This window comes from Vibrio sp. 10N.261.55.F4 (assembly GCF_041470465.1).
Classification (GTDB): Bacteria; Pseudomonadota; Gammaproteobacteria; order Enterobacterales; family Vibrionaceae; genus Vibrio; species Vibrio crassostreae_C.
This window is the reverse complement of sequence record NZ_JBFRMM010000034.1, coordinates 1-57,671: the sequence shown is the minus strand read 5'-3', so window position 1 is coordinate 57,671 and position 57,671 is coordinate 1. Positions and strand designations below refer to the sequence as shown.

The 57,671-nt window shown below is 44.3% G+C and carries 27 protein-coding genes; 13 read left to right on the top strand and 14 right to left on the bottom strand.

The genetic code is table 11. The features are described from left to right. Nucleotides 1-93: 93 nt before the first annotated feature. The 6 genes from AB4249_RS16490 to AB4249_RS16465 form a co-directional block, all read right to left on the bottom strand. Nucleotides 94-1,662 (bottom strand): polysaccharide lyase family 7 protein, encoded by a 1,569-nt coding sequence (locus tag AB4249_RS16490; RefSeq protein ID WP_372104014.1) that lies wholly within the window; start codon nt 1,660-1,662, stop codon nt 94-96. Nucleotides 1,663-2,083: 421 nt separating this feature from the next. Then, nucleotides 2,084-3,832 carry a polysaccharide lyase family 7 protein gene (locus AB4249_RS16485; protein WP_372104011.1) on the bottom strand — a complete coding sequence of 583 codons (1,749 nt, stop codon included), beginning with the start codon at nt 3,830-3,832 and terminating at the stop codon, nt 2,084-2,086. A gap of 237 nt (nt 3,833-4,069) precedes the next feature. After that, nucleotides 4,070-5,941: a methyl-accepting chemotaxis protein gene (locus AB4249_RS16480; protein ID WP_102332118.1), complete on the bottom strand. Its 1,872-nt coding sequence runs from the start codon at nt 5,939-5,941 to the stop codon at nt 4,070-4,072. 1,074 nt (nt 5,942-7,015) lie between these two features. Beyond that, entirely contained in the window at nt 7,016-7,897 is an 882-nt protein-coding gene (locus tag AB4249_RS16475) for an NAD(P)-dependent oxidoreductase (RefSeq protein WP_004733521.1), read from the bottom strand. Between the two features lie 653 nt (nt 7,898-8,550). Beyond that, on the bottom strand, nt 8,551-10,629 hold the full coding sequence (locus AB4249_RS16470; RefSeq protein ID WP_017061476.1) for a DUF4962 domain-containing protein: 2,079 nt from the start codon (nt 10,627-10,629) through the stop codon (nt 8,551-8,553). A 220-nt stretch (nt 10,630-10,849) separates the two neighbouring features. Then, nucleotides 10,850-12,628, bottom strand: a complete 1,779-nt coding sequence (locus AB4249_RS16465; RefSeq protein WP_102332117.1) for a sodium:solute symporter family transporter — start codon at nt 12,626-12,628, stop codon at nt 10,850-10,852. A gap of 1,140 nt (nt 12,629-13,768) precedes the next feature. On the opposite strand from AB4249_RS16465, the gene AB4249_RS16460 reads away from it, so the two are divergent. The 4 genes from AB4249_RS16460 to AB4249_RS16445 all read left to right on the top strand — a co-directional run bounded on the left by AB4249_RS16460 (nt 13,769) and on the right by AB4249_RS16445 (nt 17,252). Continuing rightward, nucleotides 13,769-14,239, top strand: a complete 471-nt coding sequence (locus AB4249_RS16460; protein ID WP_016785024.1) for a hypothetical protein — start codon at nt 13,769-13,771, stop codon at nt 14,237-14,239. 25 nt (nt 14,240-14,264) lie between these two features. Then, nucleotides 14,265-15,191, top strand: coding sequence for a tripartite tricarboxylate transporter substrate binding protein (locus AB4249_RS16455; protein WP_010438355.1), 927 nt, complete (start codon nt 14,265-14,267; stop codon nt 15,189-15,191). A gap of 88 nt (nt 15,192-15,279) precedes the next feature. After that, nucleotides 15,280-15,741 (top strand): tripartite tricarboxylate transporter TctB family protein, encoded by a 462-nt coding sequence (locus AB4249_RS16450; protein WP_010438352.1) that lies wholly within the window; start codon nt 15,280-15,282, stop codon nt 15,739-15,741. Between the two features lie 8 nt (nt 15,742-15,749). Beyond that, nucleotides 15,750-17,252, top strand: coding sequence for a tripartite tricarboxylate transporter permease (locus AB4249_RS16445; RefSeq protein WP_010438351.1), 1,503 nt, complete (start codon nt 15,750-15,752; stop codon nt 17,250-17,252). Between the two features lie 210 nt (nt 17,253-17,462). Here AB4249_RS16445 and AB4249_RS16440 read toward each other — a convergent pair whose 3' ends face one another. From AB4249_RS16440 to AB4249_RS16430, 3 genes are all read right to left on the bottom strand, one after another. After that, nucleotides 17,463-18,179 (bottom strand): FadR/GntR family transcriptional regulator, encoded by a 717-nt coding sequence (locus AB4249_RS16440; protein WP_010438348.1) that lies wholly within the window; start codon nt 18,177-18,179, stop codon nt 17,463-17,465. Between the two features lie 525 nt (nt 18,180-18,704). Continuing rightward, nucleotides 18,705-20,858 (bottom strand): heparinase II/III family protein, encoded by a 2,154-nt coding sequence (locus tag AB4249_RS16435; RefSeq protein ID WP_372104009.1) that lies wholly within the window; start codon nt 20,856-20,858, stop codon nt 18,705-18,707. 2 nt (nt 20,859-20,860) lie between these two features. Further along, nucleotides 20,861-23,059, bottom strand: a complete 2,199-nt coding sequence (locus AB4249_RS16430) for a heparinase II/III family protein (RefSeq protein ID WP_372104006.1) — start codon at nt 23,057-23,059, stop codon at nt 20,861-20,863. Between the two features lie 333 nt (nt 23,060-23,392). On the opposite strand from AB4249_RS16430, the gene AB4249_RS16425 reads away from it, so the two are divergent. From AB4249_RS16425 to AB4249_RS16405, 5 genes are all read left to right on the top strand, one after another. After that, entirely contained in the window at nt 23,393-23,728 is a 336-nt protein-coding gene (locus AB4249_RS16425; protein ID WP_009846518.1) for a cupin domain-containing protein, read from the top strand. 34 nt (nt 23,729-23,762) lie between these two features. Continuing rightward, on the top strand, nt 23,763-24,695 hold the full coding sequence (locus AB4249_RS16420; protein WP_017061485.1) for a sugar kinase: 933 nt from the start codon (nt 23,763-23,765) through the stop codon (nt 24,693-24,695). A 73-nt stretch (nt 24,696-24,768) separates the two neighbouring features. Continuing rightward, nucleotides 24,769-25,395 carry a bifunctional 4-hydroxy-2-oxoglutarate aldolase/2-dehydro-3-deoxy-phosphogluconate aldolase gene (locus tag AB4249_RS16415; protein WP_017069898.1) on the top strand — a complete coding sequence of 209 codons (627 nt, stop codon included), beginning with the start codon at nt 24,769-24,771 and terminating at the stop codon, nt 25,393-25,395. A gap of 861 nt (nt 25,396-26,256) precedes the next feature. Then, nucleotides 26,257-28,023 carry a sodium:solute symporter family transporter gene (locus AB4249_RS16410; protein WP_102332113.1) on the top strand — a complete coding sequence of 589 codons (1,767 nt, stop codon included), beginning with the start codon at nt 26,257-26,259 and terminating at the stop codon, nt 28,021-28,023. Nucleotides 28,024-28,270: 247 nt separating this feature from the next. Then, complete coding sequence (locus tag AB4249_RS16405) at nt 28,271-29,035, top strand: transporter substrate-binding domain-containing protein (RefSeq protein WP_017067326.1); 765 nt, start codon at nt 28,271-28,273, stop codon at nt 29,033-29,035. A gap of 120 nt (nt 29,036-29,155) precedes the next feature. Here AB4249_RS16405 and AB4249_RS16400 read toward each other — a convergent pair whose 3' ends face one another. The 3 genes from AB4249_RS16400 to speA form a co-directional block, all read right to left on the bottom strand. After that, nucleotides 29,156-47,080 carry a retention module-containing protein gene (locus AB4249_RS16400; RefSeq protein WP_372104002.1) on the bottom strand — a complete coding sequence of 5,975 codons (17,925 nt, stop codon included), beginning with the start codon at nt 47,078-47,080 and terminating at the stop codon, nt 29,156-29,158. A gap of 661 nt (nt 47,081-47,741) precedes the next feature. Beyond that, complete coding sequence (gene speB, locus AB4249_RS16395; protein ID WP_136973983.1) at nt 47,742-48,668, bottom strand: agmatinase; 927 nt, start codon at nt 48,666-48,668, stop codon at nt 47,742-47,744. Further along, nucleotides 48,668-50,575: an arginine decarboxylase gene (speA, locus tag AB4249_RS16390; RefSeq protein WP_372097727.1), complete on the bottom strand. Its 1,908-nt coding sequence runs from the start codon at nt 50,573-50,575 to the stop codon at nt 48,668-48,670. Before speA ends, speB begins: the two co-directional genes overlap by 1 nt. A 560-nt stretch (nt 50,576-51,135) precedes the next feature. Between speA and AB4249_RS16385 the strand changes: the two genes are divergently transcribed. The 4 genes from AB4249_RS16385 to AB4249_RS16370 all read left to right on the top strand — a co-directional run bounded on the left by AB4249_RS16385 (nt 51,136) and on the right by AB4249_RS16370 (nt 56,584). Beyond that, nucleotides 51,136-52,572: a coniferyl aldehyde dehydrogenase gene (locus AB4249_RS16385; RefSeq protein ID WP_372103999.1), complete on the top strand. Its 1,437-nt coding sequence runs from the start codon at nt 51,136-51,138 to the stop codon at nt 52,570-52,572. After that, a complete protein-coding gene (locus AB4249_RS16380) occupies nt 52,569-53,147 on the top strand; it encodes a TetR/AcrR family transcriptional regulator (protein ID WP_372103996.1) in 579 nt (192 codons plus the stop codon). The genes AB4249_RS16385 and AB4249_RS16380 overlap by 4 nt, the downstream gene beginning before the upstream one ends. Before the next feature lie 509 nt (nt 53,148-53,656). Continuing rightward, a complete protein-coding gene (locus AB4249_RS16375; protein WP_372103994.1) occupies nt 53,657-55,231 on the top strand; it encodes an ABC-F family ATP-binding cassette domain-containing protein in 1,575 nt (524 codons plus the stop codon). Nucleotides 55,232-55,345: 114 nt separating this feature from the next. Continuing rightward, the gene (locus tag AB4249_RS16370; RefSeq protein WP_372103991.1) at nt 55,346-56,584 is read left to right on the top strand and encodes a leucine-rich repeat-containing protein kinase family protein; all 1,239 of its coding nucleotides are present in this window, start codon (nt 55,346-55,348) and stop codon (nt 56,582-56,584) included. Nucleotides 56,585-56,733: 149 nt separating this feature from the next. Here AB4249_RS16370 and AB4249_RS16365 read toward each other — a convergent pair whose 3' ends face one another. Beyond that, entirely contained in the window at nt 56,734-57,183 is a 450-nt protein-coding gene (locus tag AB4249_RS16365; protein ID WP_017082748.1) for a hypothetical protein, read from the bottom strand. 69 nt (nt 57,184-57,252) lie between these two features. After that, complete coding sequence (gene yqfB, locus AB4249_RS16360) at nt 57,253-57,567, bottom strand: N(4)-acetylcytidine aminohydrolase (protein WP_372103988.1); 315 nt, start codon at nt 57,565-57,567, stop codon at nt 57,253-57,255. Nucleotides 57,568-57,671 lie beyond the last annotated feature (104 nt).

The following is a 57,671-nucleotide window of genomic DNA, read 5'->3' as shown; positions in this document are numbered from 1 at the left end:
TAAGCCCAACCAACAGCAGGCACAAAAAAGCCTCCAAACCCTAAGGCTGGAGGCTATTGCGATAGCTTTAATATTAAGTGTTATTCGGTTAGATTACTTTTTGTATTGATCGTGCGATACGTCTAGTTGGTAGAAAGTCGCTTGTGAATAATCGTCTAGGTCGCCGCTGATGTTTTGGTTGTAAACACCGGCTTTGAAGTACATGTACTTGCCGCCTACGTCGTAGCCGCTGTTGCTCATATCAACCACTTGTACAACGTCGTCTTTGCCTTCACGCATTAACGTTACAGTCATCGTGTTGCCTTTAACGTCAATACGGTAGCTGAACACTTCGCCAAGTGCGATACCATCGTCACCCACTTCAGCCGTCATGTCGCCCACTAGAGGGTAGAAGTCCTCTTTAGTTGCGTCTTGGCTTTCGTGTGCGAAGTAAACCGCACCCGTTGCTTGGTTTGGCAGTTTACGGTAGTACAAACGAATTGGTTCATCGTTTTGATCGTGAATCTGACCAATGATAAAGCGGCCTACTTCGTTCGCATTACCTGTTGTTGTTGCGTGATCGATTTTCAACGTTGCTTCTAAAACGCCATCAATACCAGCAGCAGCTTCTAAGTCAGACTCAGGTGCGCTTGAGAATACCCAGTTGTTCTTGTTAACACCTTTAGTGCTAATAGACTGGTCACCACGGCGCATCATTTCGCGAAGCTCTGTACGCGCATACTTAGTATTTTTAGAGGTACGAACACCTTTCACGTAAGACTTGAAGACTAGACCACCATCGTCAGCTGTGTAGAAGATCTCTGGGTGTTGGTAACCGTTTGCAAGGTTCCACTCAGAAACATCATCAGGCTTACCGTTTTTGTCATGGTCGAATGGTTGAGATAGGTACCAATGCGTCATGTCAAAGTTTTCGCTTGGCGCGTTACCTGCAACTGGTGTCGCTGGCAGGCCTGTCGGAACTGGCAGTGCACTGCGTGTGTCACATTCAACTGAGGTCTCACAAGGGTAAACCGCTGCTACACCAAAGTTACCTGAACGAAGATCTTTGCGCGCATCTTTACGTGCTTTTTCCACTGCTTTCATTTCAGCGATAATAACTGCTTCTGCTGCTACCACGTCTGGAGTGATGATATGGCTAGCAGGACATGCGTTAATGTTACAGTTAACCGCAGCTAACCCTGTCACACTGTTCCAACCATTTTTGGTGTTACCGTGACCAACGTATCTTACGTAGCGCGCTTGCACTGCTGGCTCGAATTGGAAACGCTCTAGGCCGATCGCTTTACCTGAGCTCAGTTGGTTTTCAAGTACGGTTGTCCAGGTTTCACCATCGACACTTACTTGAATATCAAATTTAGACTGGCGCTCGTTACCTTTGCTGAAAGATGCTTGAACCGCATCAAATTCTTGAACTGAACCATAATCTAGCATTGCCCACTCACCGTCACCCGCTGAAGACCAACGTGTAGTTAGGTCTTGGTCAATGAGACGATCAGGTCCGTTACCATCATGGCTACTAGCGGCAACAGCAACTGGCGTCAGAAGCGCTTCACCAGTTTCTTTGTTATTTGGGAAATCAACAGTCGGTGTGCTCGTGCTCGCACAACCAACTGCAAGTAAAATAGAAGAAGCGAGTAAGGTTTTTAGAGTAATTTGTTTCATATCTAATCCATTATTATAATACAAAGACAGCGTTCGTAAGTGAAAGATAAATTGGCAAACACGAGCTATAAGGCGTTTTCTCTCTCAGTATTTGCGATAACACAAAAATATTACGTAATCTTATAATACAAATAAAACACTTCGTTGAATAAATGAGACTGGGAACACTTTTCGCTTTTTCCATACTTTAACTGGATCACACTTCCTATTGATAAAAGACAACATATGAAAATTTAGAATGCGAAATGGGCTATCAAGGGCGAAAAATCCGAGCGGTAATGGTGAGAATGTGCATCACTCGAGCAGAGCATTTATCGTTCAGAACATCTCATTTAACAGTGTCGCAGCAGTTAAAAAAAGACCACATTGTTAGGAATCAATATGGTCTTTAAAGCAGTCATTGTTGTTACTCAAACGTTAGCTAATTCAAATAGTGTTCAGCTCTAAGAGAACTAAAGCTCACATCAAATATCTCACCGGCGTACTCGCTGTCTGGCTTAAATTGTGGGTAGATACCCGCTTTGAAGTAGAAAGCGATGTCGTTAGAGGCCCAATCTTGAGTTAAAGAAACGGTTTTGCCATCTTTATCTTGGTAATCCTCTCCCCAACCGATTGAGTGCGAAACCGTGTTGGTGCCATCTAAATCGTGGGTCGCCAAGTAGATACCGTCTTGATTGGCACGAATCGTATAGCGCCACTCTTCACTGGCGGTGTAAGTTCCAAGCTCAACGCTGAATGGCTCACAGTGGCCGCAACTTTGATTGTTGCGTTCAAAATCGTCATTCAGTATCACTCGTACCGGCTTACCCTCACCTTCCCAAAGCAATTTGACCAATGCTTGATTGATCTTCCAGCCATGGATCTGACCGAGCACTACTTTTGGGTCTTGGCCGTTGATGTTCGGGTAATCTTCAATTCGCAAGCTTGCCGTTAACTCGTGACTGGTTGTGTTGGTTCTGGTGTCGTCCAAATACCAACTGGTATCTTCATCACTGGTGCTGCAATCTGGCTGAACACTGCTTTGATACAACTCCCTGAGCTCAGAGCGAATATAGCTAGAGTTTTGGGTAGAGGTGCCGTATCCCATATCCGCTCTAAAGTGCATTCTTCCTTCATCAGTATTGAAGTAAGAAAGATCAATATCACTGTCGTACACATCGCTGTCATTTGAAAGAAGATCTTTACTCGACTCACAACGTTCTGGTTCTAACTCAGCAGCACTGTCACCACCGCTTCCATACCAATCATTCTTACTCGGTGGAATAGTCAGCTTCCAATCATTAATGTCCCAATCGTTTGATCCATCGATTTGAGTCGTGGTGTATCTCAACGCCTGATAGTAAGCAATCGCTTCACCATTCTCAAATTGGTTATAGATACCCGCTTTGAAGTAGCTCAATAAATGCTGCCAGTAAGCGATGTCTTGATTCACTTTTACTTCATCATTCACTTTGAGCGACAGTGTGTTCTCATAAACAGAAAGATCAAATTTGGTAAAACTGTCCAATTCCGCCTCACCTAAATCGTAGCGATTGTATGACGTGGCATAACAATCCGAAGAGTCAGCAGCGCTGCTACAATCAATGGCATTGTTTTTCATGACTGCCCAGTAGTGACCTGTGAGGCCATCTCGTTCTTGCTCCCAAACCACACGCAATAGCGGATGAGGGATATAACCCGTACCACTCTCATCAGTCCCCTTATTGTGTATCTGCAGCAACGTCACTTCATCATGATCAGCGGGAGAACTCGCCATGGCATGCTCAATATCAGGTAAGCTTATTTCCGCATACAAGCTTCGTCTTACACCCGTTTCATTGATATCGAAGTTTTCTCCCTCACGAACCTCAGAACGCATCTTGTAGTTCGTCATTTTGAAGATAAGATTTTCCGTCTCTTCATCAGCATAAAAATAATCACTGACATAACCATCGAAGTTACCATCTTTGACTTCAGAGGTTTTATTGCCCTCCTCTCCATTAGGATCAGAGACCTGAAGATCTGAGCTGGAAAGGATGTTTTGATACTTGGTAATATCATAGGGAGCAACAACACCAGCGGGCATTCCTGGGTTATTGGTATCGGAAGGATCACTGCTGTCACTGGAGCTGCTTCCACCGCAGCCATACGTAAGCGAAGCGAGTACTACGACGAAGATTGGCTTATTCACATTTATCTCACTTATCCATAAGAATAGAGTGACAATGTATATTTGTACTATTTTATGTCAATTATATATTTATCAGAATGTGAGATGCGGCAAATGAAGTGGGATGAATGAGTATTGCGTAGAGTTAGACTCAAGAAAAACGCAGAAAGGCCACTCTAAACTCGCAAGCTATTGAGTGGCTCTCAGATCAACAACTAAACTTAGTATGTTGATTTTTAAATATAAATATTAGAAAAGTTAAACCTTAAAGCTGCTCATCAAGTCACTAACGCTGCCGTTAAGTGTTTTGATTTCTGCTGATTCAATCAACTGATCTTGGCTTAGCTTATTAAGCTCCTCAACAAAGCTTTCAATCTTATGCATGTTCTTAGCAATGCTCTGAATAAGGGCGTTCTGCTCAACAGACGAACCCGAAATATCGTTATTAAAACGACTTACCGTTTCCATCTGTTCCGTTAGCTTGGCCAACATATTTACCGCTTGAACCACTTGGGCACGCGTCATTTCACAGTTACTTTTGGTCAACTCAATCGATTTAACCAAACCATCTGATTTAGACTGCAAGCCAGACAGCGCTTCATCAATTTCAGAAGTACTGATTTGAGTTCGGTTGGCTAACGCACGGACTTCATCAGCAACCACCGCGAAACCTCGGCCATGCTCACCCGCTCTCGCCGCTTCAATTGACGCATTCAATGCCAGCAAATTAGTTTGTTCCGCAATTCCTCCAATCACAGACACGATAGACTGGATGCTCTGCGTTTCATTCGCCATTGAGCGAATATCATCAGAGGTGGTGCAGACTTGCTTCTCAAGATCACTGATATAGGTTTCCGTCACGGTGTTAATTTGTTTCGTCTCATCACTGAACACAGCGGCCTCTCTTGCTGCTTCTGCCGCCGACTGAGAACTCTTCTCGACTTCGTTTGATGCTTCAGATAAGCCGTTAATTGCAGAGACCACTTGAACCGTTTCATCAGTGTGAACTTTCAGTACATCGCTGGTTTCTTTACAACCTTCACGAATACTCAGTACCTTAGTATCGAGATCCGAGTTCTTAAATTTGACGTCCTTAACCATCTCTTGCAGACCAATGATGAACAAGTTGATGTCTTTGGCGATATGCCCTAAGTCATCATTCCCCTTCTCAACAAGCCTTTGAGTCAGGTCTCCGTTACCTTGAGATAGATCGTGGACGATTTTTCTCAGTGACACGATTGGGCGGTAGAAGCGATTCAGCAGTAAAATCATCAATATCACCGAGCCAAGCACACATGCCACGATAAGGATACGCGCACTCGACATCACGCCATTCAACTGATTGAGCGCGAGTTCAGGATCGATACTAGATATCATGTACCATTCTTTCTGGCTGCCAATATCCACTTTCTTGGCCATCAAAATTCTCTGGTTGCCATCAATCACACCCTCAATGAATTGGTCAGGTAGTTCAATAGCTTCATTGAGTTTCATTAAGGCGTCAGCAGAAGATATATTGCTCTGTGGAAGCACGTTTTCTATTGTGGATGCAATTACCATCCCTCTCTCATCCACGATGATACCTTTGGCTTCGTAGATGCTATCTAGCTGTTTGAGCTGAGTTTCCAAATCATCAAATCGAATGTCTGCCATGATGACGCGATCTTGATAGGTGTAAGTCACACCAATCATAGGTACTTGAGTACTCTTGGTGAAAAACAGATCACTAAAAGATAAACCTGATTTCAATTTCGCTTGTTGATACCAAGGACGAGTCGTTGGGTTGTATTTCTCTTTGATTCCAACACCGTTTGGGAAAGACTCTGAAGGACGAGAAGTGTAAGAACGACCATCATCAAAACCCACTACAATCTTGTCAATACCACCGAGCTTAGCGGCAAAATGCATCAGCGCTTCGTTTGGTACTTGGTATGGGGATTTCATGAACTCTTGTGCAACGGAATTGACCGTATCGATGGTGCGCTGGACGGTGCTTTCAATCTGATTAATTTCTATCGTTAACGAGTGATCAATCTCGTTATAAATCGTTTGGTTTACTTGATCAGTCGCCAAGTTAAGCGTGAACCAGTTCGTAAATGCCAAGGCACTGGAACTGACGATCGCCACCATTAAAATCAATTTTCCTTTAAACCCTAGAGACAATTTTGAATTCATAAAACTCATAATCCATATCAACCTATGTCTATTATTTTTATCCGAATGAAATGGTCATTTTTTAGATATTCGAAGATACGGGAAGCAAAACTTGTTCATGCCGTTCCATCGTCACAACCATCAATTTAATTAATATTGTATGTTTAATTTACTGCACTTTCTGTGAGCAATCTTGACATATCAAAACTGGTTAAAATCACCCTGTGACATAGGTATCATTTATGAGTTTGAACTTTTAACATGATTAGAAAGGAATAATTAACCAATTAAAAATGATCAACTTTCAGATGATTACCTCACAACTTCGCCGATAATGCCTCCACTCAAATTATTCATATCACTTTCGGTCACCTGACTAGGAAAGTGAGCCTTAGGTCACATTTTCACTAACCAACCATTCACTCAAGGCATTCAATCTTAAAATTTATTTGTAATACAATAAGCCTTAAGTTATGGTGTATTTGAATCATAACTTAAGTTCTTTCTGGATGCTTTTGTTCAGTTCAAAGTGATAATTGAAGCAGCCGCTTTAAGGTCATTGAACTCGTTTAACGTAGAAACTGTCGGGGGATCTCGTTATTCGTTTTTTCACTTTCTATTGATCATTTGTTTTTCCAGACGGCTCGTCCGAACATGCCCATACAGTCACCAGCTGTGTGGGTTTTTTTTACTTTCTTTTCAGACCCGATATACGAGCGGTGTTAAGCCATCGCCAACAATCAGTTAAGTGCACTGGTTTAAGCTTGCGAGGAAAAGTGAGTGAGTTGGTGCTAGAAGGCTTTGAATTTACAAATAGATATAGATATAGATATAGAAACAAAAATAGGAATTGAGGCAGTAACAAAGTTGAACAGAGTTTTGAGTAGGTGTAGCTGAGGAAGTAGAAGTAGAAGTAGAAGTAGAAGTAGAAGTAGAAGTAGAAGAGTTTAACGAGGGAACAAAGGGTTGGGTATGGCAGATAAAAACGAACCTCGCTGAGGTATCGCCGCCTAAAAAGACAGGCAATACCCTAGCGAGGTCGTACGTCGATTACTTCTCTAGTTTAGCGAAGTAGTCGAAGATTACTGGTACGTCGTTGTTACCCATTCCTGCGTCAACAGCAGCTTGTAGGCTAGTTGCAGTACCTTGAGCAATTAGAGACTCAGTACCTAGCTCTTCACAAAGCGCAAGGAAGTAACCAAGATCTTTGTTAGCGTTAGCAACAGAGAAACCTAGCTTCTCTTCGCCGTCTACTGCGTAGAACTTACAGAATTGCATGAATGGTGAGTTAGATGGACCTGCAGACATGATGTCAAACAGTTGTTGGCCATCAACACCAGCGCGTTGAGCAACAGCGAAAGCTTGAGACATAGTCGCAACAGTCGTCATACCCATGAAGTTGTTTACAAGCTTAGTAACGTGACCAGAACCTAGAGCACCTAGGTGGAATACGTTTTCGCCTTGCTCTTCAAGAACAGGTTTAACTTTGTTGAAAGTTTCCATGTCGCCAGCAGCCATGATGTTCAGAAGACCATCTTTAGCGTGTGCAGGAGTACGGCCTAGAGGTGCGTCGATCATGCCCGCGCCTTTTTCAGCTAGAGCTGCGCCGATTTTCTTAGTAGAAGCAGGGATAGAAGTACCGAAGTCTACTAATACTGCGCCTTCTTTGATGCCAGCTAGAACGCCGTCTTCGCCGTAAACGATTTTTTCAACAACAGCTGAAGTTGTAAGACAAAACTGAACGATGTCACTTGCAGCAGCTAGTTCTTTAGCAGAAGTGAATGCAGTCGCATTGCCGCGATCTGTAACGCGAGCAACAGCTTCAGCGCTTAGATCCATTACGTTTACGTGGTAGCCGCGCTTTTGCAGGTTTTCAACCATGTTGCCGCCCATAAGACCTAGGCCAATGAAACCGATTACAGGTTTAGTCATGTTCAAACTCCAAATATAGTATTGTATGATTATATGCTCATTATAATAACTACGTCTTTCTCGTTACGCAATAGTTTTAGGGTAATCCTTCAATGCTTAGACGCAAGTTGTGACGGGGGTTCACTTTACGAGAAAATATGGGGCACGCTTTGTACTTACAGGAACTATTTGCCAGTTTAAAAACCGTCTATTGATGAAATAACATACGTTAAATGTCATACGATTAGTAAGCACAAGCTACGCCTTTACCTATGTATAGTTCACGACTCCCCTACTCAGCCAGTGATTAGACTGTTCACGCAGAAGTAAGTCATATCAGTTTTTACGAAAAAGGGGTTGGCGCCCTATTCTTTTAACAGAACGATAAATATAGGTCTCGTATACTACTCCTGCACCTTTCATTAAGCATAGTGGCTAAGTACATACACAGTCTTTGTGTATATCAACTTCCAGGTTTAGCCCTCGATCTACTGACTTGGCATCGAGAAGCGATTGATTTCTCAGCCAATTAGTTTCGTTTCAACCTGATGGGGTTCCCAACTTTGCCAACTAATACAATTTAACTGAGTATCCAACTTGCTAGCTAACAAAACAAAAAAACTCCGAGCTTTCACTCGGAGTTTTTAATATCTAGCTTCTGTTGCTTCAGCGAATTACAGTTCGATTGAAACCGTTTCACCGTCAACATTTAGCATTAGCGTGTTACCTTCAAGCTTGTGAGACACTTCAACTTGCTCGCCTTCGTTCTTATTAGGAACAAGAAGGGTCAGGATGTTGTGCTCTTTCGATGGCTTGAATTCCACTTCAACGTGACGGTGGATTTCAAGATCTTTGAACTCGTATGGGTCAACTTCGCCAAAACCTTCAACATTCTTAACTGACGTGATGTTATCAGCAGACTCGTTGATGAAGTTTACGTCTAGGTGCGCAACTTCGCCACGGATAGTGAAAGACTTGTCTGCCACGTCGTTTGCGAAAGTTGTATGCATTAGCCAAGTCATGTCTTTCTCTTCAGAAAGCGTTGCCTTGTCTTGCATTACGAATACTTTACCTTGAACAAACCAGACCTTACGCTTGTAAGATTCAATTTCAGGAACGAAGTACTTGTAAGACGCTGTCGCATCACCTTCAACCATCTTCACATCAGATTCCGTGTCGAAATCAGAGATGTTGCCGCCCGCTTCGATACAGAAGCGATCTTGATGGTTTTCGTAGCCTGTATTCTTGTTCTCGCCATACTGACCTTTACCGCCAAATAGTGGAAGGTTCTTAGAGAACGTTTGACGACGCCATTTCGTGTGCATATCAACACCGAAACCACCGTAGTAGCCAGTGATTGACGCTAGCGTTTCACCGAATGCATGCAACGTGAATGCGTTTTGGTCACCGTGAGAGTGGCTGATTGAGCCAAACGGAGAACATTTGAATACCATGTGAATATGGTTATCACGCTCAGTCATCTTGTTGTGGAATGCAGCCCAACCCGTGATTGGGAATACTTTCAACAGTGGGTCATTCGATGGTGCTTTCTCTTCAGGTGCATCCCAAAGGAAGTTAAAGCGAAGATCATCGTAACCGAAGTCCCACCAACCGAAGTTGTAGAATTTGGTGTGTGCTTCAGTATCACGGCCTTTCAGTTGGTTGTAGTACCAAACATACTCAGGCTTCTGGTTAACACCTGCGTAATGCTTGATGTTGTAAGCCAGTTTTAGACCTGGGAAATCACCGATTGAAGACTGGTCACAGAAGCTCGCGCGCTTAGAGTGAACAGGCATGCAGTAAAGCGGGAAATCACCTGTGTTTTCGTAGAATGTTTTGTTGAACATGTCTACGCCACAGTATGCTTTCAATAGGTCGAATGCTTCGCCTAGGAATGCAGTTTGCGTGTTCCAGTAGTCAGGACCTTCAGCCCAACCGCCGTCTACACCGCCCCATGGTGGGTAGTGTACTGCGTAGTATTCTAGTGCGTATGCAATGTACTCGCCTGCTTTCGGGTGATCGTGGTAAAGCGCGATACACGTTGGGATGATAGCAGAAGAGATAGAACGAACACCGTGGCTGTTCAGTGGGTTGTTCAATAGATCAACCGTCACTTTCAGGTGGTGCATGATTTCGTCTAGACGCTCAATCAAAGCATCTTGAACTTGCTGACGTTCTTCATCTGTGAAGTAGCCGTGTAGCCAGTCGTAACCCCAAGCCATAGCCGCGATAACACGGAAAGCCGCTTCATCGTTATAGCCACGAGAAGTCACGCCTTCTGGATCGTACGTAGACAGTTTTAGAGTCCAAGCTTTTGCTTTAGCAATTAGCGCTTCGTCTTCTTTCACAACACCAGCAATTGCTAGGTTACGTGTCGCGTTTAGTGCCATTTGGCAATCAACGTACATTTGACGCCAGTAAGGACGCCATAGAGAAGCTTTGCCTACCGTGTCAGCTGGGTACGCTTGAGGCTCTTCGAAAGGAGCAGTCTCAAGGAACTTAACTGTCGAGTTATTGTAGAAATCATCAAACATGCAGTGAGCTTCATCAGCTTTCACTTTCGCTTTGAATTCTTCTAACTGATCTGCTTGAACAAGAAGACGTGGACGTGCTTCGCTCAAGTTGTCTAGGAATGATAGGTCGAAGTCACGTTTCTGTACTTCGATAGGGAGTAGGTCTACAAGATTACCTGCTGAAGTATCATTCTCCAGCTTCATCTTCCTGATTGCATCAAGAGATTTTTGGTCGCTCATTCTAACTCACTTATTTTTCAAGTTGATTGAAAGGAATTAGCAATAATATACGTCTTATTGTAGGACAATTAAATCTATTTCGGTTCGATTGAACCATTTTGTACAGTTTTCGTGATTTAGGTCAGATATCTTCCACCTGACCGTTTTTCCGTTTCGCAGAGCAAAAAAAATGCGACGCCCTTTCGAGTCGTCGCATTCTATTATAATCGTTTTCTATGTATTAGCTTTCAGTTACTGCTTTCGCTTGCTTGCCGCCGTCATCGACCGCTTTAACCAATAGCACACCAACACCACCAACAATCACACCACAAAGTATGAAGACTAGACGTCCCCACATTGGGTTAGTGAGTAGAGCCATTAGCATGATACCGACACCCGCTACCGCAATCAGTTTACCAAGCATTTCACGCTGTTTGTTATCCAGTACTTTCTGTTCTGCTGACTCCGCAACTAATGGAGTAGACAGGTTACCGAAGAACTTATCAACGTCTGCTTGACGCTTCTCAGTTAATGGCTTGTAGAACAGAGTTGATAGGATGAAGAAACCACCTGTCAGAGTAATGTGAGCAATCAGACCGATAGCAACCTTAACATCAGACCATTCACGGCTTGTTAGCTCTTCTAGACCGAAGATTGAAGACACCATTTCAGCGTTAACAACGAAACCCACGTAGTAAGAAACAAAACCACCAACCACTAGCGTACCCCAACCAGCCCAGTCCGGAGTCTTCTTAATAAAGAAGCCAAGGAATGCAGGAATTGTCATTGGGAAGCCGATCAGTGCGCCTACATACATCATGGTATCGAACAGGCTCAAACCTTTAAGCGAGTTGATGAACTGTGCAATAAGGATGATAGCAATACCAAACACGGCAGAAGTAATCTTAGAAACCGTTACTAGTTCTTTTTCGCTAGCCGTACCTTTACGAACGATTGGTTCATAGAAGTTCTTAACAAAGATACCCGAGTTACGGTTTAGACCAGAATCCATTGAAGACATTGTCGCTGCAAACATCGCCGCAACTAGAAGGCCAACCATACCTGCTGGCATGTACTCTTGTACGAAGTATAGGTAGGCAAAGTCACCCGCTTTCTTACCTGCATCTGGGTAAGCTGCTGCTAGGTCGACACCTTGACCTGCAATGTACCAAGAAGGCATGAACCAGATAAATACACCACAAAGCATTAGCACACACGCTAGTAGCGCCGCTTTCTTCGCGTTCTTTGAGTCTTTAGCCGCTAGGTAACGGTAAGAGTTAAGCATATTGTTAGTAATAGAGAACTGCTTCACGAAGATGAAGAATGCCCAAATGCTGAAGATGCTTAAGTAGTTAATGTTGTTACCAGAAAGGAAAGAACCGCCTTCCGCTACAGGGAAGTTATTCACGATTTCACCAACACCGCCACCTTGAACAACAGCAACAACAGCACATGTCACGGTTACTGCCATGATGATAACCATCTGCATAAAGTCAGATGCAATTACCGCCCATGAACCACCCGTTACAGACATTGCCAATACAACCAAACCGGTAATCCAGATAGTTGCTGTCATGTCGAAACCGAAGATACCAGAAGCGATGATTGCTAGTGCGTTTAACCATACACCGGCAGAAACAACACTGTTTGGCATTGAAGACCAAGTGAACACTTGTTCGTTAGTCGCACCGAAACGCATACGAATTGCTTCGATTACCGTTACTACACGTAGTTGACGGAACTTTGGAGCAAAATATGCGAAGTTCATGAAGTAACCAAATGCGTTGGCTACGAAGATGACCGCTACTGCAAAACCATCGTTATACGCTTTACCTGCCGCACCGGTGAATGTCCATGCACTAAACTGGGTCATAAAGGCGGTTGCACCAACCATCCACCACAACATGTTACCGCCCCCGCGGAAGTAGTCACTGGTGGTACTTGTAAATGTTCTAAACATCCAACCTATCGCAATCAAGAATAGGAAATAAATGCCGACAATAATCGTGTTGAGTTCCATCGTGTATCCTTTGTCCGTTGTATTTTGTTACGAGGACTATAGGAAATCTCAAACTTTATTTGTAGTACAATAATCCAAATAAGTGATGGCGATCTTATTTTGATTGATTAAGTTAATTATATATATGACATAGGATGGAATATGGCCAATCCATTAAGGAAATTACTGGGGTTTGAGGTGAAAACATGAAAAACCACCCACCAACAACACCCACCCTATAAAAATCAATGACTTACAAAAAATTGAGACTTTGCACACTTATTAACAAATACAACCAAACACATATAAATATAAAATTCTAAAAAATAATAAAAGCCAAATCAGAGCTGAATCACCCTCATTTATCACACAATAAACCAGTGTTTTATATCAATTGAGAGTAGCTAATTCTATTAGAATTCTACGTAAGTTACTCAATATAGAAGCCACATATCTTGTTGAGATGATGATGGATTCAAAAGATAAAAAATGAAAAATCATGGATGGTGCATAATTATTTGAGGAGAGATCGAGTGTCTAAAACACAAATCTCGCCGCAATATTCTCTTAATTACGATGGTAAAAAGAACTACCGCTAAACGTATACAAGAAAAATTGCCTTAAGAAAGAGTTAATCGGGAGTGAACCAAAACCGTGCTACACATGGTGCAACACACTTCTTAAAAACAAAAAAAGCATTCACTTGGTATACCTTTTTGACTGGTTTTGATGAACCTATAAATGGTTCATCGGGACGTTTAAGTGGTTCACATAATAGTTGAAACACGCGTTTAGCTTAACGGTGGTTAGCGTCTTGCAGGTGAGCCGCTGACATGTTCGCATATAACTCGTTGTGTTATAGGACGCTCGATTATCAAGCCAAAATTTTCTCCCATATGAATTAACAGAACGGCGAGCATATGGTGGTGAGTTTATATCTAGGAAATCAGCCAAAATAAAACTGGATCTGTGTCCATTTACACCAAGCTCAAAAAAAGACCAGAATCACACTATTTCCGCCAGAATATGGTCAAAACAAGATCGAAGTCTTGTTAGAAGACTTTCACTTGTGATCGCTCCCCGCTTCCAAGTCATCGTTAATTGAAGAATTATTGTCATACAATATTCTATATTCATTTACCAAACGTAAGGACATATGGAATGCGATCAATGAAAGATATCACTCAAGACGCTATCGATATCGTTAAACCCTCTATCGACAAGCTGTTTGAAAGAACGAATAGAAAAGAACTGCATATTGTCGTTATGAATCCACACCTCAAGCCTTGGGAAGCCTCTTTTGAAGACGCCATTCTATATGAAGAGTCGTTAGGAGCTCCTGACAACTGGACAATCAAGTTTGATCACCTTGCCCGTAAGAAAGCACAACAAGCGTGGCGAGAATCGACAAGCAATCTAACACTGCACTCCCAACACCCATCTTCACTACGTGACGAAGACTTACTGTTTTATGGTTCGTTTGTTTACGGAAACGTGGTTGTTGCCTGCAGTGGTGTACAACAATGGTATGACATGCTGATCAGTGGCTGGATAGCGGTAGCTATTGAACAGTTAGCAATGCACGAATACCAAACAGAAAAAGCAGAAAACCCTACAAAAACATATCGCTAATAATTAGAAACAGAAGGTACTTATTATGAGTAAACTATTAAAATCCATTATGCTAGCAGCCGGTATACTTGTTTCTGCAACGTCAATTGCAGCTGACTATCCAAGCAAAAACATTCGCTTAGTTGTGCCATTTGGCGCGGGCGGCGGCACCGATGCCGTTGGTCGTACTCTTGCAAATAGCGCGAAAGACATTCTTGGGCAAAATATTTCAATCATGAACCGTACTGGTGGCGCAGGCGCAGTTGGGATGAGCTTTGGTGCTCAGCAGCGTGCGGATGGTTACACATTAACAGTAGTAACACGTGAAATCGCTTCACTTCCTCAAATGGGTTTGATGCGTCATACCGCTGACGACTTTAAACTCATTCGTTTAGTTAACTTAGATCCTGCGGTCGTATTGGTTGCAGCAGATAGCCCATACAACACGATTAACGACCTGATTAAGGAAGCCAAAGAAAAACCAGGCAGCGTAAAATTCGCTTCAACCGCTGCGCCAAACTTCTACCTAATGTCTCTTGAAAAAGATCAAGGCATTAAATTAAACGCTATCCCTTACAACGGTGCATCAGAAGCAATTCCTGCTGTACTAGGCCATCACACAGACGTCACTATGGTTACTCCTGGTGAAGCTATCGCTCAACTTCGTTCAGGCCAACTAAAAGCATTAGGTGTCATGTCTGAAGAACGTATTCAGTACATTCCAGATGTTCCTACTTTGAAAGAGCAAGGCATTGATGTAGTAACAGGTACATGGCGCGGTATTGGTGCTCCAAAAGATACACCTGATGCAGTAATCGAGAAGTTGGGGGCTGCATTTGATGAAGCAATGGCAAGTGAAGAGTTCAAAACTTTCATGGCGAAAGGTGCAATGACGATTCACAATCTTGATGACAAAGCCTTCACTGAGTTTGTTGCAGAAGATACAAAATCATTGACTCAATTAATTCAATAACCTTTGTTCAGAGGCACAGCTTTTATCAGTTGTGCCTCTGTTACTAGTTTATACCTTTCCCTTGCTTTACTTTTTAGGGGTAAACTCCATGTCTAACTCTCACTCTTACTTAAACCGAAACGTCGTTTTCCCTTCTATCATCATTATCCTTAGCGCAATCGCGTTCGCGCTGATCACTCAATTTGATCGTCCGATGTACCAAGATGCAAGTGTCGATGCAAAATTCTTCCCGATGATGATTGTGATTGCCCAAATTGCTATCTGTATTGTTCTCATCGTTCAACACAAATTAAAAGGTGCCTCTGAACAACAAGAAGCGATGATAAGCAAGATGTCGATTTTCGGCGTTGCTTTTCTTATTGGCTACGCATTACTCATCAGTGTAGTTGGCTACCTTTATGCTAGTTTGATTGCATTTATGTTCTACCTCGTTTACTTCAAAGTGAAGAAGCCAATCTATTACGTTGTCGCCGTTGTCTTTGTGTTCGCGGTTTACTATCTATTTGGCGAGGTGTTCTACATCGCGCTTCCTGAAGCAACGTGGTCTTAGGAGGTCATATGTTTGAATATCTAATCGATGGTCTCGCAACCGCAGTTAGCTTTGCAGTGCTTCCTGTCCTTGTTTTTGGCGTACTGGGCGGCGTTATTTTAGGCGCACTACCCGGACTTACAGCGACAATGGGCGTGGCAATTCTCCTTCCATTTACCTTTGGTATGGAACCGACTTCAGCCCTTGTGATGTTAATTGGTGTATACATTGGTGGGATTTACGGTGGCTCAATTGCCGCAATTTTACTTAAAACCCCAGGAACACCGGCTTCTGCAGCAAGTGTACTCGACGGTCACACTATGGCTGTTAGAGGACAAGCAGCAAGAGCATTAAGTATTTCTGCTGTTGCATCATTTATTGGCGGGCTGTTAAGTACTATCGTCCTCATCGCGATTGCGCCTAAATTAGCGACCTTTGCACTGCGTTTTAATGCGCCAGAATATTTTGCACTCGCTCTGTTTGGTTTAACGATTATTGCGAGTGTTTCTTCGAACAACATTTTTAAAGGGTTACTTGCGGGAACCATTGGATTATTGGTTTCAACTGTTGGACTCGACCCAATCAGCAGTGTGCCAAGATTTACTTTTGACATCATGGATCTTTACAGCGGAATCAATGTCATCCCTGTCTTAATTGGTTTATTCGCTCTATCTGAGGCATTAAACCAACTAGAGAAGCTGTTCTCTGAAAAGAAAGTCGTTGCACCGAAATTTGACCACAAACTATTAAGTAAAAGTGATCTCAAAGAAATGCTACCAACGGCCATAAAAAGTGGTTTGATGGGAACAACTATCGGCTCGGTACCGGGTGCTGGTGCTGATATATCTGCATTTGTTTGTTACAACGAAGCAAAACGTTCGTCTAAGAACCCAGAAGAGTTTGGTAAAGGCTCGGTTCGTGGCCTTGCAGCCGCTGAATCTGGAAACAACGGCGTAACGGGTGGCTCGCTAGTTCCGTTATTAACACTAGGTGTTCCTGGAGATGCCGTGGCAGCGGTTCTTCTTGGTGCACTTATAGTACAAGGACTCACACCAGGCCCACTGCTATTCGCCCAAAACCCCGAAGTGGTTTATGGCGTGTTCAGCTCAATGTTGGTCGCTAACCTTGTGATGTTAGTGATTGGTTTACTGGGTATTCGCTTCTTCTGTCGAATCATTGAAGTACCGAAGATCATCATGATTCCAATCATTGTCTTCCTTTCAATTGTCGGCGCTTACGCAATTAACAACTCGATGTTTGATGTGGGTATTGCAATCGGTTTCGGTCTACTTGGCTTTATCTTAACTAAACTGGATATCCCTTCTTCACCGATTCTGCTTGCGATCATCTTAGGGCCAATGGCAGAAACAAACCTTAGAAAATCACTGCTGATGTACGATGGCAGTTGGTCTTTCCTTTATGAGCGTCCTATTGCTCTCGCGTTTATCGTGTTAGCTGTATTCTCGGTTTATTCAACGTTAAAAATGAAGAAAAAGCAGAAACAAAAGCAAACTTACGAACATCATGATTAGCCGCTTGTTTAAGCTAGAATATTGAAACAACTCAAAGCCAGAGACAACAGTCTCTGGCTTTTTTCATACATGAAAGCAGCCAATTTTCGTAAACGGTAGACAACAAAAAAGGTATGCACTTGGCATACCCTTTTAAGTCGTTTATCCGAGCGTAATGCTGTTCATCTCTATATGAGGTGACTCATCTACCTACGCTCTAGATTATTTCTATTACGCCGTCGCCAGACGGTGGTTGGCATCTTGCAAGTGTGCAGCAGACACAACTCGTGCCTTATCACTATCACCAGCCATGATTGCTTCATAGATTCTACGGTGTTCATTGATACACGTGCTTCCTTCTTCAGAAGAGTGCACGATGAAGTTCACGAACATCGTAGTCAAGATATTGCCGAATGGCAGGTAGAAGTCATTACCTGTCGCATTAAAGATCAAGCTATGAAAACGAGTATCAATATCTGTCCAACGCTCTTGATCAAATACTTCAGCCTCATCCACTTCTACCATTTTTTGGAAGATTTCTGAAAGTTCAATGCGTTGTTCAGCCGTTGCAAATTTAGCCGCCAGTGCGCACGCTTCAGGTTCAATCGCACGGCGAAGGCCTAAAAACTGAGAACAGAATTGATCTATGTCGGTTAGACCATCCATCCATTCAATCAGCTGAGGATCAAGAAAGTTCCAATATGCGCGGTCGACTACACGAGTACCGATTTTCGGGCGGGACTCTAACAAACCTTTAGAAGTTAATAGTTTAACTGCTTCACGTAGTGCCGTTCGGCTAATACCAAACTGTTCACATAACGCCATTTCACCAGGAATAATAGAACCTTGCGGCAGATCGCCAGACAAGATTCCACGAGCGATTTCACGCGCTACTTGCACGTGCAGGCTACGCTTCGAGCCCGAAATTGAATTAAAAGTGCTAACCATAAGTTCACTTATTTTATATGTTATGTTTATGTATTATTTAAGGATTACTATAACAGTATTTCAACCTACAGCCAATTGAGTAAAATCCAAACGAATCACAACCTGCAAATTTTTATAATCAGAGATTTAAAAAACATCCTGTGAGAAACGTTATCTTAAATCACTCATAAATCCGTACTCAAAACTAACCCTCTTTGTATCGGTATGAAAACCACCAGCACAGCCTCGAAAAACCATGGGAAAAAGGTACACCTTTAGAAGCGCAATTCATTAACCGCCAGAGATTATTAAATGAGATCCCCTTCCCAAATTACATCAGCCTCTGTCCTACACGCATAAAAAAACCGAGCAACTCACAACGAGTTACTCGGTTTGACTTATTTCCGATATTCTTTGTCATCGACATTAATTTCGTTCAGTTACTTAGATGCGAACACCCTTACAATCGAACATGATATGGCGCTTCGTTCCCGCAAAGCACCACATCAGCACACACCATCGTTAAACGGTATGTGTGTTGATCATTTACAGTTGAGCAAATGATCCTTCCCACGAGTATGTCTCACCCGCGAACTCAACAGTGTGAGTTGCTTGCTGCGTGTCTTCAGCTTGGTTTGAGATACCGTAGTGGTAAGTGTTGCCAGAAGTAGTCTGAATGCGAACAACAGTCCCGACACTGTTATGGCCCACAACAGATACTGATTTAACCAGACCACGAGCGCCTACAGAAGCTTCGATAGACTCGTTAAAGTAACCATGCGTTTCTAGTACAGAAGCAAACACGTGGTTTTGACCAGACTGACGTAAGATGAACGCAGGCTCACTCTTAAGGTTGAAGTCTGGATCGTTAGCACCAGTGCGAGCAAAAATCACTTCGCTGCCCGCATTCGCGCTGGTTACTAGGCTGTAGTAGCTGCTGTCATGTAGCCAGCTTACTAGAGAACCTTCTTCGTTTACTTTACCTGAAGCAACGTTCCATAGATGTTGGTAACCGTTATCTTCACCTAGCGGCTTAAGCGTTTTTTCCATGTTGTAATCAAAGTCAGTACGGATGATCTGGCCAGAGTGGTGAACTGGTAAGTCGTACTGGTGCTCAGCGTCAGCTTCGATGCGGTACACATCAATCACTAGCGGTTTTTCGAACTCAGGAAGTTCAGCAAGAATCACGCTGCGTTGCATGTCTACGCCAGTGTAGTACTCAGAAATGGTGCCGCTCATGCCTTGTAGAGACTGGTCGTCTGCTACGAAGAAATGCTTCTGACCAAACTTAGACTCAGCCAATGCTGTGTTGAAGTTGTTCTGTGTTTTCTGATCAACCGTTACTGTGTTGTGAGCAACCGTCTGCTTACAGTAAGACTTGTTCTCTGGGATGTAGCGACCGCCAAACTTAGGCTCAACGTTTACCCAGCGACCAAAACCGTAATCGTGCAGTACTTCGTGGCCACGGTTGAATACGCTTAGGTGTAAGCCATCGTAGTGACCATGGTCTAGCGCAGAGTGGTACTGGTGATCAGAGCCGTGCTGACCAAACCAGATCAACGCCATTGTGTCGTCGTCTTGCTCATCACGGTGACGAAGGATGCTTACGCCACCTTTTTCGCCTTCAGGGCCGTCCGTTACAAACAGGCTACCCCAGTTAAATGCTTTGATGTCGGCTGCTGCATCAACCGCGTCAGACAGTGTTTTACCCGAAGCATGAACCCAAACGTTTTGTTGGTGATCAGCCATGCCAAGCAGAGTTTCAGTCTGCTCGTAACGGTGGTAACACACAGACGTTGCCATGATAACGCCTTCATCGTTGATAGAGATTGTCTTCGATGAATCGTTCAGAGCTGGCAATGTACCGTCTGGGAATGCTGTTTTGAATACAGAGTACGACGTTGTCTTGATCACTGAGTCGTTGAATTCATAGATACCAACTTCAGGCTGACGACGTTCAATTGCTTCTGCGAACAGGTAGATTGGACGTAGCGAGAAACGGTGGTAGTAAGGACCTTCCATGTAGTAGCCGTCTGGCGAAAACAGTTGGTCAAGTTGTGCTAAGAAACCGCCGCTTACTTTGTCTAGTTTCAGGCCGTAAAGCGCTTTGTCTACAGACTCTTGATCGTTGATTGCGTAACCACAGATACCTACCGCTGCCACAGCCCATAAGCCGTGGTTGTGTACGATATCGAAGTCGTGTGCGTAAGTCACAACGAACATTTCGATCATTTGCTTAAGAAGATCGTCTTCGATCAGACGTTTTTGCTCTTCAGAGATCGTGTGGTAAATACAGCTGTACGCACAAGAAGCGTAAAGCATCCACATGTTCTCGTTCAACGTTTGGTGGAACAACTTACCCGGAGGGTTAGAGTCACGGCTTACGTTGCTTTCAAGCGTTGGGTATACCGTCGCGTACGCAGTTAACATATCAACGATGTAGTCACGGTATTTTGTTTCCTCAGTGATAAGGAACAAACGGCCGGCTAGATCCATGTGGATGTAGTTTTGCTTGTGACGGTTATGTTCGTAACCGCCGCCTTCACCGTGACCTGGAACTTCAATGCCAACTTCAACCATGTAAGCGTCAGTTTGTTTAATATCGCGAGTCAGTGCGTTACCTAAAAGGCTATCCTTGCCAAGTTCTTTACGAAGCTCTGCTGCTTCATCAAAGTTAAGTAAAAGTGGTTGATAGCTCATTATTATTTCCCCTGCTCTGCTGTGCTTGCTAATTCTGGGTTTAAAATTATTTCTACTGAGTAGAAGCCTGTCCAGCTGTATACTTTGCCGTTCAGTTCTACTTTGTGTTCAGTGCTGTCAGTTGCGCCAAGTTGGTTACTGATCATCACTGTCACGTTTGATTTCTCTGTCGTAATTTCTACTACTGAACCTACATTCGTGTGAGCAACCACATTGATGTTTTTCACAACACCACGAGCGTTTACTGATTGCTCGAATTCTTCGTTAAAGTAACCGTGCGTTTCTAGCACAGAAGCAAACAATGTTGTTTCGCCTTTGCTACGTAGAATGAATGCAGGCTCTGAACGTAAATTAAAGCTTGGATCGTTAGCACCAGTGCGAGTGAAGATGATTTCTCCGTTCTCGTTCGAACTTGTACCCAACCAAGTATAGTACGTGTCGTTCTGTAACCAGCTAACTAACGCAGTACCATTCACTTCACCACTCGCTACATTCCATAGGTGTTGGTAACCGAAGTCACTTCCTAGTGTGTTTAGCTCTTTGTTTGCTTGGTATTCGAAGTTAGTGCGAATAATTTGACCTTGATATTGATGAGAGTAATCAAACTGGTGGTCGCCTTCGCCGCCTTTTGTCGAACCTAAGCGGTACAAGTCTAACAATAGCGGAGACTCAAGCTCTTCAAGGTTTAGCATGAACACACTGCGTTGCATGTCAAAACCTTCGTAATGGTCGTTAGCAAATGCGCTCATACCGTTAATTTGCTCATCTGCCACTTTGAAGAAGTGAGGCAAACCGTGTACTGCGTCAGCACGCTCAACGTCAAAGTTGTTCTGACATTTCTCATCAATCGTTACTGCATTATGTGCAATCGTTTGACGAGCGTAAGATTTATTTTCATCTAGGTAGCGACCGCCAAATTTTGGCTCAACGTTAACCCAACGACAGAAACCGTATTCACGCAACACTTCTTGACCGCGGTTAAAGAAAGAAATACCCAGCGTATCGAAGTTGCCGTGACCCATGCCGTGTTGACCGTAGTTCATAACAAGTTGAGAAACGTCACCTTTATTATCCTGCATACGGATAAAGCCTTGTGCACCATTGTGGCCTTCAGGACCCTCGCTCAATTCAACACTTGGCCAGAAAGGCATGCCGATTTCTTGTTTAGCTGAAGCCTCTTCGTAGGCTTTAGATAGCTCAAGACCACATGGGTGCATCCATACTGCGTCTTGAATCTTCGCCATACCAAGAATGTTTTGGTCTACGCCGTTTTCAGAAGAGTAATGCTTGCTGTAAACACTTACTGCAACCTGAACACCCATGTCTGTAATACCCATAGTACGAGAAGCATCATTCAGAGCCGGGAACTCACCGTTCGGGTAAGCCGTCGCCAGCATCGCTTGTACTGTGTTACCAATCACGCCGCCTTTGTAGTTGTAGATATCCACTTCAGGCATATGACGGTGAATCACTTCAGCGAACACACACGTTGGACGAATCGCATAACGGTGGTAGTAAGGACCTTCCATGTAGTAGCCAGACGGTGCAAACAGCTGAGAAACTTGCGCTAGGAAGCCGCCAGTGTCGTTACGGTCAATGCCGTACACCGACATTTCAAGGTACTCACGCTTGCCAAGAGCAAGACCACAAATACCGACAGCGGCTACAGCCCAAATACCGTGGTTGTGAATTCGGTCGAAGTCGTGTGCGTATTTAACTGTGAACATTTCTAGCATTGGTTCGAAAATACGAGACTCAATATTGTCGCGTTGTTCTTGTGTCAGGGTTGAAGCAACACAAGAGTAAGCTAAGCTTGAGAACATTAACCAGCAGTGTTCGTTCAGGATTTGGTGGAACAAACGACCTGTAGGGTTAGTGTTTTTCTGTACGTGGTAATCAAACGTTAGGTATTTGTCTGCGTACTCTTCTAGTAATTCAGTAACAAAGTCAGCGTATTTTTGCTCTTTAGTGATCAAGAACATGCGACCAGCTAGATTCATGTACGTGTAATTTTGCTTATGGCGGTTATGTTCGTAACCCCCAGCTTCACCATGACCTGGGACATCAATAGGTAAACGCATGAATGCTTCTAGATCTTTCGCGTTCGCTGCAATGGTTTTGCCCATTAAGCTAGAACGGCCCACTTCAAGATGAAGCTGCTCGATTTCTGCTTCAGTCAACAATACTGGTTTAGTCGTCATATTCTTTGTCACCCTCAATAAAGAGTTTATCTGCTTAAACTTTGATTAAATTTTCAAACTCCATATAAAGTAATACAATATGAGCTTTAATTATACCTATTCGTCGCTAAATGATGAGTAGAGTCACATAATTAGCCATAAGTCATTGATGTAGCTGGCTAATGGTAAATATTAGCCATTTATTAAGTTGTTGATTTATTTACGCTATATAAAGTATCGCTTGATCGATATCACACAAATTTAGATATATTGTATTACAATTAGGCTCATTCCCTTATGATGGATGCAAGTTAAGTAACACTTAAAAGATTTAAACAGATTAGGAGATACACAATGAACTCTTTCTTTATCCTAGATGAAAACCCATGGGAAGAACTTGGTGGCGGCATTAAGCGTAAAATCGTTGCTTACACTGACGATCTAATGGCAGTACACCTATGTTTTGATAAGGGCGCGATTGGCCACCCTCATACTCACGAAATCCATGACCAAATCGGTTACGTAGTTCGTGGTAGCTTCGAAGCTGAGATTGAAGGCGAAAAGAAAGTCCTTAAAGAAGGCGATGCTTACTTCGCTCGTAAACACATGATGCACGGTGCAGTTGCACTAGAGCAAGACAGCATCCTTCTTGATATCTTCAACCCTGCGCGTGAAGATTTCCTAAAATAATAAACAGCGCAACCTCAGTTGCTAAGGTAAGCATATGAAATCATTAAACATCGCGGTCATTGGCGAGTGCATGGTTGAGCTACAAAAGAAACAAGACGGGCTTAAGCAAAGTTTCGGTGGCGATACACTAAATACTGCACTTTACTTGTCTCGCTTAACAAAAGAGCAAGATATCAACACGAGCTACGTAACAGCGCTAGGCACTGACCCATTCAGTACCGACATGTTAGAAAAGTGGCAAGCGGAAGGTATCGACACTAGCTTAATTGCTCAGCTTGATCACAAACAACCAGGGCTTTACTACATCGAGACCGATGAAACTGGTGAACGCAGTTTCCACTACTGGCGTAATGATGCTGCAGCAAAGTTCATGTTTGACCAGGAAGACACGCCTGCTCTACTTGATAAGTTATTCTCTTTTGATGCGGTTTACCTAAGTGGTATTACGCTTGCTATCTTGACAGAGAATGGACGCACGCAGCTATTCAACTTCTTAGACAAATTTAAAGCGCAAGGCGGCCAAGTATTCTTCGACAATAACTTCCGTCCAAAACTTTGGGAAAGTCAACAAGAAGCGATTTCTTGGTACTTGAAGATGCTTAAGTACACTGACACGGCTCTACTGACGTTCGATGACGAGCAAGAGTTGTACGGCGACGAAAGCATTGAACAGTGTATTGCACGTACGTCTGAATCTGGTGTGAAAGAGATCATCATTAAACGTGGTGCTAAAGACTGCTTAGTAGTTGAAAGCCAAAGCGCTCAGTACGTTGCTCCAAACCCAGTAGACAACATTGTTGATACTACAGCGGCTGGCGACTCGTTCAGCGCGGGCTTCCTAGCTAAGCGCTTAAGCGGTGGCAATGCACGTGATGCAGCGTTAGCAGGTCATATTGTGGCAGGGACTGTGATTCAGCATCCAGGTGCTATCATTCCTCTAGAAGCGACGCCTGATCTGTCTCTATAATTACGCACTTTAACTATTAATCAAGGGTTTGCTTAGTTGAAAGCAAGCCCACATTTAACGTGAGAAAGAATTCATGACGACATTAAATGAACAACTAGCAAACCTAAAAGTAATTCCTGTAATCGCTATCAACCGTGCTGAAGACGCTATCCCTCTAGGTAAAGCACTTGTTGAAAACGGCATGCCATGTGCAGAAATCACGCTACGTACAGAATGTGCAATCGAAGCGATTCGCATCATGCGTAAAGAATTCCCAGACATGCTAATTGGTTCAGGTACTGTACTGACTAACGAGCAAGTTGACGCATCTATCGAAGCTGGCGTTGATTTCATCGTAAGCCCAGGTTTCAACCCGCGCACTGTTCAATACTGTATCGATAAAGGCGTTGCAATCGTACCGGGTGTTAACAACCCAAGCCTAGTTGAACAAGCAATGGAAATGGGCCTTCGCACGTTGAAGTTCTTCCCTGCTGAGCCTTCTGGCGGTACTGGTATGCTTAAAGCACTAACAGCGGTTTACCCTGTTAAATTTATGCCTACTGGTGGCGTAAGCTTGAAGAATGTTGATGAATACCTATCGATCCCTTCTGTACTTGCGTGTGGCGGTACTTGGATGGTTCCAACTAACCTTATCGACGAAGGTAAGTGGGACGAACTAGGCAAGCTGGTTCGTGACGCAGTTGATCACGTTAACGCTTAATCTATTTTAGATTGAGTGATGAAGCCTCACCTCGGTGGGGCTTTTTGTTATCTGGCGTTTATTGCGCTGACTAACCGTAAAACACGCTCAATCAACATTATGTTTCCCCCACACCTTATCGCCTTTCTCTCTATGGGCTCGTCCAGCTCCGCGACTAAGACAGGCAATAACAAGTAATGTAAGCTTTCAATCGACTTCAGCACGCATCTAACGAAGCGTTACTGGTGCCCCCTATCGCCTATCCAGCTTCTTATCCAGCCCCTTACCCAGCAATGTTCCTTTTCGATACGTCATCAAACATCTCTCGTGGCATCTAATGAAGGTCACAATAGACAAAGTGCACCGCAAAATGTGTCCCGTCCGTCCAGTTTAACGCCCACTCAGTGACAAAAATTCCAAATATGCACCTCTATGGCACGAAAAAATGAATAAATAGCATAGAAAGGCTACAGAGCCGCAGACAAATACAAAATAGCGAAGTGAAAACAATGAGCTACACTTGAAATCCCAATACAGAATTTTTCAGTATAGAGTTCCAAATTAACGTGAATGTCGTCGCACAACACACCAATTTGTAGCACATTTGTTACGGTTATAATTAAAATCTTATAGATACGGCAAAGTAAGCGCTTTTGTTTATATTGTAATACATATAAACATTTAACCCTCAATTTATTTTAGATCTCAAACAAAATACACTCACATTTAAATTCAATTAAAACAAATACTTATATAACCACGTGTTAGAGGCCGAAAAATCAATGCGACCTAGATCATACTAAAGACATATTGTAGTACAAATAAACCTTGAGACGCGTTAATCTAAGCCCAGTTAATTATGATATTTAAAAGGCTGAAAAGATGACTATTGATACTTTTGTTGTTCTCGCCTACTTCTTCTTTTTAATCGCGATTGGTTGGATGTTCCGTAAGTTCACCACCTCTACAAGTGATTACTTCAGAGGGGGCGGCAAAATGTTGTGGTGGATGGTTGGTGCAACTGCCTTCATGACACAATTTTCAGCATGGACGTTTACAGGTGCCGCAGGACGCGCATTCAATGACGGTTTCGTTATTGTAATCCTATTCTTAGCCAATGCTTTTGGCTACTTCATGAACTATATGTACTTCGCTCCAAAGTTCCGCCAACTTCGTGTGGTAACGGCGATCGAAGCTATTCGTCAGCGCTTTGGTAAAACGTCTGAACAGTTCTTCACATGGGCAGGTATGCCGGACAGCCTTATCTCTGCAGGTATCTGGCTAAACGGTCTAGCTATCTTTGTAGCAGCGGTATTCAACATCCCAATGGAAGCTACCATTGTGGTAACGGGTATGGTTCTAGTATTGATGGCAGTAACCGGCGGCTCTTGGGCGGTTGTTGCTTCTGACTTCATGCAAATGCTTGTAATCATGGCCGTGACAATCACTTGTGCGGTAGCAGCTTACTTCCACGGTGGCGGCTTAACTAACATTGTTGCTAACTTCGACGGCGACTTCATGTTAGGTAACAACCTAAACTACATGAGCATCTTCATCCTTTGGGTTGTATTCATCTTCGTGAAGCAGTTCGGTGTAATGAACAACAGCATCAACGCATACCGTTACCTATGTGCAAAAGACAGTGAAAACGCACGTAAAGCGGCAGGCCTAGCATGTATCCTTATGGTTATTGGTCCACTAATTTGGTTCCTACCACCTTGGTACGTTAGTGCATTCATGCCTGAGTTCGCTGAGCAATACACATCAATGGGCGACAAAGCCGGTGATGCTGCTTACCTAGCATTCGTACAGAACGTAATGCCAGCAGGTATGGTTGGTCTTCTTATGTCAGCAATGTTCGCTGCGACAATGTCTTCTATGGATTCAGGTCTGAACCGTAACGCTGGCATCTTTGTAATGAACTTCTACAGCCCGATTCTTCGTCAAAACGCGACTCAGAAAGAGCTGGTTATTGTCAGCAAGCTAACCACTATCATGATGGGTATTATCATCATCGCGATTGGCTTGTTCATTAACTCTCTGCGTCACTTAAGCTTGTTCGATATCGTAATGAACGTAGGTGCGTTAATTGGCTTCCCAATGCTTATCCCTGTACTACTTGGTATGTGGATTCGTAAGACGCCTGACTGGTCTGGTTGGTCTACGCTAATCGTTGGTGGCTTCGTTTCTTACATCTTCGGTATCTCGCTTCAAGCAGAAGACATCGAGCACCTATTTGGTCTAGAAACAGCGCTTACTGGCCGTGAATGGAGCGACTTGAAAGTGGGTCTTAGCCTAGCTGCTCACGTAGTGTTTACTGGTGGTTACTTCATCATGACTTCTCGCTTCTACAAAGGCCTATCGCCAGAGCGTGAGAAAGAAGTTGACCAACTATTCACTAACTGGAACACGCCGCTTGTAGCGGAAGGTGAAGAGCAACAAAACCTAGATACTAAACAGCGTTCAATGCTTGGTAAGCTTATCAGCACAGCAGGTTTCGGTATCCTAGCAATGGCTCTGATTCCAAACGAACCAACAGGACGCTTGTTGTTCCTACTATGTGGTTCAATGGTACTAACCGTTGGTATCCTATTGGTTAACGCATCTAAAGCTCCGGCTAAGATGAACAACGAGTCAGTTGCTAAATAGCTAAATAAGCAGCTAACAAGTTAAACCAAAATGAAGCCCATGTTATTCGATAACATGGGCTTTTTGTTTGTCTTCGGTTTATCAAAACGGAATATGAAACGCACCTCGATCAATGCTCACAAACCATAGAAATACCTATCTCCTGCCCTCGTTTCATCTTCTTTTCCAACCTTTCCAATGGTTTGATCTCTTTCTCTGATTGTTTCTGTTACTTTGAATGACAACACAAACACAACAGACAATTACAATGAAAAAAACATCACTATTACTTGCTTCCATTGCTCTGGCACTTTCTGGTGTCGCACACGCTGACCAGCTAGAAGACATTCAAAAATCAGGTACTCTGCGTGTGGGCACCACAGGTGACTACAAGCCTTTCTCTTACTTCGATGGTAAAAGCTACTCTGGCTACGATATCGACGTTGCACAGCACATCGCGGAACAATTAGGCGTTGAATTGAAGATTGTTCGTACCACATGGAAAGATCTACTGGCCGATCTAGACGACGATAAGTACGACATCGCAATGGGCGGCATTACACGTAAAATGCAGCGTCAGTTAAACGCGGAACAAACTCAAGGCTACATGACCTTTGGTAAGTGTTTCTTGGTTGCAAAAGGCACCGCAGAACAGTACGACAGCATTGAGAAAGTGAACCTCTCTTCTGTTCGTGTGGGCGTGAACATTGGCGGTACTAACGAGATCTTTGCCGACGCGAACTTGCAGAATGCAAGCTTCACACGCTACGAGAACAATCTCGACGTACCGAAAGCAGTAGCAGAAGGCAAAGTTGATGTGATGGTAACAGAAACGCCTGAAGGTCTATTCTATCAAGTAACTGATGAACGTCTTGAAGCGGCACGCTGCGAAACTCCATTCACCAACAGTCAGTTCGGCTATCTGATTCCTAAAGGTGAACAACGTTTGTTGAACACGGTGAACTTCATTATGGATGAGATGAAATTGAAAGGTGTTGAAGAAGAGTTCCTGATCCACAACTCCCTTAAGTAACTCTTTTCAATTTATACCGTAACAAAAAAGAGGCCAGCAATGCTGGCCTCTTTCGTTATGGTTTAATGGTTCGCTTTTAGTTTAATCGTTAGATTCTAATAGCTAGCCTCCAATTTAGCGTTAACCGTGAGTGATGACATTTTGTTGCACTAACGCATCCAAAATATCCGAAGGCATGGTGCTACTTAAGGTTAGCTTTGGCGCAAGGTCTTCAACCACAATCACCTGTTCCGTAGTACCTAAGCCATCCGGGTTGATCGTAAGCTCAATATCATCCCCGTCCACTTTCGCGTCTATCTGTTTTAGCAACGCGGTCATGTCTGGAGATGTATTTTTAAGCTCCGGCAACACTTCTCTCAAGTCAATGCTGTCCCCTTCCGACAAATCAAAGTCGGTAATCGTATCTTCAACACCATCTTCGATGTTAAGCCATACGAACGAGTCCATACCATCACCACCAGTCAGAATGTCTGAGCCTCCGCCGCCAATCAGGGTGTCGTTACCGTCACCGCCAACAAGCGTATCGTCACCTGCGCCACCTTCAAGTCGATCATTCCCTGAACCACCCGTTAAGTCAGTCGCATTAGCACCAGCCAGTAACTGAACATCATCGGTTTCCGAAGCCAAGTTAATATCAACTGCGTTAGACACAATGTTCAAGTTAAGGTCAATCGATGCAGAGGTTGCTGTATCGTTGTTGTCAGTCTCTTCAGAAACCGCCTCGACTTTCAGTGTGTAGTTACCTGGAGTTTGAGAAAGCCCAACCGCTTGCAAGCTTTCAATTGCATCTGCCGTTGCTACCCAAACACCACCGCCAAGATCCGTCACAGAACCCGCAGCACTGGTGATTTGAGCGCCAGCAGGTACATCACTGATATGCAGCGTTAGCTCTTCTGTAATGTCCGTTAAGGCTGCGATAATCCCAACTAAAGGAATGCCACTCGCACTCACAGACTGACTCGCAGTAATGTTTCTCACGTAGTTAGTCGCACTATCGATAGACAGGGTTGGTGCATTCGCCACTGGCGTCACCGCGATGTTGTAAACCACAGGTGCTGTCTCTATCGCAATACCTGAAGGGTTGCCGCTGTCTTTGGCAACAACTTCTAATCCAATGCTATTGGTTGGAGACAGGCTCGCATCAAGGAAAACACCATTTGGACTGGTTGGCGTATCAATCAACGCATTCAGGTCACTCAATGTCCCCACTAAGATGACTGAACCCGTGTTGTTGCCGTTAACAACAACCGTCGTCACTGCTGGAAGTGATACATTCAATGTACCGTAATCCACCGTCAGCGTGACGGTCATCAGATCATCAGAAAATGTATCTACATAATCAGGGTCACTGACATTGATACCACTCAACAGTTGACCAGCATCCTCGTCAATAACCGTAGTGACACTGTCACCATTAACGACCGGTGTATCGTTCACTCCATCGACAATCGCGGTGATCTCCGCTGTATCCGTTAGGAAGTCATTAGCGCCGTTGGTTGTACCATCATCCTCTACGGTATAGGTAAACTTAACGTTGCCGTTGTATTCATCAGCTGCCGTAAATACCCAGTATGGGCCAGTGATCGTAGCATCATCAGCACCACCTACGTTCTCGAAGCGTTGTAGTTGACCTTGGCCTTCATCGAGCGCCAGATTAGTCACGGTAATCGTGTCGTTTTCCGGATCGCTCGTCGCAGCAATTAAATCGCCCTCTTTGATGATCAACTGACCTTCTTCAAGGATGTTGCCTAAGTCGATGTCCGTTGCTACAGGAGCGTCATTCACTTCCGTTACTTCAAGACTAATTTCAGCACTGTCGGTTAGGAAGTCATCCGCGCCATTAGTTGTACCGTCATCAGTAATTGAGTAATTGAATTTAACGTCACCGTTAAAGTCGTTGTCCGCTACAAATAGCCAGAATGGTCCGGTAATCGCCGCGTCATCGGCGCCACCTGCATTTTCAAAGCGGGTTAGTTGGCCTTGTCCCTGAGTCAGAGTTACACCAGTTACTGTTAAGTTGTGGTTTTCTGGGTCAGAGCTTGCTGCAATTAAATCCCCTTCAACAATGACGATTTGACCATCTTCTGCAATCGAACCTAAATCAACGTCTGTCGCGACAGGTGCATCATTCACTTCCGTTACGATGAGGCTAATTTCAGCGCTATCGGTCAAGAAATCATCCACACCATTGGTTGTGCCATCATCGATAATGGAATAGTTGAATTTCACATCACCGTTGAAATCATTATCTGCAACGAACAGCCAGAATGGTCCGGTAATCGCCGCGTTATCGGCGCCACCTGCGTTTTCAAAGCGCGTTAATTGGCCTTGTCCTTGAGTCAGGGTTACACCCGTAACCGTCAGGTTATGGTTTTCAATGTCAGAACTTACTGAAATCAAGTCTCCTTCCACAATCACTATTTGACCATCTTCAGCAATCGAACCTAAATCAACATCAGTTGCCACAGGAGCGTCATTCACTTCCGTTACTTTAATGGTGAAAGTAGTTTGGTTGGTCTGTGCTGTATTCGGATCACCCGCATCAATCAAGCCATTATTACCGCCGTCATCGAGTGTTGCATTAATCGTGACTAAACCACTCTGGTTGAGATAGTTCTGGTCTGGGTCTGGTTTGAAAGTCACGGCTCCATTAGTCAATGCGGTATTGATGTCGGCTTCTTTACCGGTAATCACCAATGAGCCACCAGGTTGCAATACAAACGTCACGTCAGGTGAGCTCGTAAACTCAAACACACCTTGCGCTCCCGGAAGTGTTTGATCGACTTGCAACGTAAGAACATACGGAGCGTCTGGATTATCAAAGTTAGCATCAACGTCGTAGATACTAAAGTTGTCGATAGCAACACTAATGTCTTCCGATGTTTCAATATTCGTTACGTTCACAAAGATCGGTTGATCGTTAATAGGATCAATCACCAGATCAACATCGAAGCTGGTTGGCGTCCCCAAATATTCGGTGTTATCAGCGTCAGTATCCACAGAGCGAACGGTAATCTGCAGCGGGCCATTAATGCCTAATACATTACCCGTATCGCTATTGTGTTCACCTGAATTGAATACGATCTTATCGAGCGACTGTGCAGGAACATCAAGTGTCCAAAGCTGCGTAACTGGATCATAACTAGCCAAGGTTGTGCCGTCTGGATAATAGATAGAGGCATCTTGAGGAACGCCCGCAACTTCTACTCGAAGTGTCTCTGGTGCATTCTCGGTATAAGTGCCGTTGCCCGTTGCAGATAGCTCTTTATCCAAAATCGTCGCATTGATTTCGATATCAATGTTTTGACCTTCGTTACCTGTCACAGAATCTGTTGGATTAGTATCAACATCATCACCCACAGGTACCACATGCAGCTTAAAGCTTGGCAGATTTGATGCTGCAGTAGGCACACCCAACAAAGATTCTTGAGTAAATACGGCAACACCAAATTCAGCCGTACCACTGAAGTCCTTAGGCGGTAAAATCGAAATCTCACTCAAGTCGAACGATAACCCTGATGCTTGAGGTAGTTGAACACTCCACTCACCACCACCATTATTCTTCACCGTGTATGCCGAACCAGCATCTGCACGCATCTGGAAGCCATCAGGTACATCTGTAAACTTAATCGACACAAACTGTTCTGAGCCATCAAGGTCAGTCAGTGCAATCGATACAGGCCCTGTGCCCGACAAAGAAATCAGCTGGTCCTCAGTACCCGTAATCTCGATAACATCAGGATCGCTACCCGGGCCAGTGACAGACACGTCATCCACCACAGGAACGACTTCAAAACTGACATTGGTAGAGAAAGTATCGGTATCAGTCGCGCTGCCAGTTGGCGAAGCTGCATCATTGTATGTAGCAGTATCGGTAATCGTCCCGCTGACATTCACTTGCACCTGATTTACGTCATTATCTGTTGGGTAATTTAACGCCGGTCGGAATAGTACATTATCCAACGCGCCTGCATTAATCTCAGCTTCATTAAAGGTCACCGATGTGCCAAGCGATACCCCTGCGCTGGTATAGAAAGCCCCAACACTCGTGTCATTTAACGTCAGTGTGATAGAGGTGAATTTTTCGTCACCACCTTCAACTCCGCTTACTTGGTCATCAATGGTCGAGCTGAAATCAAGTTGGATATAGGTATCTTCGTAGCCGACTGGATCTTGCCCTGCTTGACCGTCGGTATCGACAGGGTTAAACGAATCGTCAAGCGAACCAACGACAGTAACGTCAATATCTGGGTTACCTTCAACATCAGGAGCAACTTTAATGACTACTTCTGTCACTAGAGTTTTCTCATCCCCCGACAATACGTCTTTAGTTACTATCGTCAACGGCAACCTAAAGTCGCCGGAGTAGTCGGCTGGTAAGTTAAGCAGTAGTCCAGAGAGGTCGGTCGAGACCCCTTGATCGACGGTAGTCTGGAATACATATTTGCCATTAACAAAGTCTAGGTCGCTGCTTCCCGATAAACTAATTGGGAAGGTGACTTCGTTCACCGCTCCTGGATTAATGGTCACACTGTCATCAATAATGATGGTCACTTGATCAGTTGAGTCATCTTCGCCCGAGAAAGTAATTAAACCATTCAATGCCGTACCTAGATCTAACTGGGTGTCCTCAATCGCATCAACAACACTGTCTGGTGTTATATCAATATCGGCTGCAACCTTAGTACTCCCAGCCACCACTTGAGGGAATGACAGAGTGACTTCTCCGTCCCTACGAGCGGCCGTAGATGACTCAACCTCAGCACCATCACCTCGGTCTATTACCGTGCTAAAGATATCCATCTTGATGTCATTGAACCCTCCTGCCCCGCTGTTTCCTGAAGGAAGAACAAGGCCGTTCGATGCACTGATGCTAAATATGTCTTCATTCGTTACAACCCAGCGCCCATTGCCTTCATAAGCAGCGCCAATAACGAGCAGTTGATTGAGTACAGCATCTGATAGCTCCGAACCGTCCACGTTTGTTAATTCAATAACTAACTGGTCAACTTCTTCGATAGCGGACGAAGCATCTGTTTCTTGATATCGAATGACGAACTCATCCGTAACCGATGTATTATCGCTGTTGGTTGTGAACTTAAGCACGCCAGTGTTTGCATCAGCAACTACGGTTGCTAGTGCTCCAGTACCCAGCACATCATCGACGATAAGCTTGTTGCTAGCGTCTTTCGGCTCAACGACTGGACGTACGATAACATCAATCGAGCCCGTGATTGTCGCGGTAGCGATGCCCTGACCAGGATCAGTCGCATCAACATACTCATGATCTCGCTCTTCGATCATGACAACCGTATTAAGCGTAAAGTCGGTGCTCGAGTCTTGTTCAGGTGTGATCTGAATAAAATTATTGTTCAGTGCAATTTGAGTAAACTCTTCTGCCGTCTGTCCACTCTTCGGCGTAATGGTTAAAGTGCCTGCTGAAGCATCGTAAACCCAAGTTACATCGCCATTAACCACAACACTTTCAACATCTGTCGGAATGGCACTGATCACAATAGAAGTGAAATGCTCATCATCATCAATATAATCAGTACCCTCTGGGTGCCAATCAATACTGATCGCCGTATCTTCATCGCCATTAGTGACTGTGCTGTACGTCGCTGAGGTATCGATTCTAGGTTCGACCAACACTCGCACTTCTTGGTCAAACGTAAGCGTATGACCGTCATTCTCAGTCACGATCACTTTACCCTGAATGTGAATGTTCTCTGTTGAAGAATCGACAGGTCTGATGCGGATTCCTGAGGTTTTAACTGCGTCAGTGATGTTCGCTTCGTAGATAGGTTTAGAAAGATCGGGGCTACCACCCGGACCGGTTTCGTAACCGACAAAGTTAAGGTCAATAATGGTACCGTCACCGTCTTCCAGAATAACGCCATCAGGAATACCCGAGAGGATAACGGTTATGGATTCTGAACCATCGTCAGGTAATGGGGTTTGATCTACTGCTGCAGGATCAGGTCTTCTCTCTCCCGACAACACGGTGAAATCAAGCTCGGCGTAGCTGTCTCCATTCTGGCTCTCTTGGATCGTGGTTTGAACACCAGGTGTTGTGCCATCGGTGATTGCTGTCCAAGCCGAACCGTTTGTACCGCCATAAGGAATATCTGCAACCCCTTTAACCTCAACGTTAACCGTTTTAGTTCCTAGGATTTCTTCATCAACTTGTGCACCAGTAGAGAGGTTCGCAGTGTCTTTAACCACACCGGTTACATCAAAAGTAAAATCGACATTGCTGTGTTTAGTCGGAACAATCTCTACGTTGGCGAGATCGGAATACGCCACTTCCTGATAATCAATACCGTTAATGGTGATTGTAGGAACTGGGGTCGTAGTTCCAAGGAAATAAAGCACCGCCCCTTCGGTAATATTACTGATACGAACAAATAGCTCTTCTGAACCATCAGTGTCCACTGAGCCGTTCATTGTGATGACTTCGTCTAGCGTGAAGGCATCTTTGTTGTCCAGAGGACCTAGGTAGTCTGGGTCATCAATATTGTCTTCGTTAATACGAATCCTGTTAACACTGAATGAACCAGGATCCGCGTCGGCAGTCACATCAATGATAATATTTTGCTCAACAGAGCGAGCGGTCGTTTTGTCTAACCCGCCGTTCGCTGAGTCATCGTATGGGTTAAGCGTCTCTTCCGTAATTGCCGTCGCTTTGAACTCAATTTGTCCAGAGAAGTTGTCGATTGGGTTAACGACTGTGCTATTGATATCAGCAGATGCGATGATATAAACACCATTAACAGGCGTTAACACATTGCCATTTTGATCAAGTAACTCAAACTTCCCATCACCCTGAATCGCTTCAAGTTCATAGGTAATCGTCTCAGTATTACTGTTATCTTGCGATTCAGCATTCAGCTGCAACGTAACATTGTCTTCATCTTCATTCACTTGATACTGATAAGTACTGTTGGCGTCATCCCACGTTGCAATATCCGCTACCGCTTCAATCTCGATTCTGAAGTTTGAGTTAACGGTGTGATCCGTATTGCCATTTTTCTCAATTTCTAGCTCATAACGAACGCGCCCACCAGTTTCATCCGAACTAGCGTGTTGGTCCGGAACAAAGAACAAGTTGTCTATCGTCGCAATAGTTTGTCTTGGCTCATTCGGATTTGGAGCAAAGCTTTGTTCGAGTTGAGGAGGACCAAATATAATGCTCCCATTTGACTCAGGCACTAATTCAATGTAGTCAGCACCATCAAAGTAATAAAAAGTACCTTGATGACTATCACCTCCGTTCGGGCTTTTAATCGTCAACTGGCCAATAGATTCAGCGTTATCTTGGTCATACAGACTAACTTGCAGCGCAACTTGAGCTGGCGCATTAGGCAAACCATTTTGGTTATCTTGAATATTCTCAAGAGCCGGCTCATCGCCTGTTGCATAAGGTATGGTTGAGTCTCTACCCGCATCCTCGAAGGTCGTCACTTTCAGAGCGATTCTTGTAGAGTCCCTATCAGTAATCGTTATATCTAACGGTGTTTCAGAGGTATCTAAATCGCCATCCGTCGCAATCACATTAATCGAAAAATCGATGGTGTCTAGGCCGTCATGATCGAGATAGCCGTTAGCTCTAAATTCAACCTCGCCATTTGAGTTGATACGCAAACGCCCTAGCTCACGGGTGTCCACGCCACCACTACCATCGTCGGTTTGTTCGTACACTCGTACTTGTTGACTACCGCTATTTAAATCGAAACTGCTGCTGTACGGCCCGCTGTTTCCTGTACGGAAAACAATATCTGCACCATTACTGGTAATGCCCTCAATTCGACTCAGTACCGCGCCATCCGCGCCGACATCCGTCGCATTAGCAAACATGTCAACTTTGGAATTACCATAGCCCTGGCCTTCAATTCGTGTGATCGATTGAGTTGTCACCAATGGAACATCATCAGTCACCGTGATTTTCAAATCGATCGCGTTTGATTGGTCTTGATCAAAATCTTCTGCAACAACAGAAAAGTTAAGGTCAATTGCGTTTTCATTCGCGCCATCAGGGTGCTTAAGTGGTTTAAACAATTCAAACTGATAGCTGTTATCCGAGGTATCGAAAATAATCTCAAACACAGCTTCATTACTCGTTGCAGTTTGAGCAACGTAAGTAAATGTTGTGCCGCTTTGTGAAACAGCAAGCCACTCTAAACTTTCTCCGTTGGAGGTTAAGCCAGTCAGAACCAAATCTTCATCAACCAGTTCATACTTCACAACACCATCCGCGCCTTCATCGACAGTGAACAGGCCATTAATAATGGTGTCTTCAGATTGATCGGAACCAATACCAGTAAGATCGTCTTCATCGACAACCGTTTCACCCGTCGGCGCACTCATTACTGGCGCATCGTCTAGCACCTCGATTGGCAATACATATTGGTTAGAATCATCACCGTCACCATCAACCGCAACGACATCAAATGGAATCGTTAAGGTATTGGAATTCGGGCTTGTTGGGTGGTTTAGAGGACCTAGCAACGTAAACGTATAAGAGCCGTCATTCGCTAGCGCGAGCGTGAAGATAGGAGTTCCACTTGTCGTCGTACCTTGATAGGTCGTTGTGTTGGCGGCACCTGTGACTTCTGTAATAGAAATCGCTTCAGTTCCAGAGGTCAATGTCGCTTCAAGCGCAGAGATATTACGCAGTTCGTAAACCTCTACTTGGTCTGCACCTTCTGTGGTAACAAATGCACCTGTTGCTTGAGAAATCGCAGAGCCGAGATCATCTTCATCAACCACAAATGTGCTGGTCGCTGTCGTATCGGTAATGACAGGCACATCATCGGTGATAGTAACGGTCAAAGGTTTCATCACAGAGTCGGTATTGTCTTGGTCGACCGCGATCACTGGCAGAGTGAATACTTGATCGTTGTTGCCTTGCACAGGCAGATGATCGAGCTCTTCCAACAAAGTGAAGGTGTATTCGCCTAGCACTACACTATTAAAAGTGATGGTAAAGATATCCGTTTGAACACCCCCACTCTCAACGAAACCAATATAGGTTCCGCTGTTGGCTGGATCTTCTTTAAGCTGAACCACTAGGCCATCCGATTTCAAATCACCAGACGTGTTGAACTGAGTGGTATCAATACGGAAATAGCTCACATCATCACTTCCCGCTGTGAAAGCAATGGTTTCAGTTTGGCTCACAGGTAAGCTCGGAGATGAACCATCCACGAGATTCGCTTCTTCCAATGCAACCGTTGGTACAGTATCAATTACCGGTGGAGCACCATCTGAAATCGTCAATGTCACGGTCGAAGTAACAATATCACCGTCTTTATCTTCTGATGTCACGGTAATCGTCTTAACGATATCACCACCAGAATGATTCAGGTTTCGATTAGGCTCAAAGCGCACATCACCTTCAAGCGTGATAAACAACGAACCTTCCGTAAATACAAACTCTTGCTCACCAGTGTTGGTTTGCACCAGAGACTCTTCAGGCTGACTACCATAAGTAAATTTGGTTATGGTGGCGCCATCAGCACTTTGCGCAGGCATCACATCAAATGTCGTTGTGGTAGGTGTGCCCGTGCTTGGTTCAGTGATGCTAAGCGCACCAGACTTCATTAACTGGACATCATCGGTAATGGTTACTGAAAGCGGTTTAGACGCTGAAATATCGCCATCGGTGTCTTGCGCGTAAACAGAAAGATCAAAACTCAGATCGTTGCTTCCTAAGCCATCAACGTGATCCAAACGCTCAAGCAGCGTAAAGGTATACTGGCTAGGATTAGTATCATCAAAATCTAGGGTGAATATGATTTTCTCACCACCCGAACCATCCGTCGTAAACGCAATGTAGTCGCCAGAACCCGCAGGCTCCTCACGTAAACTCAATTCAAGGCCATCAGACTTCAACACGCCGTTGGTATTGAACAGCCCAGCTTCAACGACTATTTTTCCAATGTCATCACTGCTCGCTAGCGAGGTGATAGTCTGAGTCACACTGACAGGCGTTCCGCTAGGTGTCGAACCATCCGCAAGTAAGCTTTCCGACAAGCTGACACTTGGCACAACGTTGATTGTTGGTCCATCGCCATCAACAATCGTAAGCGTGACTGTTGATGAAAAGGTATCTTTATCAAAGTCAGAAGACGTAAACACAATCGACTTAACAATGTCGCCCGCAGAATGATCTAGATTTCGGTTTGGTTCGAACCTTACATCACCGCTTAGCGTGACAAACAATGAGCCTTCAGTGAAGGTAAACTCTTGCTCGCCATTGTTAGTTTGATCCAAGGTGATCGCTGAACCGCCACCAAAAGTAAACTGAGTAATGGTCGTCCCATCAGCACTTGGTGTAGGCATTACATCAACAGTAGCAGTGGTTGGTGTGCCAGTATTTGGCTCTGTGATGCTTAACGTGCCATCTTGCATCTGTTGAATGTCATCTTGTATCGTTACCATGACATCGCGTTTAACCGAATCATCACCATCGGTATCAACGGCGTAAACAGGCAGGTTGAAGTTGAGGCTGTTATTAAGATCACCATCAAGGTGATCTAACGCCTCAATCAAAGTGAAGGTGAACTGCCCTTTATTAACGCTATCAAAATCAATGGTGAATACATTAGTTACGTTACCGGCCCCGTCATCAGTAAACCCGATGTAGTCGCCAGGTGAAGCAGGATCTTCTTTTAACTGAACAACAAGACCATTTGATTTGAGTAGGTCGCCAGGATTGAACTCGTTGGTTGCAATTCTAAAGTGGCTTAAATCATCACTACCCACGGTATAAGTGATCGTTTGTGTCGAGCTAACCGCTGAACCACTCGGCATAGAGCCATCAGTAAGACCAACTTCCGATAGGTTAATATCTGGCACTACATCGATAACCGGATCAATTCCGTCTTTGATCGTCAACGTGACATCCGCGGTATCGGTATCGTTATCAAAATCACTGGTCGTCACGACTATCGTTCTCACGATATCGCCAGATGAATGGTCTAGATTTCTACTTGGTTCAAAGCGCACCTCACCTTCAATCGTGATGTACAGTAAGCCATCGGTTACGGTAAAAACTTGTTCTGTAGACACAGTTGGGTCTAACGTAACAGCCGTGCCACCATCGTAGATAAACTGAGTCACTTTCGCGCCATCAGCACTCTGTGTCGGCATAACGTCGATTGTTGGCGTGGTTGGCGTACCTGCTGCTATATCAGCAAGTGAAGGCTCAGTGATACTTAACGCCCCATCTTGAACGCCTTGTACATCATCGGTGATCACCACGGTCATTGGCGACATTGCAGAATCATCACCATCGGTATCAACCGCTAAAACAGGGACATCGAAACTTAGAGTATTGTTTTGTAATCCATCTGTATGGTCTAACGCTTCAAGCAGTGTGAACGTATATTGCCCTAGATTGGTTGTCGAGAAACTGATCGTGAAGACGTTGGTTTCGACGTTAGAACCGTCCTTGACGAAGCCAATGTAATTACCAGAATTCGCTGGCTGCTCTTTAATCTCAACCTCTAATCCATTCGACTTCAAAGCCCCCGAAGTATTGAACTGAGCAGGGTCAATTCTGAAATAACTAACATCGTCACTACCCTCTGAATAGGTAATAACTTGAGTCATCGCCACTGGATTGCCGGTTGGCGAAGAACCATCAGCGAGATCCACTTCTGAGAGCGTAATTCCAGGGACCAAATCGATCGTTGGAAGATCACCATCGGTAATCTTCAATGTCACGGTAGATGAGACGATATCACCATCAAGGTCAGTAGATGTAACAACAATCGTCTTAGTAATATCACCACTCGTGTGATCTTGATTTCGCACAGGCTCGAATCGTATCTCACCTTCTGTGGTAATAAATACAGAACCTTCAGTGAACACAAACTCTTGCTCGCCATTCACATTGAGATCAAGGCTTTCTGCACTGTTTCCATCAAACACAAATGAAGTGATTTTTGCTCCATCTGCGCTCTGATTTGGCATCACGTCCAGAGTATTCGATGTTTCGACGACTCCAGCAGGCTCACGACTGGTTATTGTGCCGCCTTGCATCAACTGCACATCATCACCAATAGTCACGCCAAGCTGAGAGACTAACGAATCGTCGCCGTCACTATCCACCGCATACACAGGCAGATCAAAACTCAGGTCGTTGTTGCCACGTGCATCTTGATGATCCAAGGCTTCGATTAAGGTAAAGGTGTATTCACCTAAGGTTGTCCCAGAAAAACTCAACGTAAATACTGTGGTTACCGCATTCGACGAGCTGGTTGTAAATCCGATGTAGTTGCCCGACCCTTGCGGATCTTCACGTAATTCAACAGCTAAACCATTCGATGTGAGTGCATCATTGGTATTGAACTCTGTTGGTTCAAGGCGGAAGCGGACCACATCATCACTTTGATTAGTGAAGGTGATGGTTTCGGTTTGACTTACCGCACTGCCACTTGGGGCTGAACCATCCGTCAGGTTCGTTTCAGATAAGCTAACCGTTGGAATAACATCAATGGTTGGAATATCACCATCGGTGATCGTTAACGTAACGGTTGACGTGACTGAGTCTTTGTCGAAATCGCTTGAGGTCACCACTATCGACTTAACAATATCGCCGGCCGTATGGTCAAGATCTCGATTAGGCTCAAAGCGAACTTCACCTTCGAGGGTAATGTACAGTTTGCCTTCTGCGAAGATAAACTGCTGTTCGCCTGCAATATTTTGATCGAGGGTGTTTACGACGCCATCATAAGTGAACTGAGTGATGGTCGCGCCGTCAGCACTTTGGTTTGGCATGACATCAAAAGTAGCCGTGGTCGGTGTACCAGCCGCTAAATCAGCGACGGTCGGCTCGGTAATATTGAGCGCACCACCTTGCATGATTTGAACATCATCATCAATCGTTACATTAAGCTGCGATACCAGTGAATCATCACCATCACTGTCTACCGCATAAACAGGCAGATCAAAGCTCAGATCATTGTTCGCTAGGCCAGCAACATGGTCTAGCGCTTCAAGTAGAGTGAAAGTGTATTCACCTAACGTGGCTGAAGAGAAGCTAATGGTAAACACGGGGACTTCAGCGCTCGAACCGTTGGTAATAAAGCCTATGTAAGTGCCCGGATTAGCAGAATCTTCTTTTATCTCGACCGCAAACCCATTCGATTTCAGTACACCACCGACATTAAACTCAGTTGGTTCAATGCGGAAACTCGTCACATCATCACTTTGGTTAGTGAAAGTAATCGTCTCGGTTTGACTTACTGCGCTACCGCTCGGGCTAGAGCCATCGCTAAGGTTAGTTTCAGATAGAGTAACGCTTGGCACGGCATCGATGGTTGGGATATCACCATCGGTAATCGTCAGCGTAACCGTTGCTGTCACGGGATCGTTATCGAAGTCACTTGAAGTCACCACAATCGACTTCACGATGTCTTCGCTCGTTGTGTGGTCTAAATTACGATTTGGCTCAAAACGCACTTCACCTTCAAGAGTGATAAACAACTCACCTTCTGTGAAGCTAAATTGCTGCTCACCATTGTCAGTTTGATCCAATGTTCGAGTTTGACCATCATACGTAAATTGAGTGATCGTCGCGCCATCGGCACTTTGTTCTGGCATCACATCGATGGTATTGGTTGTTACAGTACCACCAGCCAAATCAGCAACATTCGGTTCAACGATATCTAATGTGCCGTTTTGCATGATTTGGACATCATCACCAATGGTCACGTTAAGTTGAGACACCAGTGAATCATCACCATCTTTATCAACAGCGTAAACCGGCAGGTCAAAGCTTAGGTTGTTATTTCCTAGCCCATCAACGTGATCTAACGCTTCCAACAGTGTGAAGGTGTATTGACCGATATTGGTATCCGAAAAACTAATCGTGAACACGTTCGTTTCAACATTAGGCGCCGTCGTCACAAAGCCGATGTAGCCACCCGGCGTACTTGGGTCGACTTTCAACTCAACCGTCAGTCCATTCGATTTTAGAAGGCCGCCAATATTGAACTCAGTAGGTTCAATACGGAAACTCGTCACATCATCACTTTGGTTGGTGAAGGTAATCGTCTCAGTTTGACTGACCGCACTGCCGCTTGGAGTAGAGCCATCACTCAGGTTGGATTCAGATAGCGTAACACTTGGTACATTATCAATCGTTGGAATATCGCCATCGGTAATGGTCAGCGTAACCGTTGAGGAAACAAGATCGTTATCAGAATCACTTGAGGTCACCACTATCGATTTAACAATGTCTCCACCTGTGTGGTCGAGATTGCGATTAGGCTCGAAACGCACGTCGCCCTGTAGGGTGATATACAGCGAACCCTCAGGAACATCAAATTTCTGTTCACCCGTATCGCTTTGGTCAAGTGTTAGTACCGCTCCACCATCGTAGGTCAACTGAGTAATGGTCGTTCCATCAGCGCCTTCTTCATCAAGAACATTAACCGTTGTCGTGGTCGGCGTACCTGCCGCTAAATCCGAGACCGTTGGCTCTTCAATATCGAGTGAGCTATTGACCATCACTTGAACGTCATCGGTGATCGTCACCGCCAACGGAGACATCAGAGAGTCGTCACCGTCGCTATCGACGGCGTAAACAGGCAAGTTGAATGTGAGGTCGTTATTGCCTTGAATCGGCGTGTGGTCAATCGCTTCGATAAGCGTAAAGGTGTATTCACCCAAATTAGTACTGCTGAAATCAAGAGTGAAAACGGTAGTTTCAGTATTCGAAATATCAGTCGTGAAACCGATATAATTACCCGAACCTGCAGGTTCTTCTCTAATCTCGATCACCAGACCATCGGACGTGAGAGAATCGCCAACGTTAAATTCACTAGGCTCTAAACGGAATTTCTCAACATCGTCACTTTGGTTGGTGAAAGTGATGGTTTCTGTTTGGCTAACCGCACTGCCGCTTGGTGATGAGCCATCAGCGAGATCCGATTCTTCAAGAGCAACACTCGGAACAGCATCGATAGTAGGGTTATCACCATCAGTAATGGTCAAAGTAACGGTTGATGTCACCGGGTCGTTATCAAAGTCATTCGACGTCACGACTATCGACTTAACAATGTCTTCACTCGCAGAGTGGTCTAGGTTACGGTTTGGCTCGAAACGCATTTCACCTTCAAGGGTGATGAACAAGCGACCTTCTGCGAAGTTAAACTGCTGCTCGCCTGAAATACTTTGATCCAGTGTATTTACGACACCGTCATAATTGAACTGAGTGATGGTCGCGCCATCTGCACTTTGATCGGGCATCACGTCAATGGTGTTGGTTGTTACAGTGCCGTCAGCAAGATTTGGCTCGATGATATCTAACGTACCGTCTTGCATGATTTGAACGTCATCACCAATAGTCACATTAAGCTGAGACACCAATGAGTCATCGCCATCGCTGTCTACCGCATAAACAGGAAGCTCAAAGCTTAAATCGTTTTTATCTAGGCCATCCACATGGTCTAGCGCTTCAAGTAAGGTAAAGGTGTATTCACCTAACGTAGTAGCAGAGAAACTAATGGTGAATACTGGGATTTCAGAGCCAGAAGCGTTGGTAATAAAACCGATGTAAGTGCCCTGAATAGCAGAGTCTTCTTTTATCTCAACCGCAAACCCATTCGATTTCAGTGTCCCATCGACATTGAATTCAGTTGGTTCAATACGAAATTTAGCTACATCATCACTACCAGCAGTAAAGGTAATCGTCTCGGTAGCGCTGACCGCACTTCCACTTGGAGAGGATCCATCAGCAAGGTTGGCTTCTGAGAGAGTAACTGGCGGGATCAAATCAATGATTGGATCTTGACCGTCAGTGATACTTAGCTCAAGTGTTGAAGTGTCAGTGTCTCCATCACCATCTTCAGCTAAAAACGAGAACTGTTTTACAATGGTTTCACTGTTTGTATGGTCAATATCGCGCGCAACTTCAAAACTAAAATCGCCATTTAGTGAGATGGTTACAACACCCTCAGTAAAACTGAATGTTTGAACAGCATCTGGCAGCAAGCTCTGATCTAGTGAGTAATCAACACCATCATAGTTAAAAGATTGAATTGTCGAGCCATCAGCGCCTTCGAAGTTGAATAGGTTATACGAAACAACGGTATCGCCGGCTAAAGTTGGTTCCGTGACTGACTCAACTTTATCAACTAGCTCAACAACATCATCTGTGACATTAACGAGAATCTCTGCGGCTTCTGGTGTACTCGAACCGCCAGATAGTGCAGAACGGTCGCCATCTGCATCAACAGCATAAATTGGCAATGCAAAAGTTAGCAGCGCATCTTCAGCGCCTTGATGAGAAAGTTCTTCATAAAGATTAAACTCATAGTTGCCCAATGAAGGGCTATCAATTTTAACATCAAAGACCGTAATTCTCGTTCCATTGACCTCAACGTAACCTTCATAAGTTCTTACACCACCGATCTCACCAATCAGCTCAAGTAGCACAGCCTCACCATTTGAAACCAAGGTGCCACCCGTATTAAATTCCGTCGGCTCCAGTTCATAATGGTCGATGATGTCGCTTTCGAAAATATCGGCAGTGATACTTCCGCTCCCCGCTACAGGCGCGGTTCCCTCTTGTGAGCCACCAATGATGCCTGCTTCATCGACACTAATACTGTCGACATTAGTAATGACTGGGCTATCGCCATCAGTGATAACAATGTTGATGTTATTGGTTACAACATCTTGGTCGAAATCGGTAATCGTGATCGGTAAATCGAACGTCAGTGAATCGGTGCCCACTTGTTCTATTGGATTAAACTGCTCGAATTTATAAGTACCATCGGTATCTAGTGAGATAGTGAGAACAACCTCACCTCGACCTTGAATGGACAAAGTGATCGTTGTCCCATCATCAGATAGCCTTGCAAGCGTATTTTGATTATCGCTGAGCAACCCATCAAACTGGTCCAGTGCACCAGCATCAAATACAGCTGATTGAAGATTATCACTACCAATATTGGAGAACGTTCCTTCAATTGCTGCACTGCTAGTTTCTACGTTACTGATATTCACACTTTCAGCAGACGGATCGCCCCCATCAACCACGGCAACTTGCGCATTAATTGGTGTTGCTAATGGGTTTCCGGCGGTGTCTTCACCTTGAATATCAAAAGTGATGTTAATTTGATCGCCTGTATAGGAAACCTGACCGCCACCAACAGACGTTACGTGATCAATTGGTTGAGAAATCGTTGTGGTCAATGAAAGCTCAGCGTTATTTCCAACACTAACAACATCGATGTCGATGCGTAATACTTCATCGGTGCCTTGAACACCAATGATAGAGTTCGTCGCCGCATCATAAGTAAACGTAACGGGTTGACCACTTGAAGTAATATCACTGTTTAGCTCTGTGAGTAGCGAAGCGAGAGACAGTGCTTCTGGAACAAAAGAATCAGGGGAGAGCGCTAAACTACCAGCAATAATCGTTTCGGTAGTTGTAATAGATTGGGGGTAGGTATTGCCAGAAATGGAGCCTTCGGTGAGCACTTCACTGATTGATTGACCTCCCGATGAACGGGTTATTGTTCTGAACTCTTCTCGGTCTTCATCAACCGTTTGTTCTGCTAGACCTGCGGTCTCAAAAAATGTCGACGGATGAGTTTCGGTGTAGTTGTAGTCAATCGTCACAAAGCCAGCGTTTGCAGAACCTAATCCGCCCCCCGCAGCCGTTGCTTCTAAGATTTGGGTCGGATCGGCACCACCTAAAATGGCTTCTTGGATAGCAGCAAATTCATCATCATCAAAATCTCCTGCATCGGCTTGCTGTAAGTCAAAATTAACTTCTCCAGCGATAGGAGCATCAGCCCACACTAAGTCTTGATCAACACAGCCAACACAATTACTTGCCACCTCAGTGACACCGTTTGGGTTACCTAATAACAGCTCTGCTTGGTTTGCAGTGATAACAATCTCGTTTTCACGAATAATATCGCCAACTGAAATTTTTCGTGCGCTTCCATCAGACTTAACCGCAATGACTTCTCCACTCACTGCCTCTACAACTGCAGCTTGGCGCGAAACTTCAATACCCATATATCCCCCGAGGTCACAAAATGCTGTATTGCCCAACATCGTGAAAATGATAGTAATAACGGTTTCAGGCTTAAATTATATTCAGAACTTATTCTCTGCATTAACAATCAATTACGTAGACTGATGTATGTGATGAGTCAGTTCCGTTTCGCCTGTTTTTTTTATAGTTTACTTAACTTTAAGCCTAGTCTTCCTTATCCGAAATGTCATGTCTGTGCGAAGTGACTTCTTTTCACAAATCTAGGCATTCACTTTAGTTTGTTCATGGACTAAGCAAGAGTTTATAGGGTGTTGATTAATATGCAATAAAACGCATACCTTAATTACACCTCAAATTTTTATAAATATATACAGTAATAAAGTTGATAAATCATTAGGATTTATGGGCGATTGATAGGGTCGATATGTACCTAAACCCCAAAGAAGAACTAAATCCCATATTTGAGACAAGGTGCAGCATAAAGCTGATGAGAAACTGTTCAAACACCGTATATGGCGTCAATTACATATACAACAGTTAGAGTATTGAATGGGTATACAGGGACAATGAGTAGAAGTTGCAAATGGATATTTCGAGGTATCCAAAAAAAGCCCACTAAGTTGAACCTTAGTGGGCTTTAAAATCAGTATATAGCGTTATGCTGTTAGCAATGACACACAACTATTTAGCAAGGCGATTTGCAGTCCAGACGTAAAGCAGCTCGAGAGCAATCGTCGCACCAGCCAATGCCGTAATTTCGCTTTGGTCATAGGCAGGAGACACTTCTACAACGTCCATACCAACCATGTTGATACCCTGTAAGCCACGGATGATTTTGAGCACTTTATCTGAGTTCAAACCACCACATACTGGTGTGCCGGTACCCGGAGCAAAAGCAGGATCCAGACAATCGATATCAAACGTTAAGTACACTGGCTTATTACCAACAATACCTTTCACTTGAGCAATGATATCGTCCACGCTCATGTCGTTCGCTTGCATCGCGTTAATAACGTTAAAGCCGTGCCCTTCCTGCTTGTACTCTGTACGAATACCAATTTGCACTGAATGTTCAGGCGAAATTAAACCTTCATTTGGCGCATGGTAGAACATAGTACCGTGATCGTAACGACTACCCTGACTGTAAGTGTCAGTGTGCGCGTCGAAGTGAATCAGAGCCATCTCACCGTACTTCTTGCCATATGCTCTTAACAAAGGCAGTGTAATGAAGTGATCGCCACCTAAACCTAACAGAGTTTTACCACTGTTTAGAATCGCATCAGCAGCTGCTTCTAAACGTTGAGTTAGGTCTTCTGCATCACCGCAATCAAACACAAGGTCGCCAGCATCAATGACCGAGGTGTGTTCAAATACATTGAAGTCCCAAGGGAATTTTTTACCTTCCCACGCCAAGTTTACTGACGCACGACGAATCGCATCAGGTCCCATACGAGCACCCGGACGACCAGACGTCGCCATATCTAACGGCGCGCCCAACACAACCACATCAGCATCGTTGTCGATTGGGTTTTGCACCAATGGACGACGCATAAACGTCATCGCATTGGAGTACAACGAGTAATCTGGTTTCGTAAATAGATCGTTCATTAAAAATCCTCAAGATAGGTGTAACCCATCAAGCCTTGCTCTAACTCTTCAAGTACGCTTTGCTGCTCTTGCGCTGGTACTTTCGCCGTTACCAATTCTTTGTAGTTCTGACGAATTAGGTCCATATCGATATGAACATAACGCATCATGTCTTCTACTGTGTCGCCTTCGTTGATGTAGTCGATATTCGCTTGACCACTTTCATCAACATTCACCACAACACTGTGCGTATCACCAAATAGGTTATGCATATCACCCAAGATCTCTTGGTATGCGCCTACTAGGAAAAAGCCCATCAGGTAAGGTTCGTCTGGGTTCCATGCTGGAACTGGCAACGTTGTTTCAATGCCCTGGCCGTCAACATACTGATCGATCGTACCGTCAGAATCACATGTGATATCCAGTACTACCGCGCGTCGCTCGTCCGCATTGTCCAAACCACTTAGAGGCAATACAGGGAACACCTGATCGATACCCCAAGCATCTGGCAACGATTGGAACAAAGAGAAGTTCACGAAAAACTTATCAGCCAAACGCTCACTCAACTCATCCAAGATTGGACGGTGGTAGCGGTTCTTAGTACTCATACGAGAGCTAAGTTCATAGTTAATACGCAAAGACATCTGTTCTGCCCAAGCACGGTGCTGAAGGTTCAGCATGCCTGTCGCAAATTGGTTGTGTGCTTCTGCGATATCACTTTGCGTGTCGTTGTAGATCTCAATCAGCGCGCGGTCATCATTACCTGCATCTAACTCCAAGAAGTTCTTCCACATGTTGTTTAGCAACAGTGGTGCGTCTGCTTCTGGCGCAGCCATATCTTCCGGTGAGTAGCTTTCAGTACCAATCACGTTGGTGATCAACACAGCATGGTGCGCAGTCAGTGAGCGACCAGACTCCGAAATAATCACAGGTTGTGGCTGATTGTAGAGTTTACAAATATCCCCTACTGTCATCACGATGTTACGAGCGTACTCAAGCAAGCCGTAATTCATTGAGTTTGAAGATTGGCTACGCGTGCCGTCGTAATCGACTGCCAAGCCACCACCAACATCTAAGAACTTCAGTTGAGCGCCAATATCACGCAGTTCACAGTAGAAACGAGCCGCTTCACTCACGCCATTTCGCACGTCACGAATGTTTGCCATTTGTGAACCTAGGTGGAAGTGCACGAGTTCAAGTACATCCAGCTGGTCTTCGGCTTTCAAGCGTTCGATAACAGTAAGCACTTGTGATGCAGACAAACCGAATTTCGACTTCTCACCACCACTTGCTTGCCATTTACCTGCACCTTGAGAAGCAAGACGAATACGTAAACCCAAACGAGGTTTTACGCCAAGTGCTTTCGCTTCAGAAAGAACAAGATCAAGCTCAGACAACTTCTCTAGAACGATAAAGACTTTGTGGCCTAGCTTTTCGCCAATCAGTGCAAGGCGGATGTATTCTCTGTCTTTGTAACCGTTACACACGATCACAGAGCTCGCTTTTTGAGCCAACGCCAGTACCGCTAATAGTTCAGGTTTGCTGCCCGCCTCTAGTCCTAGCTGCTTTTGCTCTAATTGAGCTTGGCTCGCTAAGATCTCATCAACCACTTCTTTTTGTTGGTTAACTTTAATCGGATAAACAAGTAGGTAACGATTGTCGTACTGATATTCGTCGATCGCTTGGTTAAATGCGTTACAGATATTGTGCACACGTTGATGCACTATTTGAGGAAAACGCACAAGAGCAGGTAAACCAATATTTCTTTGCTCTAACTGTTTTACGATCTTACTTAGTGGGACTTGATGATCCGTCTCGCTCGGTGAAACATACACCTCACCGTTATCATCAATTCCATAAAAACCTTGGCTCCAGTGCTTTACATTATACTCAGCACGGATGCGTTCCAAATTAACCGAATTTTCCAATTCTAGAGACCTCACACTATAGGGCCATCGACAGAAGATACCTCTTTGGAATAGCGAGGTATAACCCAACAAAAAGCGTTCAAAAACGATTTGTTGGCTGCATTAACCGATATTATTAAGAGCGAGTCCAACCATTGATATTTGTGGTGACGATTACGTTTTTTTATCGACAGATCGACTTAAAATGACAGGTAAGGAATTACAAGGTTTTAGGGTAAAAAACAGGCTGAAGCGCATTAAATATAAAGCAATTTCTCACATTAAATTAGGGAGAAAAAATGTGCAGAAACCAAAAGATTTTTAGTAAATTGAGTGAGGTTAGTCAGAGTTGTGACAAATATAAGCACTTCACAATCTGAACTCTCGCTATCACCAACACAGCTTGTGTCCCGCGATTCGATGCCGATAAACACTTCATTCTTCCTACTAGAACTCGCTCACTTCAATGTTGTAACCGCTCAATTTTTGAACTTTTCTCGCGCATATCTTGTATTCGGTTCAATCTTCTTGTAATTTTAACTGACCAACCAATCGGTCAGCCTTCGAATTTAGGGGATACTATGAGCCATAATCTAGACCTTGAACCAAACACGTCGAGCACCAACGACATGGATCAAATGTTCAACCGACAAAAAGATCACTACCGCAATAACGTTAATCCTACGCTTGAGCAGAGAAGAGAAAACCTCTCAGTATTAAAAGCGTTGTTAATGCGCTATCAAGAGCAATTGATTGAGGCAGTATCTGAAGATTATGGCCATCGAGCAAAGCACGACAGCTTGATTGCTGATATCACCCCTTCTCTTCACCAAATTAATTACAGTGATAAGAACCTTAAGAAATGGTTGAAGCCATCTCGTAGAAAAGCAGGCTTGATGCTAACACCAGCGAAGATCACTGTTCACTATCAACCGGTAGGCGTTGTAGGCATTATCGTTCCTTGGAACTTTCCTATAATGCTCTCTTTAGGTCCTCTCATCACTGCGTTAGCGGCGGGCAACACTGCAATGCTCAAGATGTCGGAGTTTACTCCTGCGACCAACCGAGTTTTGAAAACCATGCTGGCCGAAGGCTTTAGTGAAGATCAAGTCGCGATTATCGAAGGCGAAGCTGACGTTTCCGCTAAATTTAGCCAACTGCCGTTTGACCATATCCTTTTCACAGGCTCAACCGCTGTGGGTAAACACGTTATGAGAGCAGCGGCTAACAACTTAACACCAGTTACCTTGGAATTAGGCGGCAAATCTCCAACCATCATTGCCCCTGACTTTGATGTGGCTGACGCTGTTGAACGTATCTTGTTTGCCAAGAGTCTAAACGCTGGCCAGATATGTGTAGCGCCTGATTACATCTTATTGCCGCGAGAAAAATCAGACGAGTTCATCACAGCCTATAAGCGTTATTTCAAGAAGCTTTATAAAGCCGGTATTGAGAGCAAAGACTTAACCTCAGTGATCAACATGCGCCAATACAATCGCTTGAAAGGTGTCATTGAAGACGCACAAGCCAAAGGCGCGGTTATTCACACGGTAACCGAACAAGCACAAGACGATGTAAACCACAGAATGACGCCGCACCTTCTCACCGAAGTGAACGATGAGATGCTCGCGATGCAAGAAGAGCTGTTTGGTCCTGTTTTGCCTATCGTGCCTTATGATTCCATCGAAGAAGCAATCAATTACATCACAGAGAGAGAACGCCCACTGGCTCTGTACCTAATGAGCCATAATAAAGAAACCCAAGACAAGCTTTTATCAGACACGCACTCTGGCGGCGTGTGTATTAATGATTCTTTGGTGCATGTGGCTGCAGAAGACGCACCATTCGGTGGCATCGGCCCTTCAGGCATGGGACACTATCACGGCATTGAGGGCTTCAAGACCCTTAGCCATGCCAAAACCGTTCTAAGTAGAGGAAAAATCAACTTCACCAAGTTAATGCATCCTCCTTACAACAACCCAATCAAGAAACTGATGTTCAAAGTACTCAATAGATGATCACCAAAAGACAAAAAATCCTAGATGCTGCACTCCTGCTCTTCTCTCAACAAGGGCTAGAGGGCACATCTACCGGACAAATAGCGAAAACAGCCGTCGTGGCAAAAGCGACGTTGTTCCACCACTTCGAGAATAAATCTCTATTGATTGATGAACTGTTTCGCGAGCTGAAGCTAGAGCTATTCTCGACCCTTCAACCGCACACTGATGTGGCTGTAGAAGATCGCTACCAAACCTTTAAGTTCATGTGGATCACAGGAATTGAGTGGGCATTAGAGAATCCGGTTGCGATGAAGTTCTTCACCAATGTTCATTTCGACCCAACGACTCAAACTCGAGAAGTGATTGTTTCACAGATGTTCGCATCGCTAGACGAGATCATTTTGAAAGGGCAACAAGATGGTGAATTGATGGTGTTGGACATTAACCTTGTTAGACACTTCATTCATAGCCACTTTCTGATTTGTGCAAACTGGCTGATTGAACAAAGCGAGTCTCCACCAGAGCAAACATCGAAGTACATCAACGATAGCTTTGATATGTGTTGGCGCGCCGTTGGTGGGCAAACCAAGTAGCTTTAGCTTTAAGCCCAAGGCTCTAAGCTCTAAACCCAAAGATATAAGTTCTAGACTCAACTGATTTCCAATAATGATCACTAAAGCGCCACAAAGGCGCTTTAATTATTTGAACACAATTTAATCACCTCAACATATTGACTCAGAGTACTTTCTTTCAGTACCATCCCACCATCATTTCAAAAGAGAATAACGCCATAATGAAGTACTAACATCCTGACATCCGATTTATTTTTATAAAAATCATTTGGACACTCGGGGTTAGTGGGCGTTACTTCATCATCTATTTTCGCGACAAATCAAGCTCTTAAAGATCCGTTTTTTGACAAACAAACATCTTTAAGATCAGTACCTCAAAGACAGGAACCATCTCAATACCGCTTTCTCTCTTTCATTGGTCATCTATCTAAGTAACGCCTTTGGCGATCTGTTGTTAGCATCCAGCAGGAGCTTGCACAGAAAAGCGCCTCACCCCTTTTACTCGTTTACACGTAAAGGGAGGTATTTCTATGCCGACTATATTAGCCAATAATCTCTCATTCCAACTCGATACTGGTGAGTGGTTATTCAAAAACATCACCTTTAATTTGAGCACTCGCCTCACAGGCCTAGTCGGAAGAAATGGGGCTGGAAAGTCATTGTTACTTTCGTTGCTCGTTGGACAAAAACAGCCCACAACGGGCAGTGTTTCGCGCCAAGGTTCAATCGGCTTTTACTCCCAGTTGCCTTCAAAGCTATTGGATAGCACAACCAGCATTGCTGACTTCTTGGGGATCACCGAAAAGTTAGACGCATTACATGCCATAGAACAAGGCAGCTGCGAACTTCAGCACTTCAATATCGTTGGCGAGGATTGGGATTTACAAGCGAACACAAAGCAACTTTTAGCCACATTGAAAATAACCAGTGGGTTAACCACACCGTGCCATACATTGAGCGGCGGGCAGCTATCCCTATTGCAGCTTCATCGCTTATTCGTATCAAACTACGACGTACTGATTCTCGACGAACCGACAAACCATTTGGATAGCGACGGGCGTAATTGGTTACTAGAACAGTGCCAGTTATTTGAAGGAAAAGTGCTTGTCGTCAGTCACGATCGAAGCTTATTGAGACACATGGAAGGGATCTATCATCTCAACAGTTTGGGATTACGTTTCTACAAAGGAAACTACGATGATTACTTCACGCAAATGTCGAGTCAAAGTGAAGCACTGGACAAGCAGATAACGCATCATCAATCGGAAAAGAAACGACTCGAGCGCCAAGCTCAGATTAACAAGGAAAAAGCTCAACAACGTGAGGCTCAAGGTAACCGACTCCGAAAATCAGGTAGCCAACCCAAGATATTATTGGATGCCATGAAAGATAAAGCAGGGCGAACCCAAGGCGCATCGGCAACAAGCCACAAGAACTTAAAGGATCAAAACCAACATAAGCTTCAATCTCTTAAAGAACAGCAAGAGCAACTGAAGCCGCAAGCGTTGTACCTACAACAAGCGAATGCTACTAAAAAACACTCACTATTAACCGTTGAAGAGTGTCGCCTAAATTTTGGTTCTGGTGTTCCTATTAGCTTATCTCTATCACAAGGCGAACGATGCTATCTAACCGGGGCTAACGGGTGCGGAAAATCGACTCTGTTAAAAGCCATTCATGGCCAGCACTCGAACTATATCGGATCCATTAAGCGCTTAGGGGCGACCGTATACTTGGATCAACATTTTGGCCTGTTAGACACCAACGACACCATATTCGATAGTTTGATGACACACAGCTTTGGGTTAACAGAAAGTGACGCACGAACCTTGCTCGCTGGAATAGGGTTCAGGCGAGACTCGGTATATCGAAAAGTGTCTCATTTAAGTGGTGGTGAAAAAATGAAACTGGCGATGTTGATCGTTAGCCACAAACAAGACACCCCGCTTCTATTGCTCGATGAACCGGACAACCATCTAGACATCGACTCAAAGCAAGTATTGGCGTCCGCTTTACGTGAATACCAAGGCGCATTTATCTTGGTGAGTCATGATGCTGATTTTGTTAAGGAGGTCGGCGTCAGCCAAAACCATATACGACTTTAACCTTCGTAAATTCGTTCACTTAGTGTAGTTAAGCGAGCATCGCTCCGGTGCTCGCCTTTCTCGATTGAGACAAGTAAACTACACGCCTCGAACATCTATTCATAAGGCTAAGGTTTGCATACTCTAGAACAATTAAAATCAGGGCAACTTAAAGGTATTAAGCGCTTAAAACTGTCGGAAAGTCTCACCGAGTTTCCTCTAGAAATCATAGAGCTTGCAGATTCTCTTGAGATCCTAGACCTTTCAGGTAATCAGCTGTCAGACCTACCAGCCGAGTTATCAAAGCTAACTAACCTGCGTATTATCTTCGCGTCGAATAACCTGTTTACGCACCTGCCTGATGTTCTTGGGTCACTTCCTAAGCTTGAAATGATCGGTTTCAAGACCAACCAAATCAAAACCGTAAGTGAAGTATCTCTACCACCTCAATTACGCTGGTTGATCCTGACCGACAATGAGATTGAGGCCCTGCCTAGCTCACTAGGTGAAAGACCGCGACTACAGAAACTGGCATTGGCGGGTAACAAGATTCGCGTGTTACCAGAAAGCATGGAAAACCTATCCAACCTTGAACTGGTTCGCCTGTCTGCAAACCAACTGACTGAGTTCCCTGAATTCCTTATTAAGCTACCAAAGCTAGCTTGGTTAGCGTTTGCGGGTAACCCGTTTTGCAAACACCCAAGCAGCTTAGATAGCGTGCCTGCCGTGAGCTCGCAATGCTACTCACTCAATCAAGTACTTGGCCAAGGTGCGTCTGGCGTAATTTCACATGCTAACTGGTTAAACGGTGACTTTGATTTCCCACAAGAAGTGGCCGTTAAAGTATTCAAAGGCGAAGTGACCAGTGACGGTTACCCACATGATGAACTTGAAGCGTGTCTTCAAGCTGGCCAACATAGCAATCTAGTGAAGTCTATCGCTCAAGTCGACGAGTCAGACTACCTAGCTTTGGTCATGGAGCTTATCCCAAGCAACTATTACAACCTAGGTTTGCCCCCTACTCTTGAAAGCTGCACTCGCGATACGTTCAATGAAGGCTTTGAGCTTTCCATTGCTCAGATTAATAGCATTACCGAACAGATGATTGATGTGTTTGAACACCTTCATGCCAACAAGGTCTGTCATGGTGATCTATACGCTCACAACACTTTAGTAAATGAGCAAGGTCAGATGATCTTTGGCGACTTTGGAGCGGCAACTATCTACGGCTACCTAACTGAAGAGCAGCAACAAGGTATTCGTCGAATTGAAGCACGTGCATTGAAGTACTTTATTGAAGACCTACTGACGGTTTGTGCAAAGCAAGATCAAGACAGCGAGCTTTATACTCAACTGGCGAACTTCGAAGCTTAATGGCTTAATGGCTTAATGGCTTAACTTAATAGCGCGTTGATTAGAAATACTCGGTCGAATTGAAAACAACAAAGCCAACATCACTGTTGGCTTTGTTATTTTTGGAACATCACTCATTTTAATGGGCAAACAAGGTCGACTAAAAAGGATTAACGCTCAGCCTGCACCAATTTCAGATACGAATGCAGTTCACCATTTTTATATTCCACCGCAGAGTGAATATTAAGGTCAGCACGAGCCACAACAGCAAACTGGTAGCGGTTGTCACCCTTCAGAATCTCGACGTGTAACAAACCGTCTGCTAACTGCCACTGCCCTGTTGTTTCAAATCGATCGAACAAACGGTATTCAGTTAGAGAACCGTCAGCATTAAAGTGCACTTCAGTGATATAGCCGCCGGGGCAACTCTTCACCCACACTCGACTCTCGATATCACTGACAGTAAAGTCACGCTTGGTATCACGCCACGCTAGAAAGCCTTCGCTATCATAAAGAGCAATGTTGAGATCAGTTCTAGAAATTAACGGCTGCTCAGTTTGCTCACGACAATAAAGTTGAAGTAGAATTTTCTGAACTGTTTCGCTCTGTAATTCACTCATTGTGACTTCCCTTTCTTATTGCTCAGCAGTTAAACACTGTAGTGATCAACAAATTTCATTTAAAGCGGGTTACACAAGCTCGTAAGAAACCACATACAACTCAGAGATCCCAGGATAGATATCTTGAATCACGTCTTTGAGTACTTGCAGCGTCATGTTCTCTTGCTGAGCATGGAACTCACCTAAGTCATCAAACAAAATTGGCTCAACGCTGATGATCTTAAGATTACAGAACACACGGTCTTGCTCTAGCGTCGATACTTCCACAACACTGCCTGGCTGGTAGTCTCGCTCAGATTCATCACGAATAGTAATCGTCTTCTTGCCAGATAGGATGTCAGTTTCAAAACGTTCGAAGAACGTCATAGTGGTCGGTGCGGTCATTTATTTCGGTCGCTTTACATTTAAAGGTTAGGTAAATGTTTATATACCAGAATGCGTGTTCAAGCGAATAAAAATTAGGTGCGGGATGCGAGATGCGAGATGCG

What these genes read in the sequence shown, in the direction of transcription:
- AB4249_RS16490 (WP_372104014.1), bottom strand. Translation starts at nt 1,662, where the DNA reads ATGAAACAAATTACTCTAAAAACCTTACTCGCTTCTTCTATTTTACTT.
- AB4249_RS16480 (WP_102332118.1), bottom strand. Translation starts at nt 5,941, where the DNA reads ATGGTGGCGATCGTCAGTTCCAGTGCCTTGGCATTTACGAACTGGTTC.
- AB4249_RS16475 (WP_004733521.1), bottom strand. Translation starts at nt 7,897, where the DNA reads ATGACTAAACCTGTAATCGGTTTCATTGGCCTAGGTCTTATGGGCGGC.
- AB4249_RS16470 (WP_017061476.1), bottom strand. Translation starts at nt 10,629, where the DNA reads ATGAGCGACCAAAAATCTCTTGATGCAATCAGGAAGATGAAGCTGGAG.
- AB4249_RS16465 (WP_102332117.1), bottom strand. Translation starts at nt 12,628, where the DNA reads ATGGAACTCAACACGATTATTGTCGGCATTTATTTCCTATTCTTGATT.
- AB4249_RS16460 (WP_016785024.1), top strand. Translation starts at nt 13,769, where the DNA reads ATGCGATCAATGAAAGATATCACTCAAGACGCTATCGATATCGTTAAA.
- AB4249_RS16455 (WP_010438355.1), top strand. Translation starts at nt 14,265, where the DNA reads ATGAGTAAACTATTAAAATCCATTATGCTAGCAGCCGGTATACTTGTT.
- AB4249_RS16450 (WP_010438352.1), top strand. Translation starts at nt 15,280, where the DNA reads ATGTCTAACTCTCACTCTTACTTAAACCGAAACGTCGTTTTCCCTTCT.
- AB4249_RS16445 (WP_010438351.1), top strand. Translation starts at nt 15,750, where the DNA reads ATGTTTGAATATCTAATCGATGGTCTCGCAACCGCAGTTAGCTTTGCA.
- AB4249_RS16440 (WP_010438348.1), bottom strand. Translation starts at nt 18,179, where the DNA reads ATGGTTAGCACTTTTAATTCAATTTCGGGCTCGAAGCGTAGCCTGCAC.
- AB4249_RS16435 (WP_372104009.1), bottom strand. Translation starts at nt 20,858, where the DNA reads ATGAGCTATCAACCACTTTTACTTAACTTTGATGAAGCAGCAGAGCTT.
- AB4249_RS16430 (WP_372104006.1), bottom strand. Translation starts at nt 23,059, where the DNA reads ATGACGACTAAACCAGTATTGTTGACTGAAGCAGAAATCGAGCAGCTT.
- AB4249_RS16425 (WP_009846518.1), top strand. Translation starts at nt 23,393, where the DNA reads ATGAACTCTTTCTTTATCCTAGATGAAAACCCATGGGAAGAACTTGGT.
- AB4249_RS16420 (WP_017061485.1), top strand. Translation starts at nt 23,763, where the DNA reads ATGAAATCATTAAACATCGCGGTCATTGGCGAGTGCATGGTTGAGCTA.
- AB4249_RS16415 (WP_017069898.1), top strand. Translation starts at nt 24,769, where the DNA reads ATGACGACATTAAATGAACAACTAGCAAACCTAAAAGTAATTCCTGTA.
- AB4249_RS16410 (WP_102332113.1), top strand. Translation starts at nt 26,257, where the DNA reads ATGACTATTGATACTTTTGTTGTTCTCGCCTACTTCTTCTTTTTAATC.
- AB4249_RS16405 (WP_017067326.1), top strand. Translation starts at nt 28,271, where the DNA reads ATGAAAAAAACATCACTATTACTTGCTTCCATTGCTCTGGCACTTTCT.
- AB4249_RS16400 (WP_372104002.1), bottom strand. Translation starts at nt 47,080, where the DNA reads ATGGGTATTGAAGTTTCGCGCCAAGCTGCAGTTGTAGAGGCAGTGAGT.
- speB (WP_136973983.1), bottom strand. Translation starts at nt 48,668, where the DNA reads ATGAACGATCTATTTACGAAACCAGATTACTCGTTGTACTCCAATGCG.
- AB4249_RS16385 (WP_372103999.1), top strand. Translation starts at nt 51,136, where the DNA reads ATGAGCCATAATCTAGACCTTGAACCAAACACGTCGAGCACCAACGAC.
- AB4249_RS16380 (WP_372103996.1), top strand. Translation starts at nt 52,569, where the DNA reads ATGATCACCAAAAGACAAAAAATCCTAGATGCTGCACTCCTGCTCTTC.
- AB4249_RS16375 (WP_372103994.1), top strand. Translation starts at nt 53,657, where the DNA reads ATGCCGACTATATTAGCCAATAATCTCTCATTCCAACTCGATACTGGT.
- AB4249_RS16365 (WP_017082748.1), bottom strand. Translation starts at nt 57,183, where the DNA reads ATGAGTGAATTACAGAGCGAAACAGTTCAGAAAATTCTACTTCAACTT.
- yqfB (WP_372103988.1), bottom strand. Translation starts at nt 57,567, where the DNA reads ATGACCGCACCGACCACTATGACGTTCTTCGAACGTTTTGAAACTGAC.